This is a genomic window from Paratissierella segnis (assembly GCF_014385195.1).
Lineage (GTDB): Bacteria > Bacillota > Clostridia > Tissierellales > Tissierellaceae > Paratissierella > Paratissierella segnis.
Genome location: NZ_JACRTG010000008.1, coordinates 1 through 57,671, shown reverse-complemented (window position 1 = coordinate 57,671; position 57,671 = coordinate 1). Strand labels below are relative to the sequence as shown.

66 protein-coding genes and 1 riboswitch (1 of these 67 running past the window's edge) are annotated in these 57,671 nt (G+C 30.9%); of the genes, 14 read left to right on the top strand and 52 right to left on the bottom strand.

Annotation, left to right across the window (positions count from 1 at the left end):
* Positions 1 to 639 carry the 5' portion of a hypothetical protein gene (locus H8707_RS02775; RefSeq protein WP_262428632.1) on the bottom strand. 297 nt of this gene lie to the left of the window's left edge, so the window shows 639 of its 936 coding nt (coding positions 1-639); it begins with the start codon at positions 637 to 639; its stop codon lies off the left edge, out of view.
* 361 nt (positions 640 to 1,000) lie between these two features.
* On the opposite strand from H8707_RS02775, the gene H8707_RS02770 reads away from it, so the two are divergent.
* From H8707_RS02770 to H8707_RS02760, 3 genes are all read left to right on the top strand, one after another.
* A complete protein-coding gene (locus H8707_RS02770) occupies positions 1,001 to 1,591 on the top strand; it encodes a DsbA family oxidoreductase (RefSeq protein ID WP_262428631.1) in 591 nt (196 codons plus the stop codon).
* Between the two features lie 48 nt (positions 1,592 to 1,639).
* On the top strand, positions 1,640 to 2,308 hold the full coding sequence (locus H8707_RS02765) for an MBL fold metallo-hydrolase (RefSeq protein ID WP_262428630.1): 669 nt from the start codon (positions 1,640 to 1,642) through the stop codon (positions 2,306 to 2,308).
* Between the two features lie 489 nt (positions 2,309 to 2,797).
* Positions 2,798 to 4,381, top strand: coding sequence for an ABC-F family ATP-binding cassette domain-containing protein (locus H8707_RS02760; protein WP_262428629.1), 1,584 nt, complete (start codon positions 2,798 to 2,800; stop codon positions 4,379 to 4,381).
* A 6-nt stretch (positions 4,382 to 4,387) separates the two neighbouring features.
* On the opposite strand, the gene phnE is transcribed toward H8707_RS02760, so the two are convergent.
* The 4 genes from phnE to htrA form a co-directional block, all read right to left on the bottom strand.
* The gene (gene phnE, locus H8707_RS02755; protein WP_262428628.1) at positions 4,388 to 5,965 is read right to left on the bottom strand and encodes a phosphonate ABC transporter, permease protein PhnE; all 1,578 of its coding nucleotides are present in this window, start codon (positions 5,963 to 5,965) and stop codon (positions 4,388 to 4,390) included.
* On the bottom strand, positions 5,934 to 6,665 hold the full coding sequence (phnC, locus tag H8707_RS02750) for a phosphonate ABC transporter ATP-binding protein (RefSeq protein ID WP_262428627.1): 732 nt from the start codon (positions 6,663 to 6,665) through the stop codon (positions 5,934 to 5,936). The genes phnE and phnC overlap by 32 nt, the downstream gene beginning before the upstream one ends.
* 11 nt (positions 6,666 to 6,676) lie before the next feature.
* Positions 6,677 to 7,549, bottom strand: a complete 873-nt coding sequence (locus H8707_RS02745; protein ID WP_262428626.1) for a phosphate/phosphite/phosphonate ABC transporter substrate-binding protein — start codon at positions 7,547 to 7,549, stop codon at positions 6,677 to 6,679.
* A 195-nt stretch (positions 7,550 to 7,744) separates the two neighbouring features.
* Entirely contained in the window at positions 7,745 to 8,980 is a 1,236-nt protein-coding gene (gene htrA / locus H8707_RS02740) for a serine protease HtrA (RefSeq protein ID WP_262428625.1), read from the bottom strand.
* A gap of 402 nt (positions 8,981 to 9,382) precedes the next feature.
* Here htrA and H8707_RS02735 point away from each other — a divergent pair, with 402 nt between their 5' ends.
* From H8707_RS02735 to H8707_RS02725, 3 genes are read left to right on the top strand one after another with little or no spacing between them, the layout of a single operon-like run.
* Complete coding sequence (locus H8707_RS02735; RefSeq protein WP_262428624.1) at positions 9,383 to 10,045, top strand: response regulator transcription factor; 663 nt, start codon at positions 9,383 to 9,385, stop codon at positions 10,043 to 10,045.
* The gene (locus H8707_RS02730) at positions 10,042 to 11,397 is read left to right on the top strand and encodes a sensor histidine kinase (RefSeq protein ID WP_262428623.1); all 1,356 of its coding nucleotides are present in this window, start codon (positions 10,042 to 10,044) and stop codon (positions 11,395 to 11,397) included. The genes H8707_RS02735 and H8707_RS02730 overlap by 4 nt, the downstream gene beginning before the upstream one ends.
* Before the next feature lie 4 nt (positions 11,398 to 11,401).
* Entirely contained in the window at positions 11,402 to 12,754 is a 1,353-nt protein-coding gene (locus H8707_RS02725) for a transglutaminase-like domain-containing protein (RefSeq protein ID WP_262428622.1), read from the top strand.
* Positions 12,755 to 12,795: 41 nt separating this feature from the next.
* Here the strand turns inward: H8707_RS02725 and H8707_RS02720 are convergent, their stop codons facing one another.
* Genes H8707_RS02720 through H8707_RS02710 form a run of 3 tightly spaced genes read right to left on the bottom strand, consistent with a single transcriptional unit; the run spans position 12,796 to position 15,119 of the window.
* Positions 12,796 to 13,461 (bottom strand): YczE/YyaS/YitT family protein, encoded by a 666-nt coding sequence (locus H8707_RS02720; RefSeq protein ID WP_262428621.1) that lies wholly within the window; start codon positions 13,459 to 13,461, stop codon positions 12,796 to 12,798.
* Between the two features lie 19 nt (positions 13,462 to 13,480).
* Positions 13,481 to 14,233, bottom strand: coding sequence for an exodeoxyribonuclease III (locus H8707_RS02715; RefSeq protein WP_262428620.1), 753 nt, complete (start codon positions 14,231 to 14,233; stop codon positions 13,481 to 13,483).
* Positions 14,234 to 14,243: 10 nt separating this feature from the next.
* Positions 14,244 to 15,119 carry a tRNA 2-thiocytidine biosynthesis TtcA family protein gene (locus tag H8707_RS02710; protein WP_394354627.1) on the bottom strand — a complete coding sequence of 292 codons (876 nt, stop codon included), beginning with the start codon at positions 15,117 to 15,119 and terminating at the stop codon, positions 14,244 to 14,246.
* A gap of 186 nt (positions 15,120 to 15,305) precedes the next feature.
* On the opposite strand from H8707_RS02710, the gene ychF reads away from it, so the two are divergent.
* Positions 15,306 to 16,400, top strand: a complete 1,095-nt coding sequence (ychF, locus tag H8707_RS02705) for a redox-regulated ATPase YchF (protein WP_262428619.1) — start codon at positions 15,306 to 15,308, stop codon at positions 16,398 to 16,400.
* Positions 16,401 to 16,535: 135 nt separating this feature from the next.
* Here ychF and H8707_RS02700 read toward each other — a convergent pair whose 3' ends face one another.
* The 11 genes from H8707_RS02700 to H8707_RS02650 form a co-directional block, all read right to left on the bottom strand.
* Entirely contained in the window at positions 16,536 to 16,670 is a 135-nt protein-coding gene (locus H8707_RS02700; protein ID WP_262428618.1) for a hypothetical protein, read from the bottom strand.
* 83 nt (positions 16,671 to 16,753) lie between these two features.
* Positions 16,754 to 17,845: a DUF5305 domain-containing protein gene (locus H8707_RS02695; RefSeq protein WP_262428617.1), complete on the bottom strand. Its 1,092-nt coding sequence runs from the start codon at positions 17,843 to 17,845 to the stop codon at positions 16,754 to 16,756.
* Positions 17,846 to 18,015: 170 nt separating this feature from the next.
* Positions 18,016 to 18,864 (bottom strand): hypothetical protein, encoded by an 849-nt coding sequence (locus tag H8707_RS02690; RefSeq protein ID WP_262428616.1) that lies wholly within the window; start codon positions 18,862 to 18,864, stop codon positions 18,016 to 18,018.
* A gap of 222 nt (positions 18,865 to 19,086) precedes the next feature.
* Positions 19,087 to 20,295 carry a signal peptidase I gene (locus tag H8707_RS02685; RefSeq protein WP_262428615.1) on the bottom strand — a complete coding sequence of 403 codons (1,209 nt, stop codon included), beginning with the start codon at positions 20,293 to 20,295 and terminating at the stop codon, positions 19,087 to 19,089.
* Between the two features lie 55 nt (positions 20,296 to 20,350).
* Positions 20,351 to 20,908 (bottom strand): hypothetical protein, encoded by a 558-nt coding sequence (locus tag H8707_RS02680; protein ID WP_262428614.1) that lies wholly within the window; start codon positions 20,906 to 20,908, stop codon positions 20,351 to 20,353.
* 15 nt (positions 20,909 to 20,923) lie between these two features.
* The gene (locus tag H8707_RS02675; RefSeq protein WP_262428613.1) at positions 20,924 to 21,550 is read right to left on the bottom strand and encodes a hypothetical protein; all 627 of its coding nucleotides are present in this window, start codon (positions 21,548 to 21,550) and stop codon (positions 20,924 to 20,926) included.
* 45 nt (positions 21,551 to 21,595) lie between these two features.
* On the bottom strand, positions 21,596 to 22,213 hold the full coding sequence (locus tag H8707_RS02670) for a response regulator (RefSeq protein ID WP_262428612.1): 618 nt from the start codon (positions 22,211 to 22,213) through the stop codon (positions 21,596 to 21,598).
* Positions 22,210 to 23,436 (bottom strand): sensor histidine kinase, encoded by a 1,227-nt coding sequence (locus H8707_RS02665; protein WP_262428611.1) that lies wholly within the window; start codon positions 23,434 to 23,436, stop codon positions 22,210 to 22,212. The genes H8707_RS02670 and H8707_RS02665 overlap by 4 nt, the downstream gene beginning before the upstream one ends.
* Before the next feature lie 587 nt (positions 23,437 to 24,023).
* Positions 24,024 to 24,107: riboswitch (cyclic di-GMP riboswitch) on the bottom strand.
* A gap of 174 nt (positions 24,108 to 24,281) precedes the next feature.
* Positions 24,282 to 24,869 carry a TlpA family protein disulfide reductase gene (locus H8707_RS02660; RefSeq protein WP_262428610.1) on the bottom strand — a complete coding sequence of 196 codons (588 nt, stop codon included), beginning with the start codon at positions 24,867 to 24,869 and terminating at the stop codon, positions 24,282 to 24,284.
* An 11-nt stretch (positions 24,870 to 24,880) separates the two neighbouring features.
* The gene (locus tag H8707_RS02655) at positions 24,881 to 25,588 is read right to left on the bottom strand and encodes a cytochrome c biogenesis CcdA family protein (protein WP_262428609.1); all 708 of its coding nucleotides are present in this window, start codon (positions 25,586 to 25,588) and stop codon (positions 24,881 to 24,883) included.
* Positions 25,589 to 25,728: 140 nt separating this feature from the next.
* Complete coding sequence (locus tag H8707_RS02650) at positions 25,729 to 26,421, bottom strand: copper homeostasis protein CutC (RefSeq protein ID WP_262428608.1); 693 nt, start codon at positions 26,419 to 26,421, stop codon at positions 25,729 to 25,731.
* A gap of 195 nt (positions 26,422 to 26,616) precedes the next feature.
* On the opposite strand from H8707_RS02650, the gene tlp reads away from it, so the two are divergent.
* The 3 genes from tlp (at position 26,617) to H8707_RS02635 (ending at position 28,159) form a co-directional block, all read left to right on the top strand.
* The gene (gene tlp, locus H8707_RS02645) at positions 26,617 to 26,850 is read left to right on the top strand and encodes a small acid-soluble spore protein Tlp (RefSeq protein ID WP_262428607.1); all 234 of its coding nucleotides are present in this window, start codon (positions 26,617 to 26,619) and stop codon (positions 26,848 to 26,850) included.
* A gap of 160 nt (positions 26,851 to 27,010) precedes the next feature.
* Positions 27,011 to 27,358, top strand: coding sequence for a ferritin-like domain-containing protein (locus H8707_RS02640; RefSeq protein ID WP_262428606.1), 348 nt, complete (start codon positions 27,011 to 27,013; stop codon positions 27,356 to 27,358).
* 12 nt (positions 27,359 to 27,370) lie between these two features.
* Positions 27,371 to 28,159, top strand: coding sequence for a family 1 encapsulin nanocompartment shell protein (locus tag H8707_RS02635; protein ID WP_262428605.1), 789 nt, complete (start codon positions 27,371 to 27,373; stop codon positions 28,157 to 28,159).
* A 37-nt stretch (positions 28,160 to 28,196) separates the two neighbouring features.
* Here H8707_RS02635 and H8707_RS02630 read toward each other — a convergent pair whose 3' ends face one another.
* The 5 genes from H8707_RS02630 to H8707_RS02610 all read right to left on the bottom strand — a co-directional run bounded on the left by H8707_RS02630 (position 28,197) and on the right by H8707_RS02610 (position 32,363).
* Positions 28,197 to 28,409: an alpha/beta-type small acid-soluble spore protein gene (locus H8707_RS02630; protein ID WP_262428604.1), complete on the bottom strand. Its 213-nt coding sequence runs from the start codon at positions 28,407 to 28,409 to the stop codon at positions 28,197 to 28,199.
* A gap of 105 nt (positions 28,410 to 28,514) precedes the next feature.
* Entirely contained in the window at positions 28,515 to 29,891 is a 1,377-nt protein-coding gene (locus H8707_RS02625) for an FtsW/RodA/SpoVE family cell cycle protein (RefSeq protein ID WP_262428603.1), read from the bottom strand.
* A complete protein-coding gene (locus tag H8707_RS02620; protein ID WP_262428602.1) occupies positions 29,878 to 30,225 on the bottom strand; it encodes a PadR family transcriptional regulator in 348 nt (115 codons plus the stop codon). The genes H8707_RS02625 and H8707_RS02620 overlap by 14 nt, the downstream gene beginning before the upstream one ends.
* Before the next feature lie 94 nt (positions 30,226 to 30,319).
* A complete protein-coding gene (gene yaaA / locus H8707_RS02615; protein WP_262428601.1) occupies positions 30,320 to 31,087 on the bottom strand; it encodes a peroxide stress protein YaaA in 768 nt (255 codons plus the stop codon).
* A 100-nt stretch (positions 31,088 to 31,187) separates the two neighbouring features.
* A complete protein-coding gene (locus H8707_RS02610; RefSeq protein WP_262428600.1) occupies positions 31,188 to 32,363 on the bottom strand; it encodes a stalk domain-containing protein in 1,176 nt (391 codons plus the stop codon).
* A gap of 191 nt (positions 32,364 to 32,554) precedes the next feature.
* On the opposite strand from H8707_RS02610, the gene H8707_RS02605 reads away from it, so the two are divergent.
* The gene (locus H8707_RS02605; protein WP_262428599.1) at positions 32,555 to 33,184 is read left to right on the top strand and encodes a DUF1847 domain-containing protein; all 630 of its coding nucleotides are present in this window, start codon (positions 32,555 to 32,557) and stop codon (positions 33,182 to 33,184) included.
* A gap of 51 nt (positions 33,185 to 33,235) precedes the next feature.
* Here H8707_RS02605 and H8707_RS02600 read toward each other — a convergent pair whose 3' ends face one another.
* The 4 genes from H8707_RS02600 to H8707_RS02585 form a co-directional block, all read right to left on the bottom strand.
* The gene (locus H8707_RS02600) at positions 33,236 to 34,642 is read right to left on the bottom strand and encodes a serpin family protein (protein ID WP_262428598.1); all 1,407 of its coding nucleotides are present in this window, start codon (positions 34,640 to 34,642) and stop codon (positions 33,236 to 33,238) included.
* Between the two features lie 527 nt (positions 34,643 to 35,169).
* Positions 35,170 to 35,685, bottom strand: a complete 516-nt coding sequence (locus tag H8707_RS02595; RefSeq protein ID WP_262428597.1) for a hypothetical protein — start codon at positions 35,683 to 35,685, stop codon at positions 35,170 to 35,172.
* A 335-nt stretch (positions 35,686 to 36,020) separates the two neighbouring features.
* Positions 36,021 to 37,778, bottom strand: a complete 1,758-nt coding sequence (locus H8707_RS02590) for a DEAD/DEAH box helicase (RefSeq protein ID WP_262428596.1) — start codon at positions 37,776 to 37,778, stop codon at positions 36,021 to 36,023.
* A gap of 22 nt (positions 37,779 to 37,800) precedes the next feature.
* Entirely contained in the window at positions 37,801 to 37,968 is a 168-nt protein-coding gene (locus tag H8707_RS02585; protein WP_262428595.1) for a DUF5659 domain-containing protein, read from the bottom strand.
* 640 nt (positions 37,969 to 38,608) lie between these two features.
* Here H8707_RS02585 and H8707_RS02580 point away from each other — a divergent pair.
* On the top strand, positions 38,609 to 39,154 hold the full coding sequence (locus tag H8707_RS02580) for a hypothetical protein (RefSeq protein WP_262428594.1): 546 nt from the start codon (positions 38,609 to 38,611) through the stop codon (positions 39,152 to 39,154).
* Positions 39,155 to 39,296: 142 nt separating this feature from the next.
* Positions 39,297 to 39,485: a hypothetical protein gene (locus H8707_RS02575; protein ID WP_262428593.1), complete on the top strand. Its 189-nt coding sequence runs from the start codon at positions 39,297 to 39,299 to the stop codon at positions 39,483 to 39,485.
* A 127-nt stretch (positions 39,486 to 39,612) separates the two neighbouring features.
* Here the strand turns inward: H8707_RS02575 and H8707_RS02570 are convergent, their stop codons facing one another.
* The 20 genes from H8707_RS02570 to H8707_RS02475 form a co-directional block, all read right to left on the bottom strand.
* A complete protein-coding gene (locus tag H8707_RS02570; protein ID WP_262428592.1) occupies positions 39,613 to 40,542 on the bottom strand; it encodes an N-acetylmuramoyl-L-alanine amidase in 930 nt (309 codons plus the stop codon).
* A 21-nt stretch (positions 40,543 to 40,563) separates the two neighbouring features.
* Positions 40,564 to 40,875 (bottom strand): hypothetical protein, encoded by a 312-nt coding sequence (locus tag H8707_RS02565; RefSeq protein ID WP_262428591.1) that lies wholly within the window; start codon positions 40,873 to 40,875, stop codon positions 40,564 to 40,566.
* Positions 40,876 to 40,878: 3 nt separating this feature from the next.
* Complete coding sequence (locus H8707_RS02560; RefSeq protein ID WP_262428590.1) at positions 40,879 to 41,169, bottom strand: BhlA/UviB family holin-like peptide; 291 nt, start codon at positions 41,167 to 41,169, stop codon at positions 40,879 to 40,881.
* A gap of 135 nt (positions 41,170 to 41,304) precedes the next feature.
* Positions 41,305 to 41,598, bottom strand: coding sequence for a hypothetical protein (locus H8707_RS02555; protein ID WP_262428589.1), 294 nt, complete (start codon positions 41,596 to 41,598; stop codon positions 41,305 to 41,307).
* Positions 41,599 to 41,615: 17 nt separating this feature from the next.
* On the bottom strand, positions 41,616 to 42,425 hold the full coding sequence (locus H8707_RS02550; RefSeq protein ID WP_262428588.1) for a hypothetical protein: 810 nt from the start codon (positions 42,423 to 42,425) through the stop codon (positions 41,616 to 41,618).
* A gap of 17 nt (positions 42,426 to 42,442) precedes the next feature.
* Positions 42,443 to 43,795: a hypothetical protein gene (locus H8707_RS02545; protein ID WP_262428587.1), complete on the bottom strand. Its 1,353-nt coding sequence runs from the start codon at positions 43,793 to 43,795 to the stop codon at positions 42,443 to 42,445.
* Between the two features lie 4 nt (positions 43,796 to 43,799).
* On the bottom strand, positions 43,800 to 46,169 hold the full coding sequence (locus tag H8707_RS02540; RefSeq protein ID WP_262428586.1) for a tape measure protein: 2,370 nt from the start codon (positions 46,167 to 46,169) through the stop codon (positions 43,800 to 43,802).
* A 94-nt stretch (positions 46,170 to 46,263) separates the two neighbouring features.
* Complete coding sequence (locus H8707_RS02535) at positions 46,264 to 46,464, bottom strand: hypothetical protein (protein ID WP_262428585.1); 201 nt, start codon at positions 46,462 to 46,464, stop codon at positions 46,264 to 46,266.
* 29 nt (positions 46,465 to 46,493) lie between these two features.
* Positions 46,494 to 46,892: a hypothetical protein gene (locus tag H8707_RS02530; RefSeq protein ID WP_262428584.1), complete on the bottom strand. Its 399-nt coding sequence runs from the start codon at positions 46,890 to 46,892 to the stop codon at positions 46,494 to 46,496.
* 29 nt (positions 46,893 to 46,921) lie between these two features.
* Positions 46,922 to 47,518 (bottom strand): hypothetical protein, encoded by a 597-nt coding sequence (locus tag H8707_RS02525; protein WP_262428583.1) that lies wholly within the window; start codon positions 47,516 to 47,518, stop codon positions 46,922 to 46,924.
* Positions 47,519 to 47,531: 13 nt separating this feature from the next.
* Positions 47,532 to 47,954: a hypothetical protein gene (locus H8707_RS02520; RefSeq protein ID WP_262428582.1), complete on the bottom strand. Its 423-nt coding sequence runs from the start codon at positions 47,952 to 47,954 to the stop codon at positions 47,532 to 47,534.
* A gap of 14 nt (positions 47,955 to 47,968) precedes the next feature.
* Positions 47,969 to 48,352, bottom strand: a complete 384-nt coding sequence (locus H8707_RS02515; RefSeq protein ID WP_262428581.1) for a minor capsid protein — start codon at positions 48,350 to 48,352, stop codon at positions 47,969 to 47,971.
* 20 nt (positions 48,353 to 48,372) lie between these two features.
* Positions 48,373 to 48,741: an HK97-gp10 family putative phage morphogenesis protein gene (locus H8707_RS02510; RefSeq protein WP_262428580.1), complete on the bottom strand. Its 369-nt coding sequence runs from the start codon at positions 48,739 to 48,741 to the stop codon at positions 48,373 to 48,375.
* The gene (locus H8707_RS02505) at positions 48,741 to 49,034 is read right to left on the bottom strand and encodes a hypothetical protein (protein ID WP_262428579.1); all 294 of its coding nucleotides are present in this window, start codon (positions 49,032 to 49,034) and stop codon (positions 48,741 to 48,743) included. Before H8707_RS02505 ends, H8707_RS02510 begins: the two co-directional genes overlap by 1 nt.
* Positions 49,028 to 49,480, bottom strand: a complete 453-nt coding sequence (locus H8707_RS02500; protein ID WP_262428578.1) for a DnaT-like ssDNA-binding protein — start codon at positions 49,478 to 49,480, stop codon at positions 49,028 to 49,030. The genes H8707_RS02505 and H8707_RS02500 overlap by 7 nt, the downstream gene beginning before the upstream one ends.
* A 212-nt stretch (positions 49,481 to 49,692) precedes the next feature.
* Positions 49,693 to 49,878 carry a hypothetical protein gene (locus H8707_RS02495; protein ID WP_262428577.1) on the bottom strand — a complete coding sequence of 62 codons (186 nt, stop codon included), beginning with the start codon at positions 49,876 to 49,878 and terminating at the stop codon, positions 49,693 to 49,695.
* Between the two features lie 73 nt (positions 49,879 to 49,951).
* Complete coding sequence (locus H8707_RS02490; protein WP_262428576.1) at positions 49,952 to 50,860, bottom strand: hypothetical protein; 909 nt, start codon at positions 50,858 to 50,860, stop codon at positions 49,952 to 49,954.
* A 37-nt stretch (positions 50,861 to 50,897) separates the two neighbouring features.
* Positions 50,898 to 51,434 carry a phage scaffolding protein gene (locus H8707_RS02485; protein ID WP_262428575.1) on the bottom strand — a complete coding sequence of 179 codons (537 nt, stop codon included), beginning with the start codon at positions 51,432 to 51,434 and terminating at the stop codon, positions 50,898 to 50,900.
* 1,141 nt (positions 51,435 to 52,575) lie between these two features.
* The gene (locus H8707_RS02480; protein WP_262428574.1) at positions 52,576 to 53,325 is read right to left on the bottom strand and encodes a DUF1444 family protein; all 750 of its coding nucleotides are present in this window, start codon (positions 53,323 to 53,325) and stop codon (positions 52,576 to 52,578) included.
* Positions 53,326 to 53,634: 309 nt separating this feature from the next.
* The gene (locus tag H8707_RS02475) at positions 53,635 to 53,790 is read right to left on the bottom strand and encodes a hypothetical protein (RefSeq protein WP_262428573.1); all 156 of its coding nucleotides are present in this window, start codon (positions 53,788 to 53,790) and stop codon (positions 53,635 to 53,637) included.
* Positions 53,791 to 53,966: 176 nt separating this feature from the next.
* On the opposite strand from H8707_RS02475, the gene H8707_RS02470 reads away from it, so the two are divergent.
* A complete protein-coding gene (locus H8707_RS02470; RefSeq protein ID WP_262428572.1) occupies positions 53,967 to 54,230 on the top strand; it encodes a hypothetical protein in 264 nt (87 codons plus the stop codon).
* Between the two features lie 68 nt (positions 54,231 to 54,298).
* Here the strand turns inward: H8707_RS02470 and H8707_RS02465 are convergent, their stop codons facing one another.
* From H8707_RS02465 to H8707_RS02450, 4 genes are all read right to left on the bottom strand, one after another.
* Entirely contained in the window at positions 54,299 to 54,505 is a 207-nt protein-coding gene (locus tag H8707_RS02465) for a hypothetical protein (protein ID WP_262428571.1), read from the bottom strand.
* 158 nt (positions 54,506 to 54,663) lie between these two features.
* Entirely contained in the window at positions 54,664 to 55,620 is a 957-nt protein-coding gene (locus H8707_RS02460; protein ID WP_262428570.1) for a HaeIII family restriction endonuclease, read from the bottom strand.
* 2 nt (positions 55,621 to 55,622) lie between these two features.
* Positions 55,623 to 56,621 (bottom strand): DNA cytosine methyltransferase, encoded by a 999-nt coding sequence (locus tag H8707_RS02455; protein WP_262428569.1) that lies wholly within the window; start codon positions 56,619 to 56,621, stop codon positions 55,623 to 55,625.
* Between the two features lie 141 nt (positions 56,622 to 56,762).
* Positions 56,763 to 57,239 (bottom strand): zinc-ribbon domain-containing protein, encoded by a 477-nt coding sequence (locus H8707_RS02450; RefSeq protein ID WP_262428568.1) that lies wholly within the window; start codon positions 57,237 to 57,239, stop codon positions 56,763 to 56,765.
* Positions 57,240 to 57,671: the final 432 nt, after the last annotated feature.

Here is a 57,671-nt window from a genome sequence, read left to right as displayed (position 1 = left end):
TTCATTAGCCTCATCTATGGCTGAATGTTTGGCAACATTGGATATAAAGCCTCCACCAAGCATATCCCAGACTCCCCAACCTTTTGCCGAATCAAGCTTTTTTCTCATTTTGGATAATGATTTATTTGCCCTTTTGCCAGCAACAATTGCCTCATGTATTTCTTTTATATCCAGTTTTATTTCATTTATTCTATCAAGTTTTTCCCTAAGGCGTCTCCCCTTATCACTATCCTCATTTAAAATAAGATTTTCTTTTTCCTTCATTGCCTTGTCGTAATCTTCCTTCACACCTATATATTTATGTAGTTCTGTATTTGCATAGTCTAGCTCTTTTTCAATTTCCTCAATTGCTCCAATGCATTCTTCATATTTTAATTTAGCCGTTAAATATTCTTCTCTTTCCTTATCCAGTTTCTCATCTTTCTTGTCCGTTAGAGAAAGAAATATGGAGCTAAAGCTAGTACCTTCTAATTTCTCAACATCCTTTTCTTCTTTCTTCAATTGTTTTTTAAGTTCTTCTAATTGGTCTCTCTTTTTATTAAGTTCTGACTCAGCCATTTTCTTTAATGATTCCAGTTTTTCTTTGATACGTAGCTTTTCTTGTAAGTCGTAAATTTTCTTATTGATTTCAGTATACATAATGGTATCCCCCCTTGTTAAACTAATTATAACATAAAAGTCCTAAGGCAAACTTAGGACTTTATCAATTACTATTTCAACATTTTCCCGATTTGATAAATCAAAATTGCTGTCAATTAAAAAATTGAGTATCCCTACTCAATTTTCTAACGGTTATTTATTGGCATTCCCTATTTCATTATGTTCAAATGAAATCTGCGCTCCTCTGATATCCTTTTTCCCCATTTTAATCACCTTATCAATACTTGTTGGTTATATTATATCAATTATAACCATTTTGGCTATCTTAAATCCACATCCTTGTTAATCTCCACAAACCTTGGGTATAACTAAATTAAGTATATTTTTAGGGAGTGATTTAATGACTAATATAAAAGTGTTTTCCGATTTTGCATGTCCATTTTGTTATATAGGTTTTTCCATTGCAGATAGATTAAGAAAAGAAAATGATGATGTAGATATTCAATATTTCCCATATGAATTAAACCCTGATATGACTATAAAAGGCGGCGATTTAACAGACAGCATTCCGCAAGAACAAATTGATATGAGCTTTAGGCGAATTGAACGATTGGGTAAGGAGTACGGCTTAGTCTATAATAACAAGACAAAAAAATTTAATACTTCAAGACTTCATAAAGCTGCCCTATACGCTGATACCATGGGGAAATTCTATGAGTTTTCCAAGGAAGCCTTCAGATATGTATTTGAATTTGGGAAGAATGTTGGAGATCCTTTTATGATTAACGACATCGGATTATATGTAGGATTGGATATAATTGAAATGAATGAAAAAATAGATAAAGGTGAATTTGATTCACAAATTGAAGATGCTCGAAAATTAAGCGTTGATTATAATATTGAAAGTGTTCCGACCTTTATCGTAGATGATGAAAGATACGTTACTGTATTAAAGGATTATGAGAGATTTAAGAAGGATTTGTTAGGATAGTTAAAGAAAGTGATTATTTGGGTAAATTATTCTAAGAGGTGAAGATTAATGAAAGTAGAATATATATATCATAGCGGTTTTACTATAGAAGCCGATGATTATTTTTTAGTCTTTGATTATTACAGAGGAGATATTACATTAAAAGATAAAAAAATCATAGTATTTTCGACCCATAAGCATCATGATCACTATAATCCAAAGATTTTAACTTGGAAGAAGAATTATCCTGATATTTCATATGTATTAAGCAGTGACATCGATGTAAGCCCATCAAAAAATATTTATAAAATAGATCCCTATGAAGAATTGAAACTACAGGATGTAGCTATAAAAGCCTTTGGCTCCACTGATTTAGGCGTTTCCTTGTTGATAAAATTGGAGGATAAAAATATATTTTTTGCCGGAGATTTGAATTGGTGGCACTGGGAAGAAGACTTTCCGGAGGATCAACTCAAGGAAGAAAAGGATTTTAAAGATGAAGTTTCGAAAATAATAGGTGAACGTATAGATGTAGCTTTCTTTCCAGTAGATCCAAGGCTTGAAGATGCATTTTATTTGGGTGCACAATATTTTATAGAAAAGTTGAAGCCTAAAATATTTTTCCCAATGCACTTTGGGGATAAGTATGAAATAATTCCTAAACTTATCAACAAAATCAATGATAACACTGTTGATATTGTTAAGATAAAAAAGAAAAATCAGGTATTTATAGTTTAAAGCTACAAGTGCAGTGACCAAAAGTTGCTTAATGAATCTGTCTCTAAAGCCATAAATGTTCTATAAGTAAATTGACACCGAAGATGTCATCCCGAGCAAGGTGCAGAGATCTTCAGTTTTGAGACCCCGATTCACTGCTTGTGTCATTCTTGAGCGTAGCGAAGAATCTATGCGTAATTCCCCAAAGCTCGACCCTAACAAACTCTTAATTGTTGTTCACTGACTAACTCTTCACTCTTAATTCTTACTTCTTCACTATCTTCTCAGTTGTGAATTGTGAACTGTGAATTGTATTAAGTTGTGAATTGTGAATTGTGAACTGTGAATTGTGAATTGAATTAAGTTGTGAACTGTGAATTGTTCCTGTAACTATTTTCATACCATTTTATCTGATTTCATGTTATAATAAACGCTATGCAGCAACTCAAATGACAAATTGCACTTGTGTTATAATATTTCGATTATAACTTTAGATAGGATGGTTAAAAAATGATTAGTGTAAACAATTTAAGTTTAAGATATGGCTCACAAAAGCTATTTGAAGACGTAAATTTAGTATTTACTCCCGGAAATTGCTATGGAGTAATTGGGGCAAACGGAGCAGGAAAAAGTACATTCCTAAAGATTTTATCCGGTGATATAGAACCTAATACAGGAGAAGTCTCCTTGGCTCCTAACATACGTATGTCCGTTTTAAAACAGGACCATTTTGAATATGATAACTGCCAAGTACTTCAAACAGTTATTATGGGAAATAAGAGGCTTCATGAAATAATGGTGGAAAAGGATGCAATATATGCTAAAGAAGATTTTTCCGATGAAGATGGCATCAAAGCTTCAGAACTGGAAGCTGAATTTGCAGAAATGGACGGCTGGAGTGCGGAATCAGAAGCCTCATCCCTATTGCAGGGCTTAGGAATACCAACTGATTTGCATGAAAAGAATGTATCCGACTTAACAGGTAATGATAAGGTTAAAGTTCTATTGGCTCAAGCTCTATTTGGTAAGCCGGGAATTTTAATATTAGACGAACCTACAAATGACTTGGATGTAAAAAGTATAAAGTGGCTTCAGGGTTTCTTAGGCGACTTTGAAGGAACAATAATAGTGGTATCCCATGATAGATATTTCTTAAATGAAGTATGTACCCATATGGTAGATATAGATTTTGGTAAAATCAAAATGTTTGTGGGAAACTATGACTTCTGGTACGAATCAAGCCAACTGGCACTTCAAATGATAAAGGATCAAAACAAGAAAAAAGAAGACAAAATTAAGGAACTGCAAACATTTATAGCTAGATTTAGTGCTAATGCATCCAAATCAAAACAAGCTACTTCCCGTAAAAAGTTATTGGAAAAAATTACATTAGATGATATAGTTCCATCAAGCAGGAGATATCCTTTTGTTGGATTTATAATGGAAAGAGAAGTTGGAAATGAAATACTGACAGTTGAAAATTTATCGAAAACTGTAGATGGAATTAAGGTGCTAAATGATATTAGTTTTAGAGTAAACAAGGGAGATAAAATCGCATTTGTAGGTGATGAAATTGGTATAACTACTCTATTTAAAATACTTATGGAAGAAATCGAACCTGACGAAGGCAGTTTTAAATGGGGTCAAACCATTACAAAATCCTATTTTCCTAAGGATAACTCAAAATTTTTCAATGATGTGGATTTAACTCTTGTAGATTGGTTAAGACAATACTCTGTTGATCAAAGTGAAATCTATATTCGTGGATTTTTAGGCAGAATGTTGTTCTCGGGCGAAGAAGCTTTGAAACAAGCCAAGGTTTTATCCGGTGGAGAAAAGGTAAGATGTATGTTATCGAGGATGATGCTAAGCGATGCAAATGTGCTTATTCTTGACCAGCCAACAAACCACCTTGACTTGGAGTCAATTACATCTGTAAATAACGGATTGATTAATTTTAAATCAAATATATTATTTACATCTCATGACCACCAGTTCATCCAAACTATAGCTAATAGAATAATTGAGATTAAACCTGAAGGATTTATTGATAGGACAATGACTTATGAAGAATATATAGAGAAATTTTATTAAATTTCTCTATATATTTTTTCTTAAATAGTTACTAAACTTATCTATGGCAATTACCATTAAGGATACTCCCAAAAGAAGAAATCCTACCTTTTCCCAATTTCTCCAAGTGATATTCATGGAAAGAGCTGTACCTATACCACCGGCTCCGATTACACCTAAAATCGTTGAATTTCTGATATTGGATTCCAATCTATATAGCATAAGGCTTACAAAGGTGGACAAAGTATGGGGTACCAGCCCATGTCTATAGCTTTGTAGGCTTGTGGTTCCCACCACTAAGACACTGTCTTGTATATTCTTTTCACTGCTTTCCAATACCTCGCTATACATTTTGGTTAGAACTCCGGTAGTGTATATGCTTAATGCCATGGCACCCGCAAGCGGTCCAGGACCAACCCCTCTGAAAAATATAATTGCAGTAATAATAGGCGGAAATGTTCTCAAGATATTTATAATTCCTTTTAAAATTAATGAAACTGCCCTATTTGGCGAAGTATTATATGCTGTAAAATATGAAAGTATAATTGCAAAAAATCCACCAACAATAGTAGCAAAAATAGCAATAAAAAAGCTTTCTTTTATTCCTTCAATGAGCTTAGAATAATATGAAAAGTCCATTCTAATCATTCTTGAAATTATCTGATTTCCTTGTTCTAACCCCAATAACAATCTATCATAACTTATATCAAATGACTTGAAAACCAAGACAAACAATCCAATAATAATTAAAGGTATATAGATCAATTTGGAACTCTTATATTTTCTATAACTTTCAAGGGATTTAAATTTTATTCGTGACTTTTTTAACATCCTCCTTAGAAATAGGCTAATTAAATCAATTAAAAAAATCGTTAAAAACAGTATGAGTATTAATGTTCCAAGATTGTCATATCTTAAATGATTTAAGTCCCTCCACATGATTTGCCCTATTCCTCCTGCACCGACTAAACCCAATATTGTTGCACTTCTGATATTGGTTTCAAAAACATTAAAGAATACAGAAACTGACAATTCCAGTATATGAGGCAGTACACAATATCTCAAAACTTGCATGGAATTTGCTCCAACGGATATGGTTGAATTTAACTGATTTTCATTAATAGATTCAATATATTCTCTAAATAACTTTAAAGACATCAAAAAGGCTATTATTGTCAATGCAACAATTCCCGAAAACTTGCCTATGCTAAAAATACTTACTAAAAGAGCAGCCCATATTAACCCGGGTATGGTCCTGAAAAATGAAAATACAGCCGTCAATATTTTAGCCACTAATTTATTAGGAGTAATATTTTCTGCTACAAGCAAAGAAAATGGTAAAGCTAAAATAACTCCTAAAATAGATGACACTATAGCTATTTGTATGGTCTCCAAAAGTTTTTCAAAGACTTCACCGCTGTAGGATAAGTTGGGATTTAACATCCTTTCAAACAATGCAAACATATCAGGCATACCCTTAAAAAGCCTTATGAAATCAAACTCTACTTTGAACCCTAAATATAATAAAATAATGATAATCCCGAGAGTAAAGAATATTCTTTTGATTTTCTTTCTAGCTATATAAGTTTTCAAGAAGTCTATCATCTATTTCACCCGGTCTTCCATCGAAAATAATCTTTCCCTTTTTTAAAGCTACGATTCTGTTGCAATATTTCTTTGCTATATTTACATCATGAAGATTTATTAGTATTGTAATATTCTTTTTTTCATTCACTTTTTTGAAATAATCCATAATGTTTTGAGATGTGGCGATATCCAGACTTGCTACAGGTTCATCAGCCAAGATTATCTTTGGTCTTTGACATAGTGTCTTTGCTATGGCTACTCTTTGTTTTTGACCTCCGCTAAGCTCTCCTGCACGAACAAACATCTTTTCGCTAAGTCCTACTTGTTTTAATGCAGTAATTGCCCTTTCATAATCATCATCACTAAAAAGTCCCAGTAAAGACTTTAAGGGGGACTTGTAACCAAGTCTCCCTATCAATACATTATCCAATACTGTGGATCTTTCTATCAGGTTATAATCCTGAAATACAAATCCAATGGATTTTCTCATATTTCTCAACTGAGCATCACTTAAGCCGGTAACATCTATATCATCCATAAATACTTTCCCTTTATAAGGTCTTACGAGCAAATTTATAGTCTTTAATAGACTGGATTTACCACTTCCGCTGGAACCGATTATCCCTACAAATTCTCCCTGATTTACTTCTAAATTTACATCATCTACAGCCAATACTTTTCCATCATATATTACAGTTATATTCTCCAATCTTAGCATAAAATTCGCTCCTATTCAGCCGCTTTTAAATCAACATCCATTGTTTCTGCTGTAGTCCTGATAATATCATAATCCGCATCTGTTGCTTCAGTAAATCCATACATATTGAATAAGTCTTTAAGCAATGATTTTCCCTCATCCGTAGAGGCTATATTTAATAATGCATTTTTGATTTTATCCTGCATATCTTTTTCCATGTTTCCTCTTATGGTTACACTGATATTAGGAATATATTCAGTATATCCCAATATTTCGGTTTTTTCATTAGCATCAGGAAAATCCTTCTCATATCTGTCCCTGACATCTACAAAGGTTGTAGCTACATCCACATCCCCATTCAATAATAATTGCAAAGACTTATCATGTCCGCCACTATAAACATATTGAATATCCTTTTCTAAATCTATACCCTCTTTAATAAGATGAGCACCAGGGAATAAATATCCCGATGTGCTGGATGGGTCAACAAATGCAACTTTTTTTCCCTTAATATCTGCAAAAGACTTGATTCCACTATCTTTTCTTACTATAAATTGAGAGCGATATTTAGCCTCTAAATCCTTATTCAAAGCTGTCAATATTACCTGTGCATTGCTTTCCTTGTTAGCTAATACATAAGCAAATGGCGGAATAAATCCAAAGTCCACTTGACCTGAACCTAATCCTTCAACAACTCCTACATAATTTGTAGCTGTAAATCCTTCAACTTTGACACCAAGTTCCTTTGACAACATTTCAGTCAACGGTTCTACTGATTCTATCAATTTATCACCATCACGCATGGGCACAAATCCCATAGTAATTACTTCTTCTTTTTTGGGAGTACAGCCAATCAATGAGATTGTCATTAGAACTGCCAATAAAATAAGTGATAATCTTCTCATATCAAATCCCTCCAAATTAATCTTTCTAATTTCAGTGTACTACATATTTAAACTCATTTCAATACACTTTATATAATTATTTTATTCTGTATCTATCCGCATCGGTACACTTGCCATAAAAAATACCAACCGCATAATAAGAGGGAAATTTTACTGTACGGTTGGTTAAAAGCTATTAAAAGTTAATAGTGTTTTTTAATTTAATTTGGTAAATACTATTTCCAATTTGGATTCATTACCATTTCTTATTATTGAAATATTCGCCCTGTCTCCTTGTTTATACTTATATAAAGCCTTTTTAACCTGACTCATGCTGTCTATTTCAATATCGTCTATCTTTGTTATTACATCTCCATTATACAAACCTGCTTTGTCCGCCGGAGAGCCTTTTTCAACTTGAATAATTACTAGACCTGTGTCAACCGGAAGTTTGACTCCTACTCTGCCTTCATATTCTTCTACGGACATACCTGAGATACCCATATATACCGTCTTATATGAACCCTTTTTAAGCACTTCATTCACTATAGCCTTTGCTTGATTGATTGGTATGGAGAAACCTAGCCCTTCTCCGGATGTGATCTTTGCAGTATTTATACCTATTACTTCACCCTTACTATTTAATAATGGTCCTCCGCTATTTCCGGGGTTTATTGAAGCATCGGTTTGAATTAAATCATCTATTACCGTTACTTGATCTACCTGAACCGATCTATGAAGACCGGAAATAATCCCTGAAGTAACTGATCTTTGGAACTCCAAGCCCAGTGGATTACCAATAGCTATTGCAATTTCTCCTACTTCCAAATCATCTGAATCACCTAATGTTGCTACCGGAAGCCCTGTTACGTCTACTTTGACAATTGCCAAATCAAGTGTCGCATCATACCACAATACTTTGCCTTGTACCTTATCGCCATTGTCAAACAACACCCTTATGTCCTTAGCATTCCCATTTGCAACTACGTGTGAATTCGTTAGAATATATCCATCGCTATCTACTATTAGCCCTGAACCTACCCCTGAAACGTCTCTTTGTCCAAACCAAAATAGATCCTGAGTTTCTATGGTAGTAATTCCTACTACTGAACTCATAGCCTTCTTAGCTACTGCAGAAACTGTGGAAATATCATCATTAGTATTGATGGTTATCGCTTGAGGAGTATATTCTTTGCTTGCTAAAGTTGTATCTTTAAATATCATTGGAGCAATGAAAGTAGATGCCAAGCCCCCTACTATGGAGCATACTAGGGCTAAGGCCACATAAGAAAACATACTTCCTCTAAATTTTCTTTTCTTTTTATTCGGTTTCTTAGGATCGTATGACGAACTTTGCTCGCCTTTATTTTCATTTTCATCTTGTGTATTCACCAATATAAAGCCTTGATCGTTATTATATCTTTCATCGTTATTGAATCTGTTATCATCCATATTTAACACCCCTATCTTTATTTATAAATGATTAATTATAAATTATCTTTTCAATTTTACATTGCGAACTTCCACCGAAAGTGTCATACGTAGGGGCGGATGACCCTATCCGCCAGCTAGAATCCCATATTTCATTGAGTTTCAATAGGCATTGGGATCCTTCCCTTCACTCAGGATGACATCTTGCAGAATTAATACTGCCTTTTGTTGTTTACTGTTCACTATGTTTTTACTTATTACCTATTACCTATCTTTTCTGTTCCTCACTCTTCACTTTCTTATTTTAATATTACCCATAAATTGTATAAAAAATATGGTTAAATTGTGTTTTTGTTGTGGGATTTTTGTTAATAGCTTTACAAATTTGGTATAATAAACAAAAGAAAGCTTAGGGGTGATTTTATGTCCTATAGAATATATTTAGTAGAAGATGACAAGAACCTAAATCTAGTGCTAACTACATATTTAGAGAAAGAAGGATGGATTATCACGTCATTTTTAACGGGAAAGGAAGCTCAAAGTCAAATATTAAATCCTCCCGATCTATGGATTTTGGACATTATGCTGCCTGATATAGATGGATATCAGCTCATAAGAGAAATCAAGTATAAGTCGCCAGACGTTCCTGTTATTTTTATATCCGCCAGAGATGCGGATATTGACAGAGTCGTAGGTCTTGAACTGGGGAGTGATGATTATCTTCCGAAACCATTTTTACCCAGAGAACTTGTTATTAGGGTTAGAAATTTATTGGATAGGTTCAATCGAGACCAACAAATTATTTATAGTTTACCCCCATATGCTATAAATACAGACAGCAGAATTGTAAGCCTAAATGACAAGATAATAGATTTAACATCAAAGGAATATGATTTACTCAATTATCTTTTAAATAATCTGGGCGTAGCATTGTCAAGAGAGCAAATTCTTAATAATATTTGGGGAAATGATTATTTTGGCTCAGATAGAGTTGTAGATGATTTGATACGCAGGCTTAGAAAAAAAATGCCGAAATTGGACTTAGAAACTGTCTACGGATATGGTTATAGGGTGAATAAAAAATGAAAAATTATCCTTTATCAATCCAAATATGGATAGTATTTGTAAGCATAACAATGGCAATTTCAATATTATTGTCCTTTATAATGCCCCTTACATTAAGGGATTTCTTTACCAAGGAGATCTATAAAACCATAGACTCAGCTCAAGAAATTATATTCAACCAATTTGAAATAAATGATATAGATGAAGATATTTTCGGAACCGATCAATTTAAGGATGTACGTACGGTCAGACATTTGTTGATTTACGAAGGAAATCACGTGGTTTTAAGCTCTCCTATTTCCATCGATTTTCTTAGACAAGTAAAGGAGGATATAGAAACCCAAAGGAATGTATCTAAACATTATACCGGAAAAATAAATCAGGAAAGGGTCTTTTACACAATCACCAAGGGGAAAGCTTTTGGCCGTGACGCATACTTAGTATCCTATATGGGTGATTCATATAGGGAAGATCTGGTTAATACACTTTTTAAAAAGCTATTGAATACAATGATTATTGTCATATTACTCAGCTGGATACCGGCAATACTCTTATCAAGATATCTTTCAAGCCCGCTCGTTAGCCTTCAACAAAGGGTAGATAGGCTTGCAAACAAGGAATGGAGCGATCCTATTGCAGTAGATAGGAAAGATGAAATAGGCAAGCTTGGCAATTCCATAGAAGAATTGAGGACCGAACTCATCCGTCAAGATGAGGCTGAACAATCTTTTCTTCAATATATTTCCCATGAGTTGAAGACCCCTGTAATGGTAATAAGAAGCTATACTCAGGCAATCAATGATGGAATCTTTCCCGGTGGAGATTTGAAAAACTCAATTGAGATTATAGATAACGAAGCTGAGAGACTTGAAAAGAGAATCAGAAACCTTCTTTATTTAACTAAGCTTGATTATTTAGAAAATCACAACCAAGAGAACCTAAAGACATTTCCTTTAGATAAGCTAATCAAAGATGTGGTGGATAGATTGAATTGGAGCAGGAAAGATTTGGATTGGATTATTGAACTGGATGAGGTCAATATAAACGGAGATTTAGAACAATGGAAAATTGTACTGGAAAATTTGATTGATAATCAAATTCGCTATGCCAAGTCATCAATCCAAATTTCCTTGAAGAAATCCAGAAAAAAAACTTATCTAAAAATATATAATGACGGAGATCATATTGACCAAGCTTTACTGGATAATATGTTTAAAGAATACAATAAAGGATATAAGGGAGAATTCGGACTTGGATTAGCAATAGTAAAAAGAATATTAGATATCTACAATTCAACTATTTATGCTAAAAATGAAGAAATCGGCGTATCCTTTAATATAGAGATAGACGAAAACCCAAAAAAGGAGGCTTAATTCTATGAACAACTTAAGCTATTTAACATCTGATCTGCCTGAGGATATTAAAAATCTTGTCACAATCGGAAATTTCGAAGAAGCAAATAAGCTGATAGATATTTATTTGAATAGAAATATCTCATCTATGCTAAAAGACAGATTGATATTTGAAAAACACAGAATGAATATCTTAAAACGGGAGTATCCCTATAATTACGATGAAGCTCTTAATTTATTACAGGACAGAATAGATGATCTTACAAAAGAAGAATTTAACACATTGAAGCTCCAGAGATACATGGACTGGATATTTGTAGATGGTAGAATTATGTTTCATAAAAATTTTTATTCAAATATATTGAAAGTCAATCAAAACATAAAAAACAGACTTAAAAATAGAAACAGTGAAAAGGAAAGTACCTTATTAGATGATACGGTAAATGATATCATATCAAAGGGAGAGAAAAAATATTTTATCCACTTAAAAACAGGGATTGAATTAAAGGACGAAGGAACAAGAATTGGAGAGAAACTAAGGGTTTATATCCCTATCCCCCAAAATGCCGATCAAATAAAAAATATAAAAATACTAAACACCTCCCATGAGATATCCTATATATCTCCCGAAAGCTATCCTCAAAGGACAATATATTTTGAAACAGAAGTAAAGGGTAGGGATAAATTTACTGTAGAATATTCCTACGAAAATCACATAAAATACAATGAATTGGATTATGATAATGTATCCAATATACAGCCTGTATTCCATACAGAAGAATGGCCTCCGCATATTGTCTTTACCCCATTTTTAGTAGACCTTGCTAATGAGATAGTGGGTTGTGAAACAAATCCGCTTAAAAAGGCAAGGAAAATATATGATTATATAACGAAAAATGTTCAGTACTCCTATGTAAGGCCATATCAGGCTATATTAAACATTGCAGAATATTGTGCATATAATCTGAAAGGTGATTGCGGTGTTCAAGCTCTATTGTTTATAACTTTATGTAGGATAGCAGGCATACCGGCTAGATGGCAATCCGGTCTATATGTCAATCCGGAATATATAGGCTGCCATGATTGGGCAAATATATATGTGGAGCCTTATGGTTGGCTATTTGCAGACCCGTCTTTTGGAGGGGGAGCATATAGAAATAAGAATGAAAAAAGGTGGAATTTTTATTTTGGTAATTTAGATCCCTTTAGAATGGTAGCCAATTCTGAATTTCAATATGATTTATTACCTGAAAAGAAATTCTTAAGGTCAGATCCTTATGACAATCAAGTTGGAGAGGTAGAATACTTTGACAAGGCTATTCAAGATGGAGAAGGATTTGAGCCCATAATGGAGATTGTAGATGTACATGAGATTTAAAATGGGATGGGTTCAACCCCATCCCTATCTATTGCCTTGTTTTAATTCGCTTCTTTTGACTTAAGCTTTTCTTTTAAAAATCTTATATCCTCTTGAATAAATCTGTGATTTACTTCTTCAACATTAAAATTAACGGTTTTAAATACCAGTTGGAATATAGGGCCGCCTAAAAAGGCCATTACAACAGTTCCTATTCCTATACTGCCTCCAAGAAGATATCCGATTATTACAGCTCCCAATTCAATTACACTTTTATTAAATCGTACTGTCTTCCCTGTTCTTTTAGTCAATATTACCATCAATCCATCTCTGGGTCCCACCCCCAAACCAACATTCACATATAGCCAGCATCCATAACCCTGAACTATCAATCCCAATAAAATCATTAAAAGTCCGGTAAATAATCCATTAGCTGTGGGAATCAAATTATTAATCATTAAAATATCCATAAAAGTTCCTATTGACAACATATTCACAATAGTAGCCCATCCTATTGGTTGTCCCAATACAATATCCAAAACAGTTATTAAAAAGGCAACTGCTATACTGGCTTGCCCTAAAGTTATATTAATAACCCCGGATAAACCTTGATGAAATACATCCCATGGGGATAACCCAAGATTAGCATTTATGGTCATTACAACCCCTACCGCATACACAAACAACCCTATTATAAGCTTAACAATTCTTATTATATTTTTTTCCATTTATGTTCCTTCTTTATGTTTATTTTAGGATTAATTCAACTGGACAGTGGTCAGAGCCCATAACATCACAATGTATATCAGCTGATTCAAGTCTATCCGCCAAGTCTTCTGAAACTATAAAATAATCGATTCTCCAACCTGCATTTCTTTCACGAGCTTTTCTAAGATAGGACCACCAAGTATAAGCCCCTTCTGTATCAGGATAAAAATACCTATAAGTATCCACATAGCCTGACCCCAACAATACAGTCATCTTATCTCTTTCTTCGTCAGTAAATCCTGCATTTTTTCTATTTGTTTTAGGATTTTTCAAATCTATTTCCTTATGGGCAACATTCAAGTCCCCGCATATTACAACAGGCTTATTCTCTTTTAATCTATTTAAGTAATCTCTAAAATCATCCTCCCATATCATTCTATAATCCAGTCGTGCAAGCTCCGGTTTAGAATTGGGAGTATAGACGTTTACCAAATAAAAATCATCATATTCACAGGTTATAACTCTGCCTTCTTTATCATGATCTTCAATTCCTATGCCATAATTAACCGTTATAGGTAATACCTTGGTAAATACCGCCGTACCTGAATATCCCTTCTTTTGTGCATAATTCCAATACTGATGATAGCCTTCTAAGTCCAACTCAACTTGTCCATCTTGCAGCTTTATTTCTTGAAGGCAAAAAATATCCGCATCAATATCATTAAAAAATTCCATAAAATTCTTTTTTAAGATTGCTCTAAGTCCATTAACATTCCACGAGATAAGCTTCATAAAATTCCTCCTATTGATCGTATTCATCTAAAAAAGATGTCTTTTTCCCATCTTTCTGCCAACCTAAAATTGCTTCCATATTTACATTTTCTGCTGCTCTAAATATGGACATATCTACATTGGTAAAAGTACCCTTTAAATTCTCAATTAAATCCTTTATTTCATATCTTTTATTCCCAATTCGTTTTGCAGCAACCATACAAGCACAATTTAAAGGCCAAATACCGCTATTTTGTATGAATCTTTGAATGTATTTCTCTTCTATCAAATATAATGGCCTTATAAGTTCCATATTTTCAAAATTTTGTGCCTTAAGCTTCGGCAGCATGGTCTTAAAACTGCCTGCACAGAGAAGGTTTAACATAGTGGTTTCAATAACATCGTTGAAATGATGTCCCAATGCCAATTTATTGCATCCTAATTCTTTTGCTTTCCCATACAGAGCACCTCTCCTCATTCTGGCACACATATAGCAAGGATAGTCCCCCGCCATTTTTTGGGCTACCTTAAATACATCTGCTTCATATATTTGAACGGGAATATTTAAATATTTGCAATTATCCTCTAAAAGTTCTCTGATATCAGGATGGTATCCCGGATCCATTGCTATAAATTGAACTTCAAAGTTTTGATTTCCATTCTTATACAGCTCTTGAAACAACTTTGCCATTAATAGGCTATCCTTTCCCCCTGATATTGCAACAGCAATCTTATCTCCATCTTGGATTAACTCATACTCTTTTATGGCTTTGATAAATTTGCTCCATATATGTTTCCTATAGGTTTTTATGATGCTTCTTTCTATATCAGCTAAAGGCTTTCTTTCATTAAATGGTACTAGTACTTCACAGCCTTCGCCTGCAATATTTGATTTATCCTTATCCAAAATAACCACTCCATTTAAAACTAATATACTTAGTTTATACTAAATATATGACTATTACAAGTCTTTAACCATAGACTAATTGCAATTATTAATGGTATAATATCCTTATCAATCAGAACTTATTGCTTAGTAATTTAAATTTATATAATAATCAAAATACTAGTTTAAATAGAAGGGGATTTTTTAATGAAACTTGGAATAGTGGGTTTACCAAATGTAGGGAAAAGTACGTTGTTTAATGCTATTACTCAGGCAGGTGCGGAATCAGCCAACTATCCGTTCTGTACTATAGAACCAAATGTAGGGGTAGTTGCAGTACCGGATGAAAGAATTGAAAAACTAGCTAAAATCTACGACTCAAAAAAAATAGTACCAACTTCAATAGAATTCTATGACATAGCAGGACTAGTAAAGGGTGCAAGTAAGGGCGAAGGCTTAGGAAACAAGTTCTTGGCACATATTCGGGAGGTTGAAGCCATTGTACATGTTGTAAGGTGCTTTGAAAACCCTGATGTTATACATGTAGAAGGAACCATAGACCCTTTAAGAGATATCGAAACTGTCAATATTGAACTTATGCTATCTGATATGGAGTTATTGGAAAAGAGGCTTCAAAGAACCCAAAAAGCGGCTAAAGGAGATAAATCATTAAACACAGAAGTTGAATTGATTGAAAAATCTTTAAAAATTTTAGAAGAAGGAAAATCCATTAGGACTCTTAATTTAACAGAAGATGAAAATAATATTATGAAATCTCTAAACTTACTTAGTTCAAAACCTATTATTTATGTAGCAAACGTGTCAGAGGATGATGTAGTAGACAAGGGTTCCAATATATATGTACAAAAAGTTAAAGAATTTGCTGCTACAGAAGGTGCAGAAGTCATTGTAGTAAGTGCAGAAATAGAAGAGGAGATATCTCAATTAGCTCCGGAGGAAAGAAATGAATTTCTCACCGACCTAGGCTTAGCAGAATCAGGTCTTGATAAGCTTATAAAGGCAAGTTACCGTCTTCTTGGACTGATAAGCTTCTTAACAGCAGGAGAACCTGAAACCAGAGCTTGGACTATAAAAAAAGGTACATTGGCTCCGCAGGCAGCCGGCAAAATCCACTCCGATATTGAAAGAGGCTTTATCAGAGCCGAAGTTATCGCATATGATGATTTGATGGCTATTGGCGGCAATCTAGCAACAGCAAAGGAGAAAGGACTTTTAAGAATTGAAGGTAAGGAGTATGAAATGAAGGACGGGGATGTAGTTCATTTTAGATTTAATGTATAATAAATTCCATTGGAACCTAATGAGGTATAATCATCACTAACAAAATAGATAGCATGGTAACCTCATTAGGTAAGACTTTTTTCAACTTCTCTTCTATTACATATTCAATGTAGGATAATATAATTCCTTATGAACTTATCTTTCCAAATCTCCTCCATCATCATCTGTAATATTTCCCATTAAATTTATATAAATAGGCATATATGCTGTTACTCCTTGAAGTTCATTACCTGCTTCAGGAGCCATATGAAGAGTATATCTAAAATCCATCAAACAAATTTCCTTTCTGAGATATTTATTTTACACCATACATAAGAATACTTATACATACTGCTTTTTAACCAATTAGAAGTTTACAAGTCTTCATTCTCCACTACTATCTCTTCACCATCTTTTTGGGATTTAAGTTCACGTAAATCCAATACATATAATTTTTCCTCATGAATTACATAAAACTTATCAATATCCTTATAATTCTCGCTGTATCTATAAAATATAGGCTCTTCAACCTCATCTGCTATTCTTACCAAATCATCTATTGTTTTCACTATATTTATACAATCCTCCGGATACTCAACGTCATGATTTAATGCAACCAATCTATCTCCGTGCTTTCTAAATATCTTATTGAGTTCCCTCTCCAACGAATCCTTAATAGGAGACGGCACTGTAAAAAATATTGAATAAATAAGCGCTAAAGCTAAAATACCAATAATAATGCCTAATATAATAATCTTATTCCTATCAAGAGGCTGTTGTATCTGCACGATTTCCTCTATAGTTCCGGGCTTTTCAATTACATTATTGCCGCTTATCTCAAACATGGAAACATTCAGCGGAATAACTAAATCTGAAGTAATAGTCTCTTCAATTAGCCCCTTATCTGTATTTACTTTTAAATTTGCGGTCATTATCAAATTTAATGTGGTGTCACAGTTGAGTTTTGAAGTTTCAATTATCTCCTTAGCAAATATATTATATTCTTCCAGATTTAAATTTACCTTTTCGTTTATTGAAGCTGAAGTATCATTTGACTTAAACGCTTTATGACTTATAATTGGAAAGTCCTTTTCCCAGACATTTACCAACTTTTCTCCTTCTCCGATAAATCCCTTAACCTTAGCTACTATATTATAATCTCCCGATATTTCAGCACTTCTTTCTCCATCAAACTCATAGCTTAGATTAGCTCTTATATAATCAACGTATTCTGTAATATAAAGCATTCCTTCACCAAGATAATTCTTATCGTATAGCTTATTGGGTTTTAGAAATACATCGTAATCGATGGAGTTTTTACAATTATATACATAGACAGGAGTTTTTTGTTCAGTGAAATTCGGAATACTTACTTCTTTATACAGTAGATACAAACTTATTATTATAAAAAGAGTAAAGAAAGATATTAATGTTATTTTTAATCTTTTATTGACTTTTATCTTCACAGACTACACCCCTTATGTCTTAGAATATGTATAAATTCTATAAACGATTTAAAATTCCTCTTTTTATTTTCGACAATTTATATTTATATTAAAGATTATAATACAAAGGATACAAGATTCTAACCCTGTATCCTTTGGTTATAATTAAGGTTAACTTAATATTTTATAGATTACCAGCTAATAGCCCCATTGTTATTATAAGTAATTTCTAGCTTATATCCATCATAATTTTTGGACCATGATTTTCCTTTATATATTTTTCCGGTGTCAATATTCTCTATAAATTCGTCTTCTCCTTCACTAAAGGTATAATATACTCTTCCTTTTACTTCAACCCACTGTTTACCGTTGTGACCTTGATCTTTACCTTTACATTCATAAGTTTTAACAAATTTCAGTCCAGTTTTAACCGGGTCTTCTGGCTCCGGATCAGGTGTAACTTCACAGCTGCCATCATCATTGTATTGTCTTACATTTCCTTTAACGGTAAAGTCAAAGCTTTCTTTTTCTTCAAAGTTCTCTTCAGTTGCACATTTCTTTACTGCTAACAACAATTCTATTGTCTTAGACCCATCTACATCTATTGAGATACCTTCTAAAGTTTTAAAATATTCCTCTAAGCTCAAAGGCTCCCCATCGGCAACTACAACTATTTGGTCTAAATTAGCATTTTCTCCCTCGAATACAAAGTCTGTTAATTTTAGTGGAATTGTTCCAATATTTTTCATATCGAATTTAACTAATGCATATGAACCCGGATGTAAATTGTTTAATATTATATTCAATGCCCCATCCTCTGCTATACTTACCTCTCCTGAAACATAATCATTTGCTACCGGTCCGCCATGAATAACATAATCTCCGCCATTTTTGAATTCTGCATTGGCAAAAGTAAATGCCAACTCCCCTGTATTAACGGTTGCATAAATTTTTAAGTCTTCCATCCAGAATGCATAGCCTGCACCCATCAACATTATAGCTACTACTAATACTAATGCTAAAAATTTAGATTTTTTCATTTATCTCTCTCCTTTTTTAGTATTCGTTTATATTTTTTATTGGCTTCCTGATTATAATTATAGAGATAAATGCATATCTTTACTCCATGATAAAGTATGATTTTAAAGGATATTTTAGTATAAAAAGGGTGGAACTAAGATGCTATATATATGATACTAAAGGAGTAGATAAAATTAGTGAAGAGTGAAGAACTAACAGTGATTCTTCACTACGCTATAGAATCATAGGCTATCTAAATCTATATTTTTATCACCCTTTATAAATAGTGTCGGCCAGCCGACTTTGGGAACAGTATATACAATTGTGCCTTTCAAGTCTTGGGGTTTCACCGATTCAGAATCAGACGAATCATTATTATCCCCTTTGGTTTTAAAATATAGCCCTTCTGTTTCATTATTGACTATATCTATTATCCTATGGGATATTAAAATACTGTCTCTTTTGAATTGGATTACATCTCCTACTTTAAGAGCATTTATATCGTCTATATTGAAAACTTTTTTTACTAAAATAACATCTCCCGGTTTTATCATAGGTTCCATACTTCCTGTAGCTATGACTGAAGGATAAATAGGAAAAACCCCTACTGCAAACCAGATTATGAGTATTGATACAATACTTGTAATTGCCCAGCTTATGGGGTTTTCATCATCTTCTTCCCTCTTTTTCAATTGTTTTGTAATCTTTAAATATATATTTTGTAACGACATTAGAAAGAATACGGGGCATAATATGCCAACAAGAGCAGTAGTTATCCATTTTAAATCCGGAAGTATTGGTGATAGCCAATTAAATCCTTGTATAACTCCAAAGTATATAATTGAGCCTAAAGGTCCAACCAAAAATACCAGATATGATGCAAAGATATTGTGAGCAAACTCCGGTGCAAAGAACTCCGCTATAAACATTACCGTACTTTTTAAGCTATTAAGCCCCAAATATTTACTTATAGGAAATTTTGTTATAGTCATAATCAATGCTGCAAATATAAAAACTAAATAGTTTTCTTCTTTTGTAAAACTATGCACCAGATAATTCCTTATAAATTCTCTGCCGACAAGATAAGTTCCTACAAAGATAATATTAATAAAGATTCCTTTAGGAGAATGACTATACGGACTTTTTCCCATTCCATCAATTAGCCCTGCAATGATTGTTATGATTACATAGATAACAGCAAAATTAAATGTCCAAAAGTATAAAAGTGATTTGTGCTTTAACTTTGCCTTTGGTCTAAATTTAGGCAAATTCCATATTAAAAATACCATTCCCACCCATATGATCGGTTTTAAAATATAGCTGAATATAAAGTTATCTATATATGAAGTAACAGTGGAATTTTCAAATAAATATATTAAGATTAATAATGATATAAGCAATAGACTTCTATTTTGTTTACTTCTTGTCGGCAAATAATTTTGTTTTAACATACTTGTCCCCCTTGGAAAATAGGTAAATCAAGACCCTCTAACTATATGCCATATACTACCGGTCATCATCTTCTGTATCAGGGATTTCTGTTGATAGTGTTTCAATTTCAGCTGAATTATCTTTTTCCTGATTATCTGTATTTTCCTCTGATAGATTTTTATTATCATCTATAACATCATCATTTAATTCTTCTAAATCTAATTCCCCCGCATTTAACTCCTCTTCATTTTCTTCAACCGATATTTGTTCATCTTCAGATTTTTGTTCATCTTCAGATTTTTGTTCATCTTCAGATTTTTGTTCATCTAAAGGTTTCTGCTCTTCTAAAGGTTTCTGCTCTTCTAATAATCTTTGTTCCTCCAAAAGCCTTTCTGCCTCTAAAAGTGCCTGCTGCTCAAGTTCTTGCTGAATTCTTTGCTCTTCTTTCAATGATTCTATCTCTTCATATTTCTTTTCTATAGATTCTTCAAAGCCTTTTATAACTTCAGGGTCAGGCACTACATCTATATTGCCCTCAATGACTATCTCCTTCTGCCATAATCCATACCCACCGGATACAACTGACAAAGCTACTATCAAGCTAATAAATGTAATTATAATTTTCTTTTTCATATCATTACCCCCAAATTAAATCCCTTGGATAAATTGAAGTTCATATCTAAACTCATGGTGCTCTATATTATCATATCTTTTTAATTCTTCTTTCAATTCAAAAATCTCATCATATAATCCATTGATTTTTCTTTGTATAGGATCCTCCTCGGAATCCATGCTCCTATCTGAGGTTGATACAGGTATCACTTCATCATTCTTATCCTCTAATGTATTGATTTTTAAATTGAAAATTTCCATCACATCGTTTTTAAAGAAGGAAGTCAGTCCATGTTTATCTTTTTTTTGCTGATATAGTTCTGCTATTTCGCTTTTATTTACTTCCTCTATTTTATTAAGCTTTAGTGGTACAGTACCGGCATCTCTTATTACTATATTTACATCTTCATTAAAATCCGGATATACTTCTCCTTTAAAAGAAATCATCCGCCCGTCATCAGCAGCGTCTATCTTTAAATCTCCATATTCAGTATTATCAATTACAGTTTGAATATCTGTAGAACCCGTTGTTATATCCACATTAATATCAAGTTCATTACTCCAAAATCCATAGCCAATCCCAATCAGTACCAAGGATATAATAGTTGTAATATATATAACCGAAGTATTTCTCATTTTCCTAGACTTTTTTATTCTACTCATTTTCAACACCTCTTTTTAAAATTCAATTAGTATAGAAAATATATCCTAAATCCTACCTGAATTGTTTACAAATAATGCAGCTTGGGTCCTATGTGTAAGCTCCAGCTTTGACAATATGTTGCTTACGTGTTTTTTTACCGTATTTTCCGAGATATAAAGGTTTTGGGCAATTTCATAATTGCTCAACCCTTTGCCTAATTCCTCTAAGACATCATATTCTCTGGTCGTAAGTTCCCCTATGGTTTTGTTTTCCATAATATTTGTCGCTTGATACCTTATTACTTCTGGGTCTATAAACTGCTTTCCCCTTAAGGCAACCCGAATTGCGTATATAATATCCTCTGCAAATGCTTCTTTAAGAATATATCCATCTATGCCTATCTCCATCCCCCTTTGAAAATCATCTTTTTTAAGGGATGAAGTCAAAATTAAAAATTTCGTATCCACTTTTTCAATTCTGCTTCTTTTAACGATATCCAAACCATCTTCTTGCCCCAGATACAAGTCAACAATTGCCAGATCGGGCCTTTCACATTTGATAATCCTAAGCGCTTCATTCACATTCGAAGCTTCAAATATTTCTTTCATATCGCTTTCAAAACATATGGTTAATGATATGCCCTTCCTTACCAATGGATGATCATCTACTATAAGTATCTTCATGGCTTTGACTCTCCTTTCCTTAATACTAATGTATCGGTTGGTACCGTTAAGTCAATTATTGTTCCGCTTCCTATTTTACTTTGTATCTCAATATCGCCTTTTAGGGATTCTGCAAGCTGTACCATATTATGTATACCTAAGCCCTTAGATCTTTCAGCATCAATTAGATGAGTATCAAATCCCATTCCATCATCTTTGACATTAAGGCTTGCAAATTCGGAATTAATGCATAAATTTATTTCCACATTTTCCGCTTTCCCATGTCTTACAGCATTTCCCAAAGCCTCACAAATTATTCTATACAATGCTCTTTTTTGATTGTTGGACAATAATTCTATATTACCTGTAATGGTAAAAGGAATATTCATATTGTTAAATCTCTTTATTTCCTCAATGTATCTTTTTATGTCTTTAACAAAACTATTTTGTCCTGATTTCTTCCAGCTGAGGCCGTATATTTTATCTCTCAATTCCTTCATTACCATATCCGTAGTTTCCCTAAATTGATTCAATTCTTCTGTAATTTCAACTGTAGAACAGTTATCAAGTCTTTTTATCAGGGAGAAAACTCCGCAGGACATTCCAAATAATCTTTGCAATACGCTATCGTGTATTTCATTTGCTATCCTATTTTGTTCTTCTGAAATCAATAATCTATCATTTATTTCTTCCATATTAATTCTTTCTAAGGTTATAGAAGTCAGCTCCGATAAAAACTTTACTTGCTGTAAGTTGTTTTGATATACCAATCCTTCTTTTTCATTTGTTACCTCAAACCCTAAAACTCCATAGTAGAGATAATTATTTCCTACCGGCACTATTACATACCTTACATTCTGTACGGATATTTCTCCGGGATTTTTTGATTCCAGTATTTCCTTCAAATTATTTATTATTTCATCTTCAATTAATTTCTTATCCTTCTCAATGCCCTTTGACAGCAATTCATATTCTTCATCTTTCATATCATAGAAGAAAACCGCATCAGTCTTTGTAACATCTTTAATATATGCAAACAGTTTGTTTATAATACCTTCAACATTGCCTTGATTAGAAAATATACTTAATGACTGATATAATGCTTTTATATGATCAAAAGATACTGTAATCATTTGATTTGCAGTTTTTAGTTCAGCATTTAATTCTTCTAATTCTTTGTTTTTTCCCTTTGTTTGATTTATATATATTGATGTAAGGTAAATGGATATAATTATCATTATCATACTGAGTATTAAATTAGATTGATGTTTTAGAAAATTCAATAAATTTAAATTATAGTTATAAGCAAAATGAGATATACAAGTAGTGAGAATTAAATAGAGAAAAATATTTATCCAAATAAATTCCCTTTTTAAAAATAAAGAACTTATCAAGATGGTATTTAGAGTATACCAAATGAAGGGACTATTCAAGCCTCCGGAAGGTATCAATAATATGGAGTTGCTTATTGTCTCTATAAATAATAAAATCTTAATATTCTTTTTTGAGTTTTCACATATTATATAAAGATAAGACAAAATAATTGCTGCTGTGGACAGGCAAAATATAATAAATATCTTCTTAGTATTTGTATGCTCTATTTCATTTATGGAGTAGAATATAGAAGTTATGATTAACGAAACATATCTATATATAAACAGAATCTTTGTCTCCTCTTTCCTTCCTTTAAAAAAGGCACTCATGCATATCCCCCCGGATAAGCTTAAAATTAATTTTTAGGAGTAAAATTATAACCAATTTTTAAAAAAACGTTTATCAAATCAATCAAAAACTTCTATTCACTAAAAAATAAGACCCAATTTATAAAAATTATAAATTGGGTCGGTTGCGCCATAAACTCCCCATATGTCAGGCGCCCAATCTCAACACATGGCTCTACATTTCCCATTTAATTAATCTCAGTATAACAATTTTAAAAAGGGAATTATGTCTAAATTAAATATATATTTTTAAATATCATAAATATTTTATTGCATTAAAAGAGAATATATGACAAGTTTCTAAAATTTAATAATATTGCCCGGGGAATATTGATTTATTACCGGGAATTTTGACAAAACAAAAACTCTTAGTCTGTCCTTATACCATCCATTATCTCAACCATCTGTTCATATTCCAGCATTGCCGGTACTCCGCCTATTAGATACCCTTCCTTATCTACGAAAATTGATGTAGGAAAGGAATTAACGTAATAAACTTGTGCTACTTCACCTTCCTCATCCAACACTACTTCAAATTCGTATTCACCGTTTTCTATATATTCTTTAACTTTACTTTCGTCCTCCATCACATTAACAGCCAATACCACCAAGTCATCATTTTCATTGTTCAGTTTATCTAAACTTGGCATCTCAACATCACACCACTTGCACCAAGTTCCCCAAAAGTTTATTAAAATATATTTGCCTTTAAAATCACTAAGTGATACTTCTTCACCTTTTAGATTTTGAAGTGTAAAATCAGGTGCTAAAAATTTTTCGTCCTCCTCAGGCTTCTCATCTTCAAGATTATTATCACCAGCTTGCTTTTCATTTTCATTCATGCTTTCTTCCTGTGGTAAGATCTGATCATCTATATTATCCTTGTCCTTTGTACTACATCCTCCTAAGATAATTACCATAAGAAAGGCTGCTATGAATATTCCCTTTTTTCTCAAAGCCTCACTCCTTATAAAAGTATTCTACTAATATTTATAACCTTATTGAAAAATATTAAAACCCCAAATATAACCATAAAGATTCCACTTATCATCGGCATATATTTCATAAATCTATCAGCTCTTTCCATAAATCTGATAAATGTATTAACAAATAGGACTGTCAGCAAAAATGGTATTGCCATGCCCATTGAATAGATAAACAGTAAAAATACTCCCTTGGAAACAGTAGCAGCTCCACCTGCATAAAGCAATATTGATGCTAATACAGGACCAAAACAGGGTGTCCATCCTGCTGCAAAGGCCATACCCATAATAAGTGAGCCAAAGGAATTTGATATATTCTTAGGTGCCGATAATCTCTTTTCAGTATTCAATAGGTTTATTTTAAATATACCCATGGTGTTTAATCCAAACAATATAATCAGCAGTCCGCTAATTTTTGAAAATATATTTTTATTCCGTGCAAATATTTTTCCCAAAAAACTTGCAGAAGTACCCATTATCATAAAAACAATAGTAAATCCCAGTATAAATACTAAGGTTCTTACTATGGCGCGAAGCCTTCTTTCTTGCAATTCATCCTCAATACTTACTCCTGTTATATACATGATATAGGCAGGTATCATAGGCAATAAACACGGCGAAAAAAAAGAAATAAGCCCGGCCCAAAATGCAATAGTTATTGAAACATCTTGTATTAACGATATTTGAGGCAATCTTAACCCCTCCAAAAATCTTTGATTTATACTTAAGATTATACCCGCTATAGGTATATCTCTACCATTATATTATATAATCCATACCATTTTTATTATTAAAACTTAACAGGTTTTTAACTCATTTTTACGCTTATCTCTTAGATAGGACTTATAACATTTATTTCTTTATATTTTTTTACTGTTTCTAAAAGTTCTTCTTCATAAATTTTATTGTTATAAAAATTTCCCCTTACTGCAGTTCCTACATGAAAGTTGAAGATCCCTAATTTATTATATAAAATATCCATATTATCTACGCTAACACCACTTCCAAGCAAAATTTCAATACTTCCCCTATTTTCTATGATTCGCCTTAAGGCGCCCAGATTATCTATTGCTTTTCCTTTTCCCCCTGATGTGAGTATAGTCTTCACTCTATTGAAAGATTTTAAAATCTCCAATGATTCATTCAAATTACTGGATTCGTCAAATGCTCTATGGAAAGTTATGGTCAAATTTGTGTCTCTCAATACATACTCCAATGCTTTTAAATCAGGTAAGCCATCTTCATCCAAAATACCCAGCACTGCATTTTTTACACCTATTTCATCCATTATTTTTGCGTCTTCTTGCATAACATCCAAATCATATTGGGAATAATGAAAACTCCTAGAATGTGGTCTGAGCATAACATTGACCGGAAAAGCCACATTTTTAATCACCTTTTCTATAAGTCCATAACTGGGAGTTAGTCCTCCTTCTGCAAATCCCGATATAAGTTCGATTTGTGTTCCGCCCAACTTCTCAATTTCTATTGCTTCATTCAGTGTTAAAGCGATTATCTCAAGCATTATAAATCCCCCTTTTTCCCTAACTATTTTATATAATTATAACCCAAAGCTACTAAAAAACAAAATTATAGTTCCAAAATTAATTGTTAATTAATCCTATAGTTACATTATTTGATTCTTCTAAATTGCATAATAAAAATTGAACCTCACATACTAAATTAGAATTTAGAATAAATTTAAGAAGGAGAGATAGCAATGAAAAACAAGCCAAAACCAGATGATAGGACAGATAATGTAGACAAAATTCAATTTAATATCGATAACACAATAGAAAATTATAGGAGAACTCAAGAAGTAATTAGGGAAACAGAAGACGAACAAATAAAACAAGATTTAATCAATAAAAATGAAAAAAGATTGGAATCTCTTAAAGGAATGAAAGAGGAAATCAAAGATGAGGCAACAGATAAACAAAGAGGCTATAAATAGCTAATTAACTTAATCTAGAGAAAAAGTTAAACCAGCAAAATATAATTTTTTTAACTTGAGAGTTCCCGTATAGTTCAAGCTATATGGGAATTTTTGTTTATTTTAAATTTATGAGGGTATGATATTTATTGAACAAATATATACTTGGGGGTATAAACAAATGAGTGCATATCATGAATCAGTAGACAAATTAGATGAAAAAACGCTAAACACATCAAGGGCCCTTAATAGCCTAAAAGAGGAAATTGAAGCAGTAGATTGGTACAACCAAAGAATAGATGTATCAGCTGATCAGGAGCTTAAAAACATCATGGCACATAATCGAGACGAAGAAATAGAGCATGCTTGTATGCTCATAGAATGGTTGAGAAGAAATATGGACAAATGGGATGATGAACTTAGAACTTACTTATTTACCGATGGACCTATTACGGAATTGGAAGATCTTGCAACAGGTGATGGTGAAGCTAAAAAAGACTCAAGTTTAAATATTGGTGATTTAAAATAGGAGGAATGCATTATGCTAAATAGAGAGTTTGCACCTATAACAAACAAAGCTTGGAATGAGATAGACGAGAGAGCAAAAGAAGTTCTAAAATCATACTTATCAGCAAGAAGAGCTGTTAAGGTAAATGGACCATTTGGCTTAGACTTCAATGTTATTACTGAAGGAAGATTGGACAATATAGTTGATGAAGGAGAACTTTGCTATGGTAATTACACGGTTCTTCCATTGACAGAATCTAGGATAGAATTTGAAATGGATAGATGGGAACTTGATAATCTAGATCGCGGTGCTAAAGATGTAGATTATGAGCCATTAGAAAAAGCAGCGGAAAAAATTGCATTATTTGAAGAAAATGCAATCTATAACGGATTAAACAATGCCTCTATTGTTGGACTTGAAAACAGTGTAACAAACAAAACTATACCATTTGGTAAAGACTTACCAAATATTATGGAAGCTATATCATTGGGATTGATAAAACTTCGCGAATCCTATCAAAATGGTCCTTTCAACCTAATTGTAGGTGAAGAAATTTACAAGAGAATATTATCCACTAATTCATCATATCCTCTTGAAGAAAGAATTGAAGAATTAATAGGCGGAAAGATAATTTACAGCCATGTAATCAGCGGCGCTTACCTCTTACCACATGATCATGAGGATTTGGAGTTAACCATTGGTCAAGATTTTGCAATTGGATACAAGTCATATACTGATAAAAGTGTAAGATTCTTTATTACTGAATCCTTTACATTCAGAGTATTGGATTCAAGTCTAATAATCAAATACGATGTAAATTAAAATATTGGGATGGCATATAATAAAAGCCATCCCAATATTATTTTTTGTTTTTCTCTTTTAAAAGCTCTTCCTGTCCCATCTTTACCATATTTCTAGTCATCTGACCACCTACGGCTCCTGCAGTAAATATATTTTCAACAGGATCCAAATTATTGAAACCATCACCTAATCCCATTTCATTTGCAATTTCTAATTTCATTTCTTCCAAAGCTTTTACTGCATTTGGATTTAACGGACCTTTTCTTGTCAATAAACTCACCCCATATTATTTTTTACATCCCTTAGTTTGTTTAAATAAACGTTTATAATACAAGGTAATTAAATACAAATGTTTAATCTTGGATTATTAACACAATTATCTATTCAAGTCTATAATGATTTTTCCGTCAATAAAATTAAATGTCTTTTTGCCTTTTATATTGCTTGTTTCCTTGCTGGTATATATGCTGCTATTCCTAAAAACTGACAACATAATGCCTATTAGAAATAGATTGAGAATTGTACCTGTTCTACTATATGATATTAGAGGCAAAGTCAATGGTGCTATCAATGGAAAACCTAGATTGTTTAAAACATATATTATTACCTGCATTATAAATGTAGCGATTACAGATATCGATACTAAATTACCAAGAACATTTTTCTGATTATGTACAAGTTTTAATGCACGTATAATGAATATTAGAAACACCATCACTAACAATATAAAAGATATCCAACCTAATCGATCTATTAAATGAGTCATTATAAAGTCAGTATTGATATTGGGTAATAGATTACCAGTATCTATACCATAACTATTATATCCTATTAGTTTTGCGTTTTTTATAATCAGCCTTGTAACATTAGCAATATATCCAGCGCCAAAAGGATCAAGGGAAGGATTTAATGCATATTTTAACCTAGCTATTTGATACTGTTCCATAAACTTCAATGCAATAAATGGTGTAATCAAAGTTGGTATATATACAAGCAGCATAGCTTTTAATTTTTTTACATTAAACCAACCCTTTAATATTGCATATGTAAGGATAATTAGACAGGTTATTGTATACATAGCTAAACTTGAAAGACTTGGTATTTGTAAACACAATAATGCAGGAAATATAAAATATATTCCACTCAATACTATTCCTTCATATCCTCTATTTCTCATGCTATATATTATCCCGGCAAATGCTGTTGGAAAAAGAAGCATTATGAATTTAGCGTAGAAAAATTGTCCCATATATTTTTGTGATATACTTATAGTGCCGGGTGATATTACCATAGAACTAATCATGATAGCTATAAGACCAAAATATATAAATTTAGGATGTTTGCCAATGATTGTATAATCTAAAAAATAAGCAATTACCATGACTGCAATACCAAATACGGTAATAACTACATTGCTCCCCGTGCTATTTGCTGCATTTGATACATCATTAGCAATAAATTCTCTGATTAAAAAACCTAAGAAAAGTAAAACTCCTGTTAGAGATATTATACTCCATTCCGGCTTTGGCTTATGAGTACGATCCAGCTCTGAACCGACTACTATAGGATCCCCCATTTCCTCTATTGCTTTATCCATTGCATTTTCTTCAGTAAATCCTTCGGACACAAATGCATTCTTTTGATCGATAATATGATTTTCCAATTCCTCTGAAATAACTCCATGAGCCTTTTTCCATCTGATTTGCTGGCATACAGTTTTTAAGTAGCCTTCGAGCTTATTAGATTGTTCCAAAATCAACACCCCCTTTTAGAACCCTGTCCACTGCAGATGAATAAGTATGCCATTCATCTTTTTGTTCCTGTAACAATTTTTTACCTCTCTTTGTCAGACTATAGTACTTCCTAACTCTAGAGTTATCAGCCATTTCATCGTAGGAATTTATCATGCCCTGCTCCTCAAGTCCATGAAGCAAAGGGTAAAGTGTGCCTGCTTTAAGGGAAAAAGTATCGTCAGATCTTTTTGCCAATTCCTCAATCATCATATAACCATACATATCCTTCTCCTCAAGCAATTTAAGTATCAACATCTTTGTACTGCCTGTAATTAGATTTTTGTTTACAGCCAATTTCTCAACCTCCCTCATATATAGATTGCCTATATATAATTATATATAGATAATCTATATATGTCAATGCTCAAATTTAAAAAATTAGGGTGGATTAAAAATCCACCCTCCGTTTTTCTTCCTTCTTTAAAAAAATATATGTGTTTTTGTCTGATAGATAATCTGAAAAAACATAATTCAGCCTATTGAAGCCCTTAATATCCTCCACATCTTCAATCTTATTTTCTGCCATAAATCTGACCATTTCTCCTCTTGCCATCTTTGCCGGAGTTCCCTTTTCCACTACCTTTTTCCCTATCATCTCACCGAAAACACAAGTTATAAACTGTATATTATCATCTAAATAATTAGAAATGCATTTACTATATTCCTTAGAAGCTAAGTTTACTATACAATTGCTTTCTGAAAAAAGTTCATCTGCCAGTTTGTTATTCCAAAAGTCATAAAGTGAATTGAAGTTATCATAGTTTAGCTTTGCTTGCATTTCTAATCTATAGGGAACAACTCCATCAAATGGTCGCAATATTCCGTAAAAGCCTGACAAAATACGTAGGTACTTTTCAAGATATATAAATTCATCTGTTTGAAATACACTTGGACACATATACTGATATTGAATTCCTTCAAAAGCTAGAATTGCCGGAGTTAAATTATTACATAAATCCATATTCTTCAGTCTTTCATAATTTAGAACAGCTATTTTATCGCTGCACTTCCATATTGATTTTATATTTTCATAGCTTAATCTTTGCAAATACTCCATCAACATTTCAGTATCTCTTATAAATTGAGGAAGTTGACAATAACCTAATGAGTCTGTATCTACATTCATTTTCTTTGCAGGTGAAATAATTATTCTCACAGTTTCCTCCTTCTATTTTTTATAATTCTTCCAATAATTGTGTGAGCTTTCCCAATATAAAAGCTTATCAAAATCCATATAATATGATATTATAACATATCTATTTCCCAATAAATATAGTTACCTTTTTCGTTAATCCGTCCCAATCTACTTCGCAATCAAGATTTTCAGCAATAAATCGTAAAGGCAGCATTGTTCGCCCGCTATCGGAAATATAAGGCGATACATCCGTCTCTCTACTTTTCCCATTTACCTTAGCGATTTTGCTTCCTATCCAAAGGTGAATTTCATTTTTGTCAAGATAAATGCTAACCCTTTTATCAGATTGTCTCCATTCTACTTCTCCTCCCATGGCCTCAATAACTGCCCTTATAGGAAGGAATGTCCTTCCGTTTTTAATTATCATAACAGTTCCCTTGCCCGGATCTATTTCTTCTCTTTGACCATTAATATACATACGCTTGCTTCCTACTTCCAATACAATAGTAGTTGTTCTTGATCCAAGCCTAACAGAAACTTCATTTGATACATCTCCAAGGGTTTTGTCTCTATAAACCGGTCTCAAGGCATAAAAATAGGTGATGTTTTTATCTATATTATAATCCGTATAAGATGTGCCTTCGATTGGAAAATCAGTAATAGGAGTATTTGATTGTTTGCCTGAAGCTATCCCCCTATAAAGATTATACCCTACAATGTTCTTATAATCAGCAGGTTTAGTCCAAGTAAAAGTAACACTGTTCCAATCAGCTTTCGCAGTTAACTCAAATTTATCCGATGTATTCTCTTCAACCTTTTTCAATTCAAAGGTCTCCCAACTACCTATCTTCTCTCTATTTGCTACTAGTTTTCCTCCACCTCCGTCTTCCGCGCATATATATTTTTTATCATATGTTTTTAAAGCTATTTTGTTATTTTTTAATCCTATTAATTGAAATGTTTCCCTATTGCCGATTTTATCACTATCCGCATATACATTTTTTCCATCTTTTGAAACCCTTACATAATCTCCATTATTGCTCTTCAATGCAATATATCCTCTATTCAAAGCAATAACCTCAAATGTTTCCCAATCTCCAATTTTGTCTCTCGTAGCATTGACCATATCTCCTCCGCCATTCTCCGCACAGAGGTATTGTCCATTAGCCGTTTTAACTACCACCAAATATTTTTCATTATTCTTTCCATGGACTTCCTGTGGAAATACTATGAACGAAGTAAGCAACACGAAAATAATAGTCAAGGCCAAACCTTTTAGCCACTTCTTCATTGCCATTACAACATTCCCCCTCTATAACAAAAGATATATACTATAATTAGTCTTAAGCTTAATATATTATTCATAATCAATTAAATTGTAATGAAAATGATATATTTAACCATAAACAGCAACAAAATCCTGTCAAACTTATTAATCTTTGTTATAATGGACTTGAATATACTTATATAAGCAAGGGAGATAAAAAAATGTATACATGTGATTTATGTAAAGATAAAAATTGTAGAGTAGGGTTGAGTGAAAAATATCCGAAGAATTGTCCCACCAGAGAATCGGATAATATAGAGAAATTGAAGCCTTTATACAATGAAGAAGAAAATCATAATATCTCCTACAATTCTGCATTAGTTGAAAGTGAAGGATATTGCAGAAATACCAGATTAGAGGAGATTATGGATTTTGCAAACAAATGTAATTATAAAAAGCTGGGATTGGCATTTTGCAGCGGCCTCTCAAACGAAGGAAAAACTCTTGCAAAAATTTTAAAAGCAAATGGATTTGAGGTAATTTCCGTTATGTGTAAAAATGGAAGTATCCCAAAAGAATTTATTGGCATAAAAGAAAATGAAAAAGTAAGGCCGGGCAATTATGAACCAATGTGCAACCCTATAGGACAAGCAACGTTTTTAAATAACTCAAATACAGATCTCAATATAGTTTTAGGTCTATGTGTAGGACATGATTCTTTATTCTTTAAATATTCTGAGGCACCTGCAACAGTATTTGCAGTTAAGGACAGGGTATTAGGTCACAATCCAATAGCTGCATTATATCTATCAGACGGTTATTATAAAGATAAACTCTATCCTAAAGATTAATGTAGATTTAAGTTAAATAAACACCATGGGCTTCGTTGAGCCCCACGGTGTTTATTCTACATTGGGATTATTTATGATTCCAACAAATAATGGGGATGCATCAATTCCCGTTATTGCAAATATAAATGGTCTATCTAAAATCATTTCTGCTATTCCGTCTGGTTCTGCTGCCCCCGCATATGTTATTTCCGTATAGGCTGCTGCTTCAACTCCTTTTTCATCAATGGATATTGTGGAGTTCTGCATTATATCCGAAATAAACAACGGTTTAATATCCGATAAATTTGAAAAATCCGCTGTTTCCTCTTTAAATGCATCCTTTATACCTAAATCAATGCAAAATTCCTTTACACTCTCTTTTGATGAAAAATTGAATTTGGGAATCTTAAATATTACTCTTCCGGTCTTATAATCATTTGATGAAAAACAATCAAGTGCTTCTCCCAATATTTCCGGATTAGATATGATATCGGAGGGAGTTTTCCCATCATCGGGAAGTATAAAAACCATTCTGTTATTATTCTTTAAACTTAAATAGGAAGCAGTATAGCATTTAGCATCCACAAATCCATGACTTCCATATTCCATATTCATGAAATCAGTCATTACCTTGCTTCCATCGCCTAGATAAAATTCACCTTCTTTTGTGTTTTTAGCATCAAACCGATCTATCCATTCATCATAAAAATATATGGTATTTATCAATGTCATTACATCATCCTGATTTAAAGCAAAATCATCAAAACTGTTACCAAGTTTTCCGCCTGTCTGATTTGAGACCCATTTGCTGATCTTTTTTGCATCTTCTTTGTTGCTAAAATCGATATTGTAAGATCCCGCATAATATTTTTCTTTCAGCAAATCCAACATTTCTTCATTGAAATCTATATTTTCATTTAGCCATAAAGAGTTTCCAAGATTTAATTTTCCGATTTCATTATAGAAATAAAGTCTCCTAAATAATTTCCCGGTCTCATCTCTCATCATATTGATATCCATATCCAAGGCTTGTAAAATTTCCTGTTGTGTATCCCCATCAGCAGTTTCAGCAGCCATAGATAAATCCATATATAAGCTAATTGGTGAATAAAGTCTATTTTTTTTATTGTCGCCTTTACTCAAAACCAGTGAAGATGACTTTAAGGAAAAAGTCTCCAGCTTTTCAAGGAATTCTTCATCTATATCCTCCATTCTTTTTCTCTTCTCATCTATATCATCAAAGCCAATCTTGGAAGGATATTCAGGTTCTGCTATGGCATAGATATTGCTTCCATGTATTTTTAGAAAAAGAGTAGAAATAAGTATACATATGATTATAGCTATGAAAGCATATCTGAAAGATACATTATACATTGTTTTAAGATTTTTAACACTTAACGTTTTTTCTTTAGTTGGTTTTTTTAAAGAATCATCTTCCTTAATATCTTCATTAGCTTCTTTATAAGGTTTTCTAAACATAATCTATCTCTCCTTCCAAAACTCCCTTTAATGTCCTCTGGTTTCTTGATTATATCATAAAAACCAGTAGGTTTTCATCATAATAAGCATACTGGTTTATAAACTATCTATTTATTTTTATAAAATTGCTATATCTTGTTCTTCAACATCCGGATATTCATGTATAAAGTAGAGGTCTTTACATTTCGACCTAGAGTCACTTCCATAATTGTGCATTGTGAAACGTGAATTGTGAATTTCTTTAAACACAGAATTCTATAACCCATACCTTAGCAACTATTTATGATAAGGTTCACCGTGTAACTCCAAATACAGGACTATTTTTAGTATACCGCAACACTCTTCTAAAAGTAAGTATTAATCTAATTTGTGGGTAAGAGAACTTTAAACTTTTGCAAACTTTTCTAAACTTTTTTGATTTTTTATAAATATTTTAAAAAAGTTATAACTTCACTTACCCATTTTTTAAATAATAAAAATACTACTGAATACATATTTGTATTAGTAGCATTTTAGTAAAAAGTAATTTATAAAATAAGAGGCTTTCCATCCCCCATTAATATTTTGTCAATTTTTTCATTTATTGATTTATATTTTTGCATATTTTCCTGTTCAATATCGTCACTTGCACCAAAAGTCTCAAAATGTATTTCTGAACCAATAAAACTAATATCTTTATAATGTAACATAATATGTTTATTTGTATTATTTTTAAATATAAGTTCTAATTTTTTTAATTTGTCTATATTATTTATTGTTTCGTTGTAAAATCTCCATTCGCTATATCGAAAATATCTTAATTCTTCCCGTTCAAAATTATTTTCCTTAAATATTTCTTCAGACAATTCTTTATAAAATTCTATACGAGTATTAAATAAATTTAACAGACACTCAATCTCTTCTTTATTTATTTTAATCTTTTCTTTTTCATTTTCTTTATAATCGAGATAACTTTTATACTTTTGTTTTTTTGCTTTTATTTGTTCTGTCTCTTCTTTTGTGTTATTTCTATATCTATCTAAACTTATTATATTATTTTCCATTTTAAAACACCTCTTTTTTATTTCCTTATTTATTATTAGTATAACACAAGAAATTTTAGAGGATTTTGAATAGATATTTTAAAAGATTTATTATTAAAGTAAAAGAGTAAAACGGTTTCTAAAATAATTAAATTAGAAAAAATGGTTTCTATTATATATAAAGTGTTTTAAGGCTATTTCTCTATACTTTAAGTATAGATTAAGTTTGTTTCTAATTAGTTTCTCTTTTTATATCTTCTATTTAGAGAAACGATTCTAAAAACGATTTTAATAAAAAAAGACTATTTTAAATAGCCTCTTATGTAAAAGTGCAAGGAAAATCTTGCACTATATATTTAATTTACAATAACGCTCTGTCCTTTTGTAACTATACTATTTGCGGACATATATTCTGCAACTTCAATTTTATTTAAAACATCTCTAGCAAATGTGTTATTATTTTTATATCCTATTTGTTCTCTTAGCAAACTTTTTTTATACTTTCCTTTTTCTAAAGTAGATAATAACTTTATAAATGCAACAGCGTAAGAATTTTCTTGCCTTTTCTTATTATATAAATCCATTTTTGTTTCTTTATATTTTATCTCTTCTTCTAATTTGTATTCTTTAACATTTATATTCTTAAATTGACTAATAACTATATCTATAATTTCATTGTCATTGTTCATAAAATAAACCTCAGCATTTTGACTATTTAGACGATTAATTCTTTTGATAGCCTGATAAATCTCTGATGCTATTGTTGTTTGTCGTAGTTTTTCTAATTTTTGACTTATAAATCTAACTACTTGCCCATTCCTTACTATACCCAGATTTTCTTTTAAAAGTGCCTTTTCTCCTGCATACAATTGATACTTAGCAATGTATGTGTGAAATGGAAACTGAGGGTTATGAATAATAAATGCTTTAGAAAAATCTTTCCAGTCGTTTTTACCTGTAATATTACCGAACCAAGCGTAATCTATATATTTAGATGTATGTATATACTTTTGCTCTTCCTTATTTCCAATTATAAGAGTTTTATCTAAATCCCCGAATAATGCTATATTGTTGATTTCTTTATTAATTACATCATAAATGTTTTCTGTCTTTGCTTTATTACTCTTTGTAGTGTTTTGTTTTACAATATACATAATCCAGTTCTTATGATTAACTACTTTTTTATCCTTTTTAACTGTAAATTGTTTACTTATAGAATAAATATAATTAACGGATGCAGTAGCATCTAAAACTAAATTATTTTCTAATTTCCAGAATTTAATTTGTCTATCATAACTATACATAAAAGAATTTTCGACGTAGCATACATGATTAATAAAATTCTCTAATACCTCAATTTCTTTTATAAAATCTGATTTAGTCATTAAAATTTCTTTATCGTCTTTTGAAATAATAGCAGTTTCTATGTTATTATCGAAAATTATATCTGTTTTCACAAATTCTCGCAGCCTACTATTAGTTATTAAGTTTTTTAATTGCTTTAACTCTTTGCTAACATTAATACTTGTTTTAAAGAAAGTTCTTGTTTTATTTGTTTTTAAAAAACTCTCTATCTCTTTAGTGCATATATTATATAAATCCCTTATAATTCCACGTTCAAGTAAACTATCAAATTCCTCAATTCTATTTGTTGTATATACCATTTCATCTAACATATCAATTTCTTCGTCTATAACCAAAACTTCTCTGTTTTGAGTAAATAATTTTCTTTCAGCCTTATTTTTGCTTAAATCAATATATCTTTTATGTGTTATTACTAATATATTATAACTATCTAATATTTCTTTTAGTTCTTTATAATTTCCTGTATGTATTGCAATAGCAACTTCCTTCTTACATTGTTTATTAATTCTTTTAGCAGAGCCTACACAGTCCTCTACAAACTTTCTTACAAATATTGCTTTTCTATTTTGTAATGCTAATTTCGCAAGTGCTTGTTCTGTATATAGAGTTTTTCCTAAACCTGCTTCACCATTTATAACTGAAAATCTATTTTTATTTTTACCATTAAGAATTTCTTCTTTTAAAAAATTAATTTGATTATTAAATTCATTTGTATCGACACCTTCGATTTTAAAAGCCCCTAATTTCATTAATAACAACCCCTTTCATTTTTTATTTTTGAATAATATTTTTTATATTTTTTTGTATTGTTTTTGAACTTTTGAAAATATACACATTTTTGTTAGTTTCTTTTTTATCTTTACGAGTTGAAATTAATTCCTCACCAATTAGCATTAATTTTGCAGCGACATTTTTATTAAAAACTATGTATCCTTTCATAACTATCACCTCTCTCTTAAGTTTCAAGCATTATAGAAAGTCTTGCTTTTCAGTGTCAAGTCTTTTTTAGAAAACTTTTTATATTTTTTTTGTATTTTACGTAGTGAATTGTTTAATTTCAAATTTCTATATAAATAAGTTTTATTAAAGTAATTATCCTTAACTGTTTTTTCGTTTTATTATAAAAACTCAAAAAAATAAAAGCCTTGTAACAGGCTAGAATACTGGCTTATATTAAAACCCAACATGACTTTATATATAATATATTATTAAGAAGTGACGTTGGGTTTTTGATAATTTTTATAATGTATTTTTAAATAATGATTTGTATACTATGTTAAAAGTTTTCTTATACGGTTTATTTGTATTTAATTACCTGGAATATTAGTAATACATTGTATCCAAAAACATATTAAAGAACTGATTGAATGTAATATATTTTAGGTAAATTATAAAAACAAAATTTATAAGATTTTAGATTTTAATACTTTTCTTTAAATAAGAAAACAGTTATGCAAAACTATATTAAAACATGTGTTATGCTAAAAATAATGAAGTTAAAATTTTTCTAAAAAATACTTGACTTTTAACAGTATAAATTATTAGAATACTTAAAATTAAAAAAAGGGGAGATGGTTTTATGATAGAAATTACAAATATAAAAGATTTAGAGAATGTTTTTCTTAAATCTACAACACAAGAGGATGAGAAGGCTATTTTAGAAAACTTAAAAATTTACAAAAAATTATATATAGACAACGAATTAAAAATTTGGACAGGATATCGTAAAAGAACTGAAAAATATGTAGCAGATGCAGTTGAAGATTTAAAGCACGGAGAATTTTATAAAAAAACAAAGAGAGAGTTTGTATATAGATTAGGATGTATTATAGATTTTAAAGACACAGAAAACAAACATAAAATTTGGGATATAGAAAAGTGTAATGGCTATACAAAAAAACGAATTTCATCAGGTGAAATAGTTATTTATCGATTTAAAAATGAAGAATATTATTATTTTTGCATAGGAAAATCAGCAGCAGGGTTTTCTTACGGACTTTCTTGCTTTCAAATAAACAACATACAAAAAGCAAAACAATTAATTGAACAAGGCAAATATTTAGAACTAACAACAGATGAAACTATAGAACTAATAAAAGAATTAACATTATATTCAAAAGAGTAGTGCAAAAAAGCACTATTCTTTTTTTTAAAAAAAACTTGCTTTCACGAGTATTTCTGAAAGAAATACTTGCTAATCACGAGTTTTTTAGAAAAAAACTTGCTTTCACGAGTATTTCTGAAAGAAATACTTGACAACAATAAAAATGATTCTATTTAATATCAGCACTAAGGGGTTGATATTAATGGATTATTTAGATTATAAAAAAATAAATTCTTTAGACAATTATTATGATGATAATATATTAGAATTACGCAAACTATCAAAAAGTGATTTTAATAAATTGATTAAAACGATAGAAAATACTGTAAAAGAATTAAAAGAAAACAATTAACTATATAGCCATTTGCTGTTTTTTATATTATAATTAAAATGTATCTTCGAGAGTGGGCGTATAGTCTATCTATAAGTCCACCCATAATAAAAGCACCAGTTTTTTTATCTGGTGCCTTTTTATTTTATTAATTTGTAGTAATAAAACAATTATATCCGTCCTTTTTAAGTTTGTTTTGAAGATTTATGGCATTATCCTTTACGCTAAACGCTCCACACTGCACTCTATACAAATTTCTTCCATTTACTATTACATTTACAATATAAGTGCTATAACCATCTTTTTTTAATTTGCTTTCTAAATTTTTAGCATTATTATGCACACTAAAGGCTCCGCATTGCACCTTGTAAAGTGTGCTTGTTACAGATTTCGGTTCTATATATTCTTTTAAGTATACACCCGAACAATAAGCGACTTGATTTTTATAAGTAAATTGATACCAATTGTTAATAATACCTGTTACATTAATTATTTCTCCATTTTTTAAAGTTCCTAAAACAGCCCCGTGAATTGGAGTTGTTCTAACATTAAGTGCTGTAGCAGTTACTTGCATTTTTTTATTTACCTTCTGTATATCTTCTGTATCCATCAATCTTGCAAGGAAGTTTTGCCATCTTTCTGGATTTTGAACGAATGGAGCAGGGCAGTTCTTTCCTGTTACATCGTAATGGCGTAAAACATTTTGAATTGGTATATTATATTTCTTCATTAACATTTTTGTTAGTTCTATAGTTTTATTTACAACTGTATCCGTTAAAGTCCAGTCTTTTTCTATACACATTTCTATACCAATACTATTACTATTACGGCAATATGGATGTTTATAAGATTTTGCCCCACAATGCCATCCCCACCAACTATCTTCCAAAATTTGTACAATTTCTTTTGTGTCTACAAAATAATGGGCACTTGCACCTACATATTCTCTGTTAAAATAAACATAATGATTGTACGCAGAACCTCCAGGACTGGCAGTATAATGGATTACAATGTAACGAGGGGTTATTGTTTTGTCTTTTGTATAATTTTTATTTATAAGTAACTTCCGAATTTTCATAGATTACACCCCCTTGAATAATTATTTTTGTGTATCATTTTTAATTACAGAATAAAGTCCTATTCCTGATGTGCTTATAAATACACTGTTTGCAAAAGTAGTCATGATAAGTTGTCCAGTTATGTCTTCTCCGTTAAGAATTAAAATTACTAAGCGTAAAACAAAACACAAGAAAAACACTAAATACATAGTGTGTAATGTAGTTTTAAAGATTTTTGTCGTTAATTTATCTAAAGGATTTTTAACAAGTTGCACTAACAAAACGAGCATAGGAACAAATGTAGCGTATTCAAGCAATTGTTCAAAATTAATGAAATTGGTTAGGTTTTCCATAAGTTACACCCCCTTATTTTTTGAATTAATATTGATTTTGATTTCTTGAACATCATTTTTGATAGAATTTACAATTTCTAACTTTTCCGTTAACTCCTTTGTGATTTCTTGATTTTTTGCAATCATTTGGTTTGTTTCTCCAAGCAATTTTCTAAACTCTCGCTCTCTTTGATTTATATCTTCTCGCATCTCTTTTTCTCTTTTTTGATTCTCTTTTAGAATCCAAAATATTAAAAACAAAGAAAGTGCCAAATAGACAGATTCCTTTAGCCCTGCTAAAATAATTTGTTCCATAGAAATCCCCCCTTAATAAACGGCTATAAATTTACATATAAGCATTGTAAATAAAGATAAAATGCGGTTTCAACTTTAAATTTACATAAAAAAAAATACCCTTACTGGTTAAAGTAAGGGTATAAGATTAAGTTTTTATATAATACCGCTATTCGAAAGCATCATTCCGACTAAAAGTCCGTTATCGAATCCTTTATTATCTTGTGTTACAAAATAACCATTAAAATGTTTTAAAATTCTATCTGCGTAAAGCATTTCTTTATTTACAGGGAAAAAATACTCTTTAGATACTTCTTGCAATGTATAAAGATTTCCATATTTTAAATCTTCTTTATTTACTTTTTCAATATTTGCAAGTTCAATATATAGTGTTTCTTTATATTGTACTTCTTCTGTAATTTTATAACAATCACCTAAATTAATAGCCATAAAGCATCACCTCTCTTCTAGTAGACACGCAATAATATACCTTTCCAGTAGGAACTAATTATTTTTCCTAAATCTCCTAAACCAACGTAAACTATTCCATTAACAGAATAAAATGTTCCTATCTCTGTGCCTATTGAATTTGTTAATGTTATTAAATTTGATATTTTTCCACGTATACCTTGTGTTTTTGTAAATGCGTATATATTATAAACTGGAATTTTATTATTATAATAATTTTGTTTAAAATTACTATCGTATAATTGCTCAGTACCTCCTGCGTTAGATAGTAAATAAACTTGAGTGTTAGTTATATTTTCTACATCAAAACTTTTATTATATGAAATTAAACCATCAATTATTGAAACAAAAGTATCTGTATCGCTTGATGACGTTGTTGTATCTATTCGAATAACTAAATATGTTCCGTTGTTTTGTTTTAAATTATGAAATAAAAAATAATCTTGATTCTGTCCAATTAAAAAATTATAAATTATATCATAACTATCATCTTTGCTAAATGAATGCATTCTATCCCATACTTTTCCTCTTTCATTTTGTGCGTATATATACATCCATGTTCGTGTTACACTTTCTTCAAAAGCAGCGATACAAAAATCTGTACCGTTAAAACTAAAATTAAGTGAACCAAGAATAGTTCCGTTGTCATAAGCATCTTGCCCAGTAACAACCCATGAAGGAATACCACTTGCTTTATTTGTTACTATAGCACTATCTATCCTTGCATTTAAAAAACTTATACAATTTTGTGCTGCTACATTAGGTTCAGTTCCTTTTGCAACGGTATAAGAATAAACATCAACTGACATAATACATACCCCCTTTATTATTCACTCCATCCGATACCGATGGATTTTCCATTATTATTATTTGTAATGCTTGTAATTCTGTCTTCGCCATCTTTAGTAAAACTTAAACTTGTTTGACTACCATCTCTACGAATTATTACCATTCCACCATCACTAATAACTACATTTACTATCGAACTATCTATTTTTTGAAACTCTTCCGTAACTTTTTGATTAGTTAAATTCTCTATTTTTCCGAATTTTTCTTTAAAGTAATCAGTAAATTCATCTTCAGTATCTAAAACAATCGGTAAATCTTCTTCCTCAAATATTTTTTTATGAACTAATTTTAATTCAAATAACAACTCATCTGGAGCAAAATCAGATATATTAACTGTTTCTACGAAATATCTATTATAATCAATTCCTAATGTTGGTAAACTTACACTAATTAAACCACCTGGTTTTACAGGATATAAAATTGTAACTGTCATTTCTGTTTTTGTTTTTCCGTATTTATTTAATAAAAATTCTGCTTTTGCATCTGCTTTTTCTTGTAAATCTATATCTGTTGCATTTTCTATTACTTCCCAAATACCAGTTCCACCAGTTTGTGTTTTCATTTTTGATATTTCTTCTATATCTTCTTTAATTGATTGAACTATATATCCGTCATCACCGAGCCCGCCAACTACAATTTGTCGATTTCTGTAATCATCTGTAGTTTCTTCTATTTCTGCTTCTAAAAATTCTATATCTGTTGTTTCTGTAATTAGATTTTTTCTATACATAATTGTTTCTGCATAACTATTTTTAAAAACTAATTTTTTATTGTAATCGATATACCAGATATAATGGCTCTGACTTGCTAAATCATCTAATACTTCTGCGACTGTTTTTGTATTTGCAAAAATATCGTATTCTAATAATTGTAGCCCGTTATCAATATAATCAATTTCACTAGAAATGCCTTCTGCAACTAAATATTCTGTTAATAATTCTTTTACAATATCCCCTGCATACACATTGTCGTATACTTTTTCTGTTGCAACTACTCTACGGCTTGGAATAGTATTATAAGCACTACATGTTATATTAAACTCCAACTTTTTATCTATTCCTAGTCCTGCTTCAATTTTTCGCTTATTTATTCTAGTTATTATTCCAATACTTTTTATAATAGTTATATTATTGTAAATTACTGTAATTTCTACGTCCTGTCCTAAAACAGGAGGGGTAAACCCCTCTATATTGCTATCTATTGCACGGGTAAGTGTAAAATCACATGTATTATTATAGTTTGCGTCAAGAGTAAGCCTAAAACTTCCATCCTTTATAAATGTAGATACTTCTTGCCCCTCAATTTTTAAAGAAAAACTATTATATTTCATGAAATTACACCCCCTTCATTTTTAACTTTCTTACAATTTCTTTCGCAATTCTATCTACATCATCATCGCTACTTATTTTATTTCCAGTTATTTGTAAAACAATTTCTTGCTCTACATACTTATCTATTCTTTGTTGTGTAGTTACCATTTTTTCTGCTTCTTTTTGTGCTACATTATATTTCTGCCCATATAACTGTTGATATTGTGCCAATTGGCTATCGCTCATTTGTGCTAATGCTCTTATATAGTCCACATTTTGCGGCCCCATTGCTCTTAATTCATTTAAAAATGTCTCATTTACACCTTTATTGCTTAAAGTTGCAAGAGAAGATGTCCATTGCTTCATCGCTTTTACTTGTGCTTTTAAACGATTCATTAATCTTTCTGGACTAACTACTTTTCTTTCAAAAGTATCAAACAAACTTAGAGAATCTTTAAAACTTTGTGTCTGTTGTCTTATAGATTCTACTAATCCTTTAACACTATCTGCAAGTTTATCTACACCGTCTTTTGCTTTTCCTGCTGTTTCACTAACATTATCAAATGTCATGTTTAATCCATCAAACGCACTAAAATCTGGCATATCTGGCTTTGGGAGTTTTGGCTTTTCTGGTTTATTTTTATTTTTTCCGAATGAAAAAGGTAATTCTGCTTTTTTTCCACCTCTCCAGTAATCTGCAATTTTTTGTAAATCTTCTCGAGTTTTTTTGATTGCTTTTGATGGTGTATTTGCTTCTATATCTAACTGTAGTAAGCCTACTTGTTTCCAGCCGAATTTATCTGCTAACCAATTCCAGCCTTTAATTAACCCGTTTATCATGTCCTGAAACTTTTTCGAAATTGTAACAAATATTTTATCTATTAATATTTCGCTCAATTTTTGAAATCCAATTAACATATTATCTATAAGATTTAATGCAACAACTATAATTGCTCCTGCCGCTGTTTTTATAATGTTTTTAGCATGTTCCCACATAGCATCCCAGTCACCTGTTAGCAAGGCTCCTAAAAATCCGAATAGTTCGCTAAAAATGTCAAATATTGCTGTTACAACAACAACAATAGAATCCCAAGCGTTTTGTAAAAATCCTATGTTTGCTTCTACATACGCTTTAAAAATTTGTACTAAATAATCAAAAAATGTTTTAAAAAATTGAGCCAAACCGCTAAAAAATGATTTTAATCCTTCCCAAGCATTTTGTATTGCATTTCTTACTTTTTCGTTTGTATTATAAAGATAAATAAGTACACCAATAATTACTAAAATAATAGCAACAATTGGATTGGCTGCTAATAAACTAAATACTTTTTTTAATCCTCCGAATCCTGTTTTTACCATACTTAATACTTTCGGTAGTTTAGAAAATGCACCTACCAATTTACTTCCGATTAAAAGGACGGGTCCAACGGCCGCTACAATAAGTGCAAATGTTGCAATGTGTTTTTTTGTTCCTTCATCAAGATTTTTAAACCACTCAATTACATTGTTAATTTTTTCTGTAAGACTTGCTAATTTATCTTTTAATACATCAAATATCGGTTTTGCAAACTCTCCTGCCAACTCCATAACAGCATCTTTTAAAGTTGATAATCTACCTCTAAATGTCTTTGACGCATTTTCCATACCATTAAAAAATCTTCCTCCCTCTTCAGTTGCCGACTTAAAGGCTGCTGTTACCATGTCAGAACTTATTCCACCTTTACTCATTATGTCTTTTAATTCTCCGATAGATTTTCCAGTTTTTTTACTGATTTCTTGTAATGGGTTAAAACCTGCGTTTATCATTTGCATTAAATCTTGTCCTGTTAATTTTCCTGTCGATTGCATTTGTGCAAATGCTAATGTTAAACTATTAAATTTATCTTTATTACCTAAACTTATATCTCCTAACGTTTTTAATGTAGGCATTATACTCTCAGCAGAAGCACCAAAAGAAAGTAATGTCTGCGCACCATTTTGTAAATCACCCATTCCGAATGGAGTTTTATTTGCCATATTTTGTAAATCTGACACCATGCTTTGTGCCTTTTCTGCACTTCCTAACATAGTTGTAAAATTTACCATAGCGTCTTCCATTGTGCTATTAAATTTTAACCCTGCTCCTACTCCTGCCATAATTGGTGCTGTTACATATTTGCTCATGCCTTTACCTATATTGTTCATACTTTTACTTGCTCTTTCTGCCTTTTTACTTATATCTTCCATTTTATTACCAAAATCACCCATTTTTTTACCGATTGAAGAAAATGTATTAGATAAAGAATTAAAATTCTTTTTAACATTTTGAAGAATAGATATTGATTTTTTCATATTAGTCTCATAATTACTTATATCTGCCTGAAGACGTGCTGTTAAACTAGCCACTTGTGCCATTTTTTACACCCCCTTGTGTTTACATATAGAATGCATTTTAATAAATAATAGATAGCAATTTCAATTTTTTTAATAAAAAAAGGAAATGGTACTTTTACCATCTCCCTTGTTTAGCCGCACTCATATTCCTTTGTTTTTTTTGTTCTTCTTCCATTTTCCTTTTATAATCTTTTTCTGCTTCTTCTTCTATTTCTGCTTTTATTTCAAAATATGCATTCCATTCATTTAATTGTCCCCATGTTATTTCTGTCAACATTAAATCTACATTTGCGTAACCCAATTTTTCTGCTAACACATAAGCAAAAAATCTATTAGAATTTAACTTTAGTTTTTTTTATTGTCTTCCAATACAGAATCGTTAAACTCTACAATTTCTGCATATACTTTTTCTATTACACTCGTATTCTTTGTAGCAAGCAATTCAATATCTGCTTCAGTAAACAATTGTTTCATATTTTCGTCAACAACAGATTTTACAATCATCATTATTTTTTGATTCTTAATTGCAACTTCATTGACTGCTTCTTCGTAATTTTCGTTCGATTTTTTAGAAAGTTGCTTTGCAGCCATTTTTTTAACATTTACCATATTCATAACTATATCGTCATTTTCTTTTGCACTTAACTGTTTTATCATTATTTCTCCGCCCCACTCGGGAACATTAATTTTTTTTGTTTTAATATCTTGTGCCTCTAAAATTTGACTTCTTGACAATAGTGCCATATTACATCACTCCTTTTATAAAAATATTATTAATGATAAAATTTACCTGATGAAATAAATGAAACTGTTGTATCTTGTATAGAATCTACCGCTAACTTTAACTCATTTTTTTCTAACATTGCATACATTCGAACTGGTTCATCAATTTCAGTAAATTTAATTTCTAATACAACCATATTTCTTTTTAATAAAGCATTTCTCAATAAATTGTCTAAAATATTAAAATGACTAAGTGTTCCGTAAGCATATTGTAACCCAAATATTCTTTTTCTGTAATTACATTTGAAAGTAGTAGCATCAAGCGTTTCAACCTCATCGTTAAAATCAGCCGTATGTGCTTCTGCTACTGTCATCAATGGTAAATATGTGCAATCTATAGTTATAATTCTTGTCGCATCAATAGTTTCAAATTCGATTTTCCCATTTAATCTATCTATTGTATATTTTTCGCTTGTTACAACACCATTATCATATATTGTAACTGGTGTATTTTCTTTAATTACTTGTTTTAAAGTATCCTCGATTTGATAAGTTTGATTATCACTTGTTATAGTACTTAATCCTGTTGCTACTACGGCATCTCCACTTATTTTTACATCTACTTCATTACCTGCACGTGCTGTCATAATACCCACCCCCTTATATTGTTCTTACTGGAAGTGTAATAGGTTCTCCGTTTCCCTCAAAACCAATTGAAATATCTTGTGTGCCAGACGCATCTGCTTTTAGTGAAAATTTTGTAATCAAAACAGGAAATTGGACACCTTCTTTTTCTTCTCCGTTTTGATAAATTCCAACATAAGCATATGTTCTTGCTCTTAATTTTTTTTGCCCATCTGCATCGTCTGGGATATATTTACCTTCAAGAGAAAAACTTACGTCTCCTAGCCCAAAAATTCTTTTTTTGTATAAATCTCCAAAGGATGTTACATCTAATGCTTCTACTAAATCTTCATAAGTTGTACTATTTACTCCACTTATTAATGCTCCAGTTGAGCCATCCATAGGTGTATCACCTACAAGTATATATACTCTATTTTCATAGCCTGCTGTTGCTGTCATATTGCATACCCCCTTTAATTATTTCTTGTAACTTGAATATTAAAATTTAAACTGTAATGAACCCTTCCTTGGTTATCTCTACCTAAATTTAAAATATCTGACGAAAGAGTAACTAAAATATAATTGTTATTGTTAATAGTAAAATTACTTTTACCATCTAAAATATTTTTAACTTTATAACACCAATTCAATGCGTCTTTTCGATTTTGATGTCTAACCCTAACCTGAATAGAAGGATTTTCTATTTGTTTTGTTCCACCAAAAAAATACTGTGGTTTATTACCGCCTGAATGATAGACAGTTATACAGTTATCAGTTCCATCATCTTGCATTTCATCAATACAAATATTATTTGTTATACTTTGTAATAGAGTGCTAATATCTTTTGCTATATTCATTTGTCAGCACCCCCCTTTTGTTAATTCTTATTTAATAAATCATTTACTTTGTCTCCAATATGTTTTACATATTTATCCTTATTTTCATTTAACGGTTGCTCTAAAAACTTTGCCTGTCCGACTGGATGATGTGCTTCAAGATTTTCGTGGACAAAAATTGCATATTCCTCGTCAAATCCTACAATTACGCTTGGTTTAGATGTATTTTCTGCTTCTGTAAAAGCCGAACCTCGTAATGTTCCCGTGTCCTTTGGAGTTATATCTACACTTTTTTGCTGCAAATCATTTCCACAATCAAGTAATGCATCTTCTACAACATCAGAAACTTGAGAAATACTTTTATTTAATTTGTTAGTAAATTCAACGAAGCCTTCTAATTTAATTCCCATTATACATACACCTCCCTAAATTCTACGTTGCCATCAAGCCTAACGATTTCTGATATAGCAATTATTTTGAATTCTTTATTGTTATATACAATGTAATCTGTTAATTTCAAGTTTTCTTTTGTATAAAGTGTTGCCGAACTGGTTACTTGTTGTCCTTCTGCATTTGCTACTATTTTATTTTTAAATTGCAATCTTCCTTTTATAGTTTTTATTTCTGTTTGTATATCGCCGTATTCATCTTTTCCTACAATACTTTTAATTTGAATTAATTGGTTTGTATATTCATCTAACATATCGCAACACTTCCTATCATGTAGCGTCTAAGGTAAAAAAGTGCTTCAGGACAAATTGTTTTTTGTTCTTCACTTAAATTGTCTGAAAAAGTTTCGCTTAAATCTCCAATGCTATAACTTTTTACTCCTTGCTTCTGTAATTCTTGTCGCTTACTTCCACCCTGTAATAAAAACAATGCTTGTTCACATGTTGCGTATATAATCGCATTTGGTATTCCATCGCTAAAAGGTAAATTTGTTGTTGTTCGTGGAAATTGTAACTCTTGATATAAATCTAATTTTCTACCTGCATACGGTAATCTATCTATTTGTCTTGTAGCCATTTTAAGCGCCTTTTCTTTTGTAGTTGTATCTGTGTTATCCCAAATGTCTGTATTTAAAGTATTAGAAAAATAACTATCTGCTTCTTCAGTTGTTACATAACTATCTATATATTTTACTAACATAAGAATCGCCCCCTTTTAAAATACTTACTAATCACGAGTATTTTTTAAAAAAATATCTTTTAAAATACTTGTTATATTTAAACGAATAATAATAGTTGATTTCAAGTTTTTATTTTATAAAAACTCGTGTAAGCAAGTTTTTATTTTACATTAGTAAAATAAATGCGTGTAAAGCCCGTTTATTTTCAAAAACAAAAAAATAGGGAAGATAATTAAGCATCTTCCCCTGATTTTTTCTTTTTAGTAGTTCTCTTTGTTTTTTTCTCTTCTATTTTCTCTTCTTTTTTAGATTCATTTATAAAATTAGTGCATAACATTATATGCATGTTATACATTTTTTTATTTGCAAATACTGCATTACAATTTTTACATTTTATAGTGCTTTGCTGTGTTAACATTTAAGACACCCCCTTAAAAAAATAAGGGAGAGGTTTTTACACCTGCATCCCTTTATTTTATAAAATATTAATATTAAACGGTTGGTACTGTAGAAACATAAATACCTTCTACTTTATTATCTAAAATCCATGCATCGTGGTAAAGTCTATAATCAAATTTCCAAGCATTTGCATCCTGGTTAACTTCAGGTGAAAAAACTCTTGGTAATGCAAGTTTTACTAATTGAACAACTGCTGTTTTGCTTACTATCATAAAGTTAATTGCTACTGCTCCTGCCGCTGGAGTAAATCCACCTGCTTCCTGTCCTGTTGTTTTACCATCGTTAAATGTATAAGCAGTTTTAAATCTTGCTGTAGGAACTTTTACAATTTGCATTCCGTCAAATGTTTCAATTCTTCTGTCAATGTTTCCATTTGAAGTTTGAACATCGAATCTTTTTACAAGTTCAGCACTATTTTTCGCTAAATTGTAAGTTGGAATACTAACAAATAAAACTCTATCTGTTTCTGGAACTTCTGCATCATCGAGTGTTGCTATTGCAGTATCTATAGCAGTAATTACAGTATCTTTTGTAAGTGTTTCTTCTACTTTATTAGTTGCTTTTGTAGCGTAAGTAGAAAAACGATAAGCGTCAACTTCTGGTGCAACTTTAGTTCTAATAAATTCTCCTGAAAGTGAACCAAATGCTACCATTGCAGTTTCCTCATTATCCATGTTATCAATTTGGAAACTTCTTCCTCTGTCTTGTGTAAATGTATGTGTTACCCATTCAAGTGTAGCATTACCGTTTACATAGCCGTTACTTCTGTCGTAATCTCCTAACCCCTGTAGAGTCATCTTTGGAACAAGTACACTCTTTGCGTTTGCTGTTTCTTTAATTAAATCGTTTTGAACGTCTAAAACCGCTGATTTGGTTTCTACTGCATACTTTTTATCTAAAAGAGGAACATACTTTTTAATAGTTTCAATAGTGTTACCCATTATAAATCACCCTTTCGTTTTATTTTTTTAAAAAATATTAGAATAATCCTAATGCCTTCTTAAATAAATTTTCTTGTTTATCGGTTTTTTTGTCATCTAAAACAGGATTAGCACCGCCGTTAGATTGACTATTCTTTACGATTTCTGGATATTCTTTTTCTAACTCTTTTAATGCTTCTTGTAATCCAGTTATAGTTCCATCGTCTGCAACTTCAATTTTTGTTTTATCTAATAACTTTGATGCTAATTTTAAATTGTATTGGTTATCATATTTTTGAAGTTCTGTTTTATAAAGCAATTCTTTTGCTTTATTTAAGACTTCATTTTGTGCTTTAGTTAAATTTTCTTGATAGTTGTTAATTACAGTATCTAAATCTGTAACATCTTCATCGTCTTTTAAATTAAGAATCTGTCTTAATTTAGTCTCATAATTTTTTGCAGTTAATCTATGTTGTTTTGCTTCGCCTCTTAAAGCCTTAACATAATCTTCACTAAATACTTTGTTTTCAATTTGTTCGTTTTTATTGTTATCATCATTTAAATTTTGGTTATTATTTAAATTTTGTTCTGACATCAGAATCACACTCCTTATTGGCATCAAGCCACGCTATTTTTTGAACTTTACACAATATATAAGAAGATAAAATACAATTTCAAGTTTTTTTTATAAAAAACTCGTGTAAGCAAGTTTTTTTTACAGAAAAACTCGTGATAGCAAGTATTTCTTTTAAAAATATTTTAGGTAGGAAGTAATAAATAAAATTTGTTTTGTCTTTACATTGTATCGCCAAAATCCATTGGATTTTGCTTACTTAAGGTAAGAGAAGTAATCTTGTTTTGTAATATTAAAAAATCTAAATTGTAATAGAGTACACACTAAATATTTAAAAATAAGCAAAAAAATAAAGAGTAAAGATAAATTTTAATTTTTACTCTTTAAATTATTTTAAATATGTAAATTGTAGTTTTTTTTATTTATATTAAGTAATTTTTAATTTGTTTTATATTTTATATTTTATATTTAGTAATTTGTAAGTTTTTATTAAGTTATTTATTTTATTTATTTATTTATTTTATTTATTTATTTATTTATTTATTGATATAGTTTTAGGTGAAGTAGGAACACGGCTCTCTCTCCCCCCTGTTATAAAGTTAAAAAAATATAACTCTATAACAAGGAAGAAAATAACGATTTTGACTGGTTTTTGGAGCCAGCAGGTATCCGTTATCCCTCTCGACTTATTCTATAGGCTTTATCCTGTATGCCTATCTATTCGCCGATATCCTCTCAAACTCGCCCAGGCCCGATTATCGAGTAGCACCACCACAGTGCCTTGAGGACACCCCCCATTACGGAACTGTACCACAACAGGAATGTCTGGGAAAAGAAATGCTTTCTCCTTTGGCGAGGCATCCATACGAGGGTTAGTCGTAGAGTTATTTTTTAGTGATACACTTTCAACACTCAGGCACTTTGATTCATTGTATCTGGCGCAGTACCTGTCTTCTGCCCCTATTCACTTGTTTTATCGTAAACGCATATTAACCAATCATATTTCTTAATGTCAAGTCTTTTTTAGATTTTTTTTAAGTTTTTTCTTTTTTTCTTTTTTTTAAAGTGCTGACATTATATAGACAACTATTATAAAATTTCAAGTTATTTTATAGATTTTTTAAGAAAATTTCATAAAAAAATAACGGCTCTTTTCGAACCGTTAAGCGATTATTAAATATTCTCCTTTAGTATCTCTTCTATATATATTGTTGCTTATTTTATTTACATCGTTATCTACTGTTATTAATTGTTTTAGTATATATGTGTAAGTTTTAAATGTAGTTTCTCTATATTTAGCACAAAGTAGGGTAGATGCAGAAGGCATACAGAGCAATATATCTTTTCCTAATTTATTAAAAATTTGTTGTTGCATATGTTTACTAAGAAAGAGAGATGCTCCATAATCTGTTATAAATTTCAGGCTATATATTTCAAGAGAATCATCAAGCCTTGCAAGTATATTTGTCATCTTGTTTAAATTATTCATACTTTTTTCTTCTAAAGCATTTAAACTAATACCTGAATTTATTAAATCTTCCTCTAATACAAAACGAAATACTTCTCCCATATCACTAGCATACATTACTTGTAAATCACAAAATAAATCCTTCGTAATAAAATTTTTATCTATACTTTTTTCATATGTTTTTTGCTTTATTAATGGAAAAACATTATTTAAATCAAGTTTAAACTTATAAGTATCTAAAATATCTCTAATTATTTTAATATAGTTTTTTAAATTGTTATTATATCCAACCATTTTAAATTCTTTATACGCTGGTTTAATAGGAACAGAAACATTTGTTACACCTTTTGTAACATATATTCTATCTTTACCATCCATTTCTACTTCGTCAAACTCTAATTTTAAATCTTTAATCATTTTATCTGTAAACTCTTTATATTCCACATTATCAACTCCTTTTAAACAGTATAACGTTGTATAACATAAAAGTCTGGTCCTAAAAACAAAACATTGATAAAATATAAGAAAAGAGTAGGAAAGAGGGGAGAGAAGAGATGCAAGAACAAAGAGAACGGATAAAAAGATATATTTATATATTATTATTAAGTAATATCGCTATTGCTGGATTTCAACCAATTGTTAAAAATGCAACCATAAAAATTATCCTTGCTATTTACACAATGTTAACAATGTTATTTACAATAATATATGTAAAAGAGAAAAAGTGCTAAATTAATAGCACTTTTTTTTGTTTTAAAAAATATTTAAGATTTTTAGTGTTATAGTTGCAACTACCACCAATCCTGCACTTATTAATACCTTATTTATTTTTTGTTGCCTTACATATCCTTTAGTATCTTTTAATACCTTCTCAACTTCTTTATTAAGCCATACATCCAATACCTTCATATTATAATCTCCTTTCGAAATATCCTTTGTTTTAATTGTTAAACATGTTATACAGATTTATTCTCTACAATGTCAAGTATAATTTTCTATAAAATATAAATATTTTTCTATAAAATACTTGACACATGAAAGCAAGATTTCTTATAGTATTGAAAGTTTGAAAGGGGATGATTTTTATGAATAAAAATATAGAACTTTTTAATCGTTATAAAGATGGTATAATAAATCTAAAACTTTGGGAGTATAAACCAATCGATGAACCTTTTGTATTGTGGGCAAAAATTACAGATAAAAAGATGATACAAGAGATTTTTAAAGAGATAAATCCAAATGAGATTATAAAAATATCCACTTCTGATAAAGAAATGGATATAGATGTATCGAAAAGTTATTTTTATAGATTAATAAAAGGTAAAAACATAAAATACTATATTGTATAATATTAAGATTAAAACAGGAACCGTTTTGGCTCCTGTTTTTTGTATAGAGGTATTTTATAATAAAAATATTAATTAGTCGGTTTCGTTGAACGGAAATCTTTTAAAATTATATAGCCCATATAAGTGGTAAGGATTGCAAATGGAATATACCAAAGTTTTAGTATTGATTGTCCTATACTTGGAATCCTTCCAAACATAATTAGCAAAATAGCAAATACACCATATCCTATAGCAATTGGTAATATATTCATAAGTAAGTAAAAAAACTTTTTCATAATGTTTCACTCCTTTTTTCTTTTTCTTCTATATTATTAGTATAACGTGCCCAAAAGAAAAAGGCCAGTGTTTTTTTAAATTGTAACCAAATTGCAGCATAAAAAAACTGTTGTCCTTAAATATTAAAACAACAGTTTATATTTTTATATATGTACTTTTAATCCCAAGCCTCAAAATGCGTATGTAATCCAGGAGGAACACCTATAAGTTGCACATCGAATTTTAGACTTGGCTCTACCCGTGAACTTGCATTATGTATTCGCATCGAAATTGTCCAACCATTATCTAAGGCAACTAATACTGTATTCCCTGAACCTGGTTTAAATCCGATATTATAAAATCGTGTAGGCATTGGTAATTGTGGAACATTTACTATTGAACGAACCCTACCAGCGTTTCGATTTAAAGTTCCATATATATTAAAAGCCTGAACCTGTGTAACCCTTCTTCTATCAAGTGTTATTATTTTGTAAAAATCATTTCGTCCTAATAAATAATTAAGTAATCTCTCTGGAACAACACCTTGATTGCTCTCGTTAAGTCTTTCTAATTCTCTCATAAACGCTTCCAGTAATGGAGTATAAAATCTTTCCTCTTTATCTTCAATATTTCGCCAGAGTTCGCCTTGCTCCCGTAATTCTTGTAATTCATTAAAAAGTGGGGTAATTTCATCAAAATATTGTTGAGAACAAGGTATTCCAAACCAAGAATCCCCAAAATCAATAGTTTGTGACAATCTGCTGTGTTTTACTGCTGTATGATTATGTTTACAAGATAATCCAATTTCCCATTCGTTTTGTCTACGGATACATATTACATCTCTTACATCTCCAGCGATTCCAGCCGAATCCTCTTGTATTGCTAAATAAAGCGGAATATTTGCTAACGGGGTTGTTAATTGGGGTTCAAGACGCATAATAACCCTAACCGCTGCGTCTGCCCCTAAATCCATTTTATTTTGCATATCGTTTGCAGCATTATTATATTTTTCTTGTGCTACTTGCAAGGCACTATTTTGTTCTATAACTACTTGTTGTGTTTCGTTTAAAGCATTATTTAAAGATTGTAAACAAGCATATTCAAACGCCTTGCCTAATTCAGTTTGTATACCCATATTTATTCACCAACTTTTTGTGATAAATCTTTCGCACTTAATTTCTCTTCAAGTATTTCATATAATTTTTTTCCAACTACTTCTGCAAGTTTAACAGGAACAGCATTTCCTATTTGGCGATACTTAGAAGTTAAATTCCCTGTAAACTCCATACCTCTTGGAAATGTCTGTATTACAGCCGCTTCTTGCCAACTGAATCTTCTTGTTTTTCCTTCACCAAATATCCAATTATCTTCTCCAGTTTTAATCATATCTGGGGAAGATGGGTGTAATGTCACTTGTTTACTCATCGCTGGAATTGTATAAGATACTTCATTCCAACCTCTTTTACGATTTCTACTCATAAATCTGCTTGAATAGGCAGCATTACATACATCACTTGATTTTGGCTCTGGCATATCCTTTAAAGCCTCTTTTAAAGTAACTTTATATGGAAAAGGTTTTGGAAATTCAAAATCTTTTACTTTTAAATCTTTTCTAAATCCATATAGAAGAACTCTCCATCTATCCTGTGGTACGCCATAATCGGCAGCATTAACAAGGTTAGGGTATACATCATAGCCCTTACTTGAAAAGTCCTCTATAATAGCCTCAATAATTTCACCATCACCAAGCGTCAAGATTCCTTTTACATTCTCTGCAACAAAAGCATAAGGTTGTTTTACTTCAACCAATTTAACAAAGTAACGATATAATTTATTTCTTTCATCATTAATTTTTCGAGGACCCGCCAGTGAGAATCCTTGACACGGAAAACCACCAGTTATAATATCTGTATCTGGAACTTCAAAATAATCAATCTTTCCAATATCTCCTTGAACCACTTCTGCTTTACTCCATAATTCATGAGTAGCACAAGCGTCTTTATCGATATCATTCGCCCATACTGTTTTAAAACCTGCACGCTCCAGTCCTATATCTAAACCACCAGCACCAGCAAAAAGTGACGCAACAGTATATTTTTTATTGTTTCTTTTCTCATTTAAATCAATTATTTTCATTACAAAACACTCCTTGCTATTTACTACTATTAAATAGTATTATATAATAATTAGTTGAGTATGTTAAGGGATAAATTAAATTTCTTTGTAATCATAAAAAAAGTATGTAAAAATATTACATACTTTTTTACTTTTTATTTTTTATTTTCTTCTCTTTTTATTCTCTCTTTGTTCTCTTTTTAATTTTTTACAGATTGTGCATTGCCCATGTCCTTTACTTCTTAATTGCACACTTGCAAGATATCTGTGTTCAGAATTATCTGGACATATCCACCAAACTTTTTTATGGCTTTGATAACAAGTATTCCAAGGGGTTATATCACCATTTCTCTTATAATCCCAAAATGGTAATAGTTGTGGTAACATAGTAGCAACACAATTTATAGCACTTGCCTTTGGATTTTTTTCTACACAATAAGGACATCCTTGCTTATTTAAAGTTCTATTATATACTGCCGCTTCCCAAGATTGTCCACATTTCGGACATTTCCACCATACTTTCTTTCCACTCCCGTAACTTACTTTATTTATATCAATTTCATTTTTCTCTTTATCAAATTCTTTTGCAACCTCTGGATATCTATTTATTAATTTTGTTTCTTCTGTTAGTCTTTTCATAAAAACCACCTCTTTCTTTAATTTCAAGCATTTTATAGATTAATGCTTCTATTTGTCAAGTTTTTTTCTATAAAAAAACTCGTGTTAAGCAAGTATTTTTCTAAAAAATATTTTATAAATAAAAAATACCTCGGGGTATGTAATTCCCAAGGTTTTAATATTTCTCTTTAAATTATCTCTTCTATTTTCTCTTTATTTTTTTCTTCTTACTCTCTTGATTTTTCTTGCGAAGCAAATTTATAAAATGTATTTCGCTTAAGATTCAATATCTGCATTGCTTTTGTTGCTGTTATCTCTCCATTTTTCCATTGTTTGTATATGATATTCTAAAAGTACCCCAAATTCTAATTGAAAATTCCTCTAGAAGAAATATATAATAACCCTATGACAATTCATAGGGAGGCTAGGGGATGATAAGTTTAATGGATAAAC

What these genes read in the sequence shown, in the direction of transcription:
- H8707_RS02770 (WP_262428631.1), top strand. Translation starts at nt 1,001, where the DNA reads ATGACTAATATAAAAGTGTTTTCCGATTTTGCATGTCCATTTTGTTAT.
- H8707_RS02765 (WP_262428630.1), top strand. Translation starts at nt 1,640, where the DNA reads ATGAAAGTAGAATATATATATCATAGCGGTTTTACTATAGAAGCCGAT.
- H8707_RS02760 (WP_262428629.1), top strand. Translation starts at nt 2,798, where the DNA reads ATGATTAGTGTAAACAATTTAAGTTTAAGATATGGCTCACAAAAGCTA.
- phnE (WP_262428628.1), bottom strand. Translation starts at nt 5,965, where the DNA reads ATGATAGACTTCTTGAAAACTTATATAGCTAGAAAGAAAATCAAAAGA.
- phnC (WP_262428627.1), bottom strand. Translation starts at nt 6,665, where the DNA reads ATGCTAAGATTGGAGAATATAACTGTAATATATGATGGAAAAGTATTG.
- H8707_RS02745 (WP_262428626.1), bottom strand. Translation starts at nt 7,549, where the DNA reads ATGAGAAGATTATCACTTATTTTATTGGCAGTTCTAATGACAATCTCA.
- htrA (WP_262428625.1), bottom strand. Translation starts at nt 8,980, where the DNA reads ATGGATGATAACAGATTCAATAACGATGAAAGATATAATAACGATCAA.
- H8707_RS02735 (WP_262428624.1), top strand. Translation starts at nt 9,383, where the DNA reads ATGTCCTATAGAATATATTTAGTAGAAGATGACAAGAACCTAAATCTA.
- H8707_RS02730 (WP_262428623.1), top strand. Translation starts at nt 10,042, where the DNA reads ATGAAAAATTATCCTTTATCAATCCAAATATGGATAGTATTTGTAAGC.
- H8707_RS02725 (WP_262428622.1), top strand. Translation starts at nt 11,402, where the DNA reads ATGAACAACTTAAGCTATTTAACATCTGATCTGCCTGAGGATATTAAA.
- H8707_RS02720 (WP_262428621.1), bottom strand. Translation starts at nt 13,461, where the DNA reads ATGGAAAAAAATATAATAAGAATTGTTAAGCTTATAATAGGGTTGTTT.
- H8707_RS02715 (WP_262428620.1), bottom strand. Translation starts at nt 14,233, where the DNA reads ATGAAGCTTATCTCGTGGAATGTTAATGGACTTAGAGCAATCTTAAAA.
- ychF (WP_262428619.1), top strand. Translation starts at nt 15,306, where the DNA reads ATGAAACTTGGAATAGTGGGTTTACCAAATGTAGGGAAAAGTACGTTG.
- H8707_RS02700 (WP_262428618.1), bottom strand. Translation starts at nt 16,670, where the DNA reads ATGGATTTTAGATATACTCTTCATATGGCTCCTGAAGCAGGTAATGAA.
- H8707_RS02690 (WP_262428616.1), bottom strand. Translation starts at nt 18,864, where the DNA reads ATGAAAAAATCTAAATTTTTAGCATTAGTATTAGTAGTAGCTATAATG.
- H8707_RS02685 (WP_262428615.1), bottom strand. Translation starts at nt 20,295, where the DNA reads ATGTTAAAACAAAATTATTTGCCGACAAGAAGTAAACAAAATAGAAGT.
- H8707_RS02680 (WP_262428614.1), bottom strand. Translation starts at nt 20,908, where the DNA reads ATGAAAAAGAAAATTATAATTACATTTATTAGCTTGATAGTAGCTTTG.
- H8707_RS02675 (WP_262428613.1), bottom strand. Translation starts at nt 21,550, where the DNA reads ATGAGTAGAATAAAAAAGTCTAGGAAAATGAGAAATACTTCGGTTATA.
- H8707_RS02670 (WP_262428612.1), bottom strand. Translation starts at nt 22,213, where the DNA reads ATGAAGATACTTATAGTAGATGATCATCCATTGGTAAGGAAGGGCATA.
- H8707_RS02665 (WP_262428611.1), bottom strand. Translation starts at nt 23,436, where the DNA reads ATGATAATGATAATTATATCCATTTACCTTACATCAATATATATAAAT.
- H8707_RS02650 (WP_262428608.1), bottom strand. Translation starts at nt 26,421, where the DNA reads ATGCTTGAGATAATCGCTTTAACACTGAATGAAGCAATAGAAATTGAG.
- tlp (WP_262428607.1), top strand. Translation starts at nt 26,617, where the DNA reads ATGAAAAACAAGCCAAAACCAGATGATAGGACAGATAATGTAGACAAA.
- H8707_RS02640 (WP_262428606.1), top strand. Translation starts at nt 27,011, where the DNA reads ATGAGTGCATATCATGAATCAGTAGACAAATTAGATGAAAAAACGCTA.
- H8707_RS02635 (WP_262428605.1), top strand. Translation starts at nt 27,371, where the DNA reads ATGCTAAATAGAGAGTTTGCACCTATAACAAACAAAGCTTGGAATGAG.
- H8707_RS02610 (WP_262428600.1), bottom strand. Translation starts at nt 32,363, where the DNA reads ATGGCAATGAAGAAGTGGCTAAAAGGTTTGGCCTTGACTATTATTTTC.
- H8707_RS02605 (WP_262428599.1), top strand. Translation starts at nt 32,555, where the DNA reads ATGTATACATGTGATTTATGTAAAGATAAAAATTGTAGAGTAGGGTTG.
- H8707_RS02600 (WP_262428598.1), bottom strand. Translation starts at nt 34,642, where the DNA reads ATGTTTAGAAAACCTTATAAAGAAGCTAATGAAGATATTAAGGAAGAT.
- H8707_RS02595 (WP_262428597.1), bottom strand. Translation starts at nt 35,685, where the DNA reads ATGGAAAATAATATAATAAGTTTAGATAGATATAGAAATAACACAAAA.
- H8707_RS02590 (WP_262428596.1), bottom strand. Translation starts at nt 37,778, where the DNA reads ATGAAATTAGGGGCTTTTAAAATCGAAGGTGTCGATACAAATGAATTT.
- H8707_RS02585 (WP_262428595.1), bottom strand. Translation starts at nt 37,968, where the DNA reads ATGAAAGGATACATAGTTTTTAATAAAAATGTCGCTGCAAAATTAATG.
- H8707_RS02580 (WP_262428594.1), top strand. Translation starts at nt 38,609, where the DNA reads ATGATAGAAATTACAAATATAAAAGATTTAGAGAATGTTTTTCTTAAA.
- H8707_RS02575 (WP_262428593.1), top strand. Translation starts at nt 39,297, where the DNA reads ATGATTCTATTTAATATCAGCACTAAGGGGTTGATATTAATGGATTAT.
- H8707_RS02570 (WP_262428592.1), bottom strand. Translation starts at nt 40,542, where the DNA reads ATGAAAATTCGGAAGTTACTTATAAATAAAAATTATACAAAAGACAAA.
- H8707_RS02565 (WP_262428591.1), bottom strand. Translation starts at nt 40,875, where the DNA reads ATGGAAAACCTAACCAATTTCATTAATTTTGAACAATTGCTTGAATAC.
- H8707_RS02560 (WP_262428590.1), bottom strand. Translation starts at nt 41,169, where the DNA reads ATGGAACAAATTATTTTAGCAGGGCTAAAGGAATCTGTCTATTTGGCA.
- H8707_RS02555 (WP_262428589.1), bottom strand. Translation starts at nt 41,598, where the DNA reads ATGGCTATTAATTTAGGTGATTGTTATAAAATTACAGAAGAAGTACAA.
- H8707_RS02550 (WP_262428588.1), bottom strand. Translation starts at nt 42,425, where the DNA reads ATGTCAGTTGATGTTTATTCTTATACCGTTGCAAAAGGAACTGAACCT.
- H8707_RS02545 (WP_262428587.1), bottom strand. Translation starts at nt 43,795, where the DNA reads ATGAAATATAATAGTTTTTCTTTAAAAATTGAGGGGCAAGAAGTATCT.
- H8707_RS02540 (WP_262428586.1), bottom strand. Translation starts at nt 46,169, where the DNA reads ATGGCACAAGTGGCTAGTTTAACAGCACGTCTTCAGGCAGATATAAGT.
- H8707_RS02530 (WP_262428584.1), bottom strand. Translation starts at nt 46,892, where the DNA reads ATGGCACTATTGTCAAGAAGTCAAATTTTAGAGGCACAAGATATTAAA.
- H8707_RS02525 (WP_262428583.1), bottom strand. Translation starts at nt 47,518, where the DNA reads ATGACAGCACGTGCAGGTAATGAAGTAGATGTAAAAATAAGTGGAGAT.
- H8707_RS02520 (WP_262428582.1), bottom strand. Translation starts at nt 47,954, where the DNA reads ATGACAGCAACAGCAGGCTATGAAAATAGAGTATATATACTTGTAGGT.
- H8707_RS02515 (WP_262428581.1), bottom strand. Translation starts at nt 48,352, where the DNA reads ATGAATATAGCAAAAGATATTAGCACTCTATTACAAAGTATAACAAAT.
- H8707_RS02510 (WP_262428580.1), bottom strand. Translation starts at nt 48,741, where the DNA reads ATGGGAATTAAATTAGAAGGCTTCGTTGAATTTACTAACAAATTAAAT.
- H8707_RS02505 (WP_262428579.1), bottom strand. Translation starts at nt 49,034, where the DNA reads ATGTTAGATGAATATACAAACCAATTAATTCAAATTAAAAGTATTGTA.
- H8707_RS02500 (WP_262428578.1), bottom strand. Translation starts at nt 49,480, where the DNA reads ATGTTAGTAAAATATATAGATAGTTATGTAACAACTGAAGAAGCAGAT.
- H8707_RS02495 (WP_262428577.1), bottom strand. Translation starts at nt 49,878, where the DNA reads ATGTTAACACAGCAAAGCACTATAAAATGTAAAAATTGTAATGCAGTA.
- H8707_RS02490 (WP_262428576.1), bottom strand. Translation starts at nt 50,860, where the DNA reads ATGGGTAACACTATTGAAACTATTAAAAAGTATGTTCCTCTTTTAGAT.
- H8707_RS02485 (WP_262428575.1), bottom strand. Translation starts at nt 51,434, where the DNA reads ATGTCAGAACAAAATTTAAATAATAACCAAAATTTAAATGATGATAAC.
- H8707_RS02475 (WP_262428573.1), bottom strand. Translation starts at nt 53,790, where the DNA reads ATGAAGGTATTGGATGTATGGCTTAATAAAGAAGTTGAGAAGGTATTA.
- H8707_RS02470 (WP_262428572.1), top strand. Translation starts at nt 53,967, where the DNA reads ATGAATAAAAATATAGAACTTTTTAATCGTTATAAAGATGGTATAATA.
- H8707_RS02465 (WP_262428571.1), bottom strand. Translation starts at nt 54,505, where the DNA reads ATGAAAAAGTTTTTTTACTTACTTATGAATATATTACCAATTGCTATA.
- H8707_RS02460 (WP_262428570.1), bottom strand. Translation starts at nt 55,620, where the DNA reads ATGGGTATACAAACTGAATTAGGCAAGGCGTTTGAATATGCTTGTTTA.
- H8707_RS02455 (WP_262428569.1), bottom strand. Translation starts at nt 56,621, where the DNA reads ATGAAAATAATTGATTTAAATGAGAAAAGAAACAATAAAAAATATACT.
- H8707_RS02450 (WP_262428568.1), bottom strand. Translation starts at nt 57,239, where the DNA reads ATGAAAAGACTAACAGAAGAAACAAAATTAATAAATAGATATCCAGAG.